Annotated in this window: 50 protein-coding genes, 3 tRNA genes and 2 pseudogenes (1 of these 55 running past the window's edge); 33 read left to right on the forward strand and 22 right to left on the reverse strand. The window is 54.2% G+C overall.

Annotated features, from left to right (window positions below):
• Positions 1–277: pseudogene (locus tag EZM41_RS13810) on the forward strand (hypothetical protein); the annotation flags it as partial.
• 86 nt (positions 278–363) lie between these two features.
• Here the strand turns inward: EZM41_RS13810 and cas2 are convergent.
• The 18 genes and pseudogenes from cas2 to EZM41_RS08420 form a co-directional block, all read right to left on the reverse strand.
• The gene (cas2, locus tag EZM41_RS08330; protein WP_198470653.1) at positions 364–654 is read right to left on the reverse strand and encodes a CRISPR-associated endonuclease Cas2; all 291 of its coding nucleotides are present in this window, start codon (positions 652–654) and stop codon (positions 364–366) included.
• A 14-nt stretch (positions 655–668) separates the two neighbouring features.
• Entirely contained in the window at positions 669–1,700 is a 1,032-nt protein-coding gene (gene cas1c, locus EZM41_RS08335) for a type I-C CRISPR-associated endonuclease Cas1c (protein WP_198470654.1), read from the reverse strand.
• Entirely contained in the window at positions 1,697–2,362 is a 666-nt protein-coding gene (cas4, locus tag EZM41_RS08340; RefSeq protein ID WP_198470655.1) for a CRISPR-associated protein Cas4, read from the reverse strand. The genes cas1c and cas4 overlap by 4 nt, the downstream gene beginning before the upstream one ends.
• A 10-nt stretch (positions 2,363–2,372) precedes the next feature.
• A complete protein-coding gene (gene cas7c / locus EZM41_RS08345) occupies positions 2,373–3,461 on the reverse strand; it encodes a type I-C CRISPR-associated protein Cas7/Csd2 (protein WP_198470656.1) in 1,089 nt (362 codons plus the stop codon).
• Between the two features lie 35 nt (positions 3,462–3,496).
• Positions 3,497–5,233, reverse strand: coding sequence for a type I-C CRISPR-associated protein Cas8c/Csd1 (gene cas8c, locus EZM41_RS08350; protein ID WP_198470657.1), 1,737 nt, complete (start codon positions 5,231–5,233; stop codon positions 3,497–3,499).
• Complete coding sequence (cas5c, locus tag EZM41_RS08355; RefSeq protein ID WP_198470658.1) at positions 5,230–5,940, reverse strand: type I-C CRISPR-associated protein Cas5c; 711 nt, start codon at positions 5,938–5,940, stop codon at positions 5,230–5,232. The genes cas8c and cas5c overlap by 4 nt, the downstream gene beginning before the upstream one ends.
• A gap of 45 nt (positions 5,941–5,985) precedes the next feature.
• On the reverse strand, positions 5,986–8,352 hold the full coding sequence (locus tag EZM41_RS08360) for a CRISPR-associated endonuclease Cas3'' (protein ID WP_198470659.1): 2,367 nt from the start codon (positions 8,350–8,352) through the stop codon (positions 5,986–5,988).
• Between the two features lie 230 nt (positions 8,353–8,582).
• Positions 8,583–9,205: pseudogene (locus EZM41_RS08370) on the reverse strand (plasmid pRiA4b ORF-3 family protein).
• Entirely contained in the window at positions 9,198–9,881 is a 684-nt protein-coding gene (locus EZM41_RS08375; RefSeq protein WP_198470661.1) for an acetate--CoA ligase family protein, read from the reverse strand. The pseudogene EZM41_RS08370 and the gene EZM41_RS08375 overlap by 8 nt, the downstream one beginning before the upstream one ends.
• Before the next feature lie 12 nt (positions 9,882–9,893).
• Positions 9,894–11,312, reverse strand: coding sequence for a CoA-binding protein (locus tag EZM41_RS08380; protein WP_198470662.1), 1,419 nt, complete (start codon positions 11,310–11,312; stop codon positions 9,894–9,896).
• Complete coding sequence (locus tag EZM41_RS08385) at positions 11,309–11,950, reverse strand: indolepyruvate oxidoreductase subunit beta (protein ID WP_198470663.1); 642 nt, start codon at positions 11,948–11,950, stop codon at positions 11,309–11,311. Before EZM41_RS08385 ends, EZM41_RS08380 begins: the two co-directional genes overlap by 4 nt.
• A 3-nt stretch (positions 11,951–11,953) precedes the next feature.
• The gene (gene iorA, locus EZM41_RS08390; RefSeq protein ID WP_198470664.1) at positions 11,954–13,732 is read right to left on the reverse strand and encodes an indolepyruvate ferredoxin oxidoreductase subunit alpha; all 1,779 of its coding nucleotides are present in this window, start codon (positions 13,730–13,732) and stop codon (positions 11,954–11,956) included.
• A gap of 65 nt (positions 13,733–13,797) precedes the next feature.
• Positions 13,798–14,661, reverse strand: a complete 864-nt coding sequence (locus EZM41_RS08395) for a thiamine pyrophosphate-dependent enzyme (protein WP_198470665.1) — start codon at positions 14,659–14,661, stop codon at positions 13,798–13,800.
• Positions 14,662–14,676: 15 nt separating this feature from the next.
• Positions 14,677–16,401 carry a 2-oxoacid:acceptor oxidoreductase subunit alpha gene (locus EZM41_RS08400; protein ID WP_198470666.1) on the reverse strand — a complete coding sequence of 575 codons (1,725 nt, stop codon included), beginning with the start codon at positions 16,399–16,401 and terminating at the stop codon, positions 14,677–14,679.
• Positions 16,402–16,511: 110 nt separating this feature from the next.
• Positions 16,512–17,441, reverse strand: coding sequence for an ArsA family ATPase (locus EZM41_RS08405; RefSeq protein ID WP_198470667.1), 930 nt, complete (start codon positions 17,439–17,441; stop codon positions 16,512–16,514).
• Between the two features lie 45 nt (positions 17,442–17,486).
• Positions 17,487–17,756 (reverse strand): hypothetical protein, encoded by a 270-nt coding sequence (locus EZM41_RS08410; RefSeq protein ID WP_342449271.1) that lies wholly within the window; start codon positions 17,754–17,756, stop codon positions 17,487–17,489.
• A gap of 57 nt (positions 17,757–17,813) precedes the next feature.
• A complete protein-coding gene (locus EZM41_RS08415; protein WP_198470669.1) occupies positions 17,814–19,463 on the reverse strand; it encodes a carbon starvation CstA family protein in 1,650 nt (549 codons plus the stop codon).
• Between the two features lie 35 nt (positions 19,464–19,498).
• Complete coding sequence (locus tag EZM41_RS08420; protein ID WP_198470670.1) at positions 19,499–20,029, reverse strand: hypothetical protein; 531 nt, start codon at positions 20,027–20,029, stop codon at positions 19,499–19,501.
• Positions 20,030–20,088: 59 nt separating this feature from the next.
• On the opposite strand from EZM41_RS08420, the gene EZM41_RS08425 reads away from it, so the two are divergent.
• Positions 20,089–20,796, forward strand: a complete 708-nt coding sequence (locus tag EZM41_RS08425; RefSeq protein ID WP_198470671.1) for a DUF554 domain-containing protein — start codon at positions 20,089–20,091, stop codon at positions 20,794–20,796.
• A gap of 118 nt (positions 20,797–20,914) precedes the next feature.
• Positions 20,915–21,079 (forward strand): hydrogenase expression protein HypA/HybF, encoded by a 165-nt coding sequence (locus EZM41_RS08430; RefSeq protein WP_198470672.1) that lies wholly within the window; start codon positions 20,915–20,917, stop codon positions 21,077–21,079.
• 184 nt (positions 21,080–21,263) lie between these two features.
• On the opposite strand, the gene EZM41_RS08435 is transcribed toward EZM41_RS08430, so the two are convergent.
• Positions 21,264–21,339, reverse strand: a tRNA-Glu gene (locus EZM41_RS08435).
• Positions 21,340–21,348: 9 nt separating this feature from the next.
• Positions 21,349–21,423, reverse strand: a tRNA-Gln gene (locus tag EZM41_RS08440).
• A gap of 174 nt (positions 21,424–21,597) precedes the next feature.
• Here EZM41_RS08440 and EZM41_RS08445 point away from each other — a divergent pair.
• The 20 genes from EZM41_RS08445 to EZM41_RS08540 all read left to right on the forward strand — a co-directional run bounded on the left by EZM41_RS08445 (position 21,598) and on the right by EZM41_RS08540 (position 45,637).
• Positions 21,598–22,815 carry an FprA family A-type flavoprotein gene (locus EZM41_RS08445; RefSeq protein WP_198470673.1) on the forward strand — a complete coding sequence of 406 codons (1,218 nt, stop codon included), beginning with the start codon at positions 21,598–21,600 and terminating at the stop codon, positions 22,813–22,815.
• Positions 22,816–22,891: 76 nt separating this feature from the next.
• Positions 22,892–22,967: transfer RNA gene (locus tag EZM41_RS08450), tRNA-Gln, on the forward strand.
• Between the two features lie 158 nt (positions 22,968–23,125).
• The gene (glmU, locus tag EZM41_RS08455; protein ID WP_198470674.1) at positions 23,126–24,508 is read left to right on the forward strand and encodes a bifunctional UDP-N-acetylglucosamine diphosphorylase/glucosamine-1-phosphate N-acetyltransferase GlmU; all 1,383 of its coding nucleotides are present in this window, start codon (positions 23,126–23,128) and stop codon (positions 24,506–24,508) included.
• The gene (locus EZM41_RS08460) at positions 24,509–25,495 is read left to right on the forward strand and encodes a ribose-phosphate diphosphokinase (RefSeq protein ID WP_198470675.1); all 987 of its coding nucleotides are present in this window, start codon (positions 24,509–24,511) and stop codon (positions 25,493–25,495) included. It abuts the gene before it with no gap.
• Positions 25,496–25,516: 21 nt separating this feature from the next.
• The gene (locus EZM41_RS08465) at positions 25,517–26,164 is read left to right on the forward strand and encodes a 50S ribosomal protein L25 (protein WP_232619231.1); all 648 of its coding nucleotides are present in this window, start codon (positions 25,517–25,519) and stop codon (positions 26,162–26,164) included.
• Between the two features lie 5 nt (positions 26,165–26,169).
• Positions 26,170–26,760: an aminoacyl-tRNA hydrolase gene (pth, locus tag EZM41_RS08470; RefSeq protein WP_198470677.1), complete on the forward strand. Its 591-nt coding sequence runs from the start codon at positions 26,170–26,172 to the stop codon at positions 26,758–26,760.
• 4 nt (positions 26,761–26,764) lie between these two features.
• On the forward strand, positions 26,765–29,887 hold the full coding sequence (gene mfd, locus EZM41_RS08475) for a transcription-repair coupling factor (protein ID WP_198470678.1): 3,123 nt from the start codon (positions 26,765–26,767) through the stop codon (positions 29,885–29,887).
• Positions 29,888–29,904: 17 nt separating this feature from the next.
• Complete coding sequence (gene mazG / locus EZM41_RS08480; RefSeq protein ID WP_198470679.1) at positions 29,905–30,693, forward strand: nucleoside triphosphate pyrophosphohydrolase; 789 nt, start codon at positions 29,905–29,907, stop codon at positions 30,691–30,693.
• Positions 30,694–30,714: 21 nt separating this feature from the next.
• Positions 30,715–32,142 carry a pyruvate carboxylase subunit B gene (locus EZM41_RS08485; protein WP_198470680.1) on the forward strand — a complete coding sequence of 476 codons (1,428 nt, stop codon included), beginning with the start codon at positions 30,715–30,717 and terminating at the stop codon, positions 32,140–32,142.
• Positions 32,143–32,203: 61 nt separating this feature from the next.
• Entirely contained in the window at positions 32,204–32,434 is a 231-nt protein-coding gene (locus tag EZM41_RS08490) for a NifU family protein (protein WP_198470681.1), read from the forward strand.
• Between the two features lie 23 nt (positions 32,435–32,457).
• Positions 32,458–33,465: a PhoH family protein gene (locus tag EZM41_RS08495; RefSeq protein WP_198470682.1), complete on the forward strand. Its 1,008-nt coding sequence runs from the start codon at positions 32,458–32,460 to the stop codon at positions 33,463–33,465.
• Positions 33,466–33,502: 37 nt separating this feature from the next.
• Positions 33,503–35,248, forward strand: coding sequence for an HDIG domain-containing metalloprotein (locus EZM41_RS08500; RefSeq protein WP_232619225.1), 1,746 nt, complete (start codon positions 33,503–33,505; stop codon positions 35,246–35,248).
• 1 nt (position 35,249) lies between these two features.
• A complete protein-coding gene (gene ybeY, locus EZM41_RS08505; protein ID WP_198470684.1) occupies positions 35,250–35,723 on the forward strand; it encodes an rRNA maturation RNase YbeY in 474 nt (157 codons plus the stop codon).
• Positions 35,724–35,758: 35 nt separating this feature from the next.
• Entirely contained in the window at positions 35,759–37,039 is a 1,281-nt protein-coding gene (locus EZM41_RS08510; RefSeq protein WP_198470685.1) for a hemolysin family protein, read from the forward strand.
• A 98-nt stretch (positions 37,040–37,137) separates the two neighbouring features.
• A complete protein-coding gene (gene era / locus EZM41_RS08515; protein ID WP_198470686.1) occupies positions 37,138–38,064 on the forward strand; it encodes a GTPase Era in 927 nt (308 codons plus the stop codon).
• A gap of 12 nt (positions 38,065–38,076) precedes the next feature.
• Positions 38,077–38,793, forward strand: coding sequence for a DNA repair protein RecO (gene recO, locus EZM41_RS08520; RefSeq protein ID WP_198470687.1), 717 nt, complete (start codon positions 38,077–38,079; stop codon positions 38,791–38,793).
• A gap of 19 nt (positions 38,794–38,812) precedes the next feature.
• Complete coding sequence (gene glyQ, locus EZM41_RS08525) at positions 38,813–39,715, forward strand: glycine--tRNA ligase subunit alpha (RefSeq protein WP_198470688.1); 903 nt, start codon at positions 38,813–38,815, stop codon at positions 39,713–39,715.
• Entirely contained in the window at positions 39,712–41,811 is a 2,100-nt protein-coding gene (gene glyS, locus EZM41_RS08530; protein ID WP_198470689.1) for a glycine--tRNA ligase subunit beta, read from the forward strand. The genes glyQ and glyS overlap by 4 nt, the downstream gene beginning before the upstream one ends.
• A gap of 29 nt (positions 41,812–41,840) precedes the next feature.
• Positions 41,841–44,507 carry a pyruvate, phosphate dikinase gene (gene ppdK / locus EZM41_RS08535; RefSeq protein ID WP_198470690.1) on the forward strand — a complete coding sequence of 889 codons (2,667 nt, stop codon included), beginning with the start codon at positions 41,841–41,843 and terminating at the stop codon, positions 44,505–44,507.
• A gap of 77 nt (positions 44,508–44,584) precedes the next feature.
• The gene (locus EZM41_RS08540; RefSeq protein WP_198470691.1) at positions 44,585–45,637 is read left to right on the forward strand and encodes a deoxyguanosinetriphosphate triphosphohydrolase; all 1,053 of its coding nucleotides are present in this window, start codon (positions 44,585–44,587) and stop codon (positions 45,635–45,637) included.
• Here EZM41_RS08540 and EZM41_RS08545 read toward each other — a convergent pair.
• Positions 45,634–47,865, reverse strand: a complete 2,232-nt coding sequence (locus tag EZM41_RS08545) for a transglycosylase domain-containing protein (protein WP_198470692.1) — start codon at positions 47,863–47,865, stop codon at positions 45,634–45,636. The genes EZM41_RS08540 and EZM41_RS08545 overlap by 4 nt on opposite strands.
• Positions 47,866–48,350: 485 nt before the next feature.
• Here EZM41_RS08545 and EZM41_RS08550 point away from each other — a divergent pair, with 485 nt between their 5' ends.
• Entirely contained in the window at positions 48,351–49,049 is a 699-nt protein-coding gene (locus EZM41_RS08550; RefSeq protein ID WP_198470693.1) for a lipid-binding SYLF domain-containing protein, read from the forward strand.
• 360 nt (positions 49,050–49,409) lie between these two features.
• Here EZM41_RS08550 and EZM41_RS08555 read toward each other — a convergent pair whose 3' ends face one another.
• Positions 49,410–50,519, reverse strand: coding sequence for a mandelate racemase/muconate lactonizing enzyme family protein (locus EZM41_RS08555; RefSeq protein ID WP_198470694.1), 1,110 nt, complete (start codon positions 50,517–50,519; stop codon positions 49,410–49,412).
• 258 nt (positions 50,520–50,777) lie between these two features.
• Between EZM41_RS08555 and EZM41_RS08560 the strand changes: the two genes are divergently transcribed.
• The 9 genes from EZM41_RS08560 to EZM41_RS08600 all read left to right on the forward strand — a co-directional run.
• Positions 50,778–51,035: a hypothetical protein gene (locus EZM41_RS08560; protein ID WP_198470695.1), complete on the forward strand. Its 258-nt coding sequence runs from the start codon at positions 50,778–50,780 to the stop codon at positions 51,033–51,035.
• Positions 51,036–51,052: 17 nt separating this feature from the next.
• A complete protein-coding gene (gene lysW / locus EZM41_RS08565) occupies positions 51,053–51,220 on the forward strand; it encodes a lysine biosynthesis protein LysW (protein ID WP_198470696.1) in 168 nt (55 codons plus the stop codon).
• Between the two features lie 2 nt (positions 51,221–51,222).
• Positions 51,223–52,092 carry a lysine biosynthesis protein LysX gene (gene lysX, locus EZM41_RS08570; RefSeq protein WP_198470697.1) on the forward strand — a complete coding sequence of 290 codons (870 nt, stop codon included), beginning with the start codon at positions 51,223–51,225 and terminating at the stop codon, positions 52,090–52,092.
• A gap of 199 nt (positions 52,093–52,291) precedes the next feature.
• Positions 52,292–53,332: an N-acetyl-gamma-glutamyl-phosphate reductase gene (gene argC / locus EZM41_RS08575; RefSeq protein WP_198470698.1), complete on the forward strand. Its 1,041-nt coding sequence runs from the start codon at positions 52,292–52,294 to the stop codon at positions 53,330–53,332.
• Between the two features lie 16 nt (positions 53,333–53,348).
• Complete coding sequence (locus EZM41_RS08580; RefSeq protein WP_198470699.1) at positions 53,349–54,188, forward strand: [LysW]-aminoadipate kinase; 840 nt, start codon at positions 53,349–53,351, stop codon at positions 54,186–54,188.
• On the forward strand, positions 54,152–55,288 hold the full coding sequence (locus EZM41_RS08585) for an aspartate aminotransferase family protein (protein ID WP_198470700.1): 1,137 nt from the start codon (positions 54,152–54,154) through the stop codon (positions 55,286–55,288). Before EZM41_RS08580 ends, EZM41_RS08585 begins: the two co-directional genes overlap by 37 nt.
• Positions 55,281–56,366, forward strand: coding sequence for a M20/M25/M40 family metallo-hydrolase (locus EZM41_RS08590; RefSeq protein WP_198470701.1), 1,086 nt, complete (start codon positions 55,281–55,283; stop codon positions 56,364–56,366). Before EZM41_RS08585 ends, EZM41_RS08590 begins: the two co-directional genes overlap by 8 nt.
• 3 nt (positions 56,367–56,369) lie before the next feature.
• Positions 56,370–56,708, forward strand: coding sequence for a tRNA-binding protein (locus EZM41_RS08595; protein WP_198470702.1), 339 nt, complete (start codon positions 56,370–56,372; stop codon positions 56,706–56,708).
• A gap of 215 nt (positions 56,709–56,923) precedes the next feature.
• A protein-coding gene (locus tag EZM41_RS08600; protein ID WP_198470703.1) for a TolC family protein crosses the window boundary here: on the forward strand, positions 56,924–57,671 show its 5' portion. Its footprint extends 533 nt past the window's final position; the window shows 748 of its 1,281 coding nt (coding positions 1–748); its start codon is at positions 56,924–56,926; its stop codon lies beyond the right edge, outside the window.

The raw sequence follows: 57,671 nt of genomic DNA on the forward strand, positions 1-57,671 counted from the left end.
CGGCGGCTTGGGGAGCCTCTTGGGCGCCATCGTGGGCGGCGTCATCCTGGGCGTAGTGGAGACGTTCATATCTGCCTATGTGTCGAGCGTCCTCCGCGATTCTCCTCTGGGACTGTATTTCAGAGGTGATCTCTTTCTAACTCCACGCCCCCGCGTGGGGGGCGACCGCGTCAATGTTTTTTATAGTTACTGCAAAGGTTTACAAGAAGGATTCCGCGAATCTTCTGAATCAAAACGTTTCAGAAGGGGGGGAGCGAAGACGATTTCTCCTTTTTAGTGGTCCATGCCTGCTGTTTCCTGAAAGCGCGAACCTGGCGGGAATAGAGCACGCATTTGGGGTTCGCGAAGGCCAACAAAATATTGCTATAGTATTAAAGGGCCTTCAGGATCATACGTTTCCTTGGCACCCTGATGCTCTACACGCCTCTTCCAGTTGGCTCCAAGGAAATAAAACCTCAAGCTGTCTTTTGACGAGTCATAGGCCTGAAGCAATTCGTGACGTAACATAGCCCATTGGGTTGGATCGACAAGACACTCGAATACGGAATTTTGGACTCTCTGGCCATAATTCTGGCAGATTCTGGCCACTTTCCGGAGTCTTCGTGTCCCTCCTTCAGAAGTAATGTTTACATCGTAAGTGATGAGTACCATCATTAGACAACACCTCGCTATCGCCACCGAAAGGGGGGGTAGGCATCCAGATCCCCGCGCAAATGCCTGGCCAAGAGCAGAGATTGAACATGCGGCACGAGCCCGAAGGAAATCCGTTCGTTGATGAAGGGATGCATGATCTCTTCCCGTTTTCTCTTTTGCCAGGCCATGAGCACTTCTTTACGGGCTTCATCGCTCATAAACACTGCTCCGGTTTCGGTAACAGTGAAGTCCTTTGCCTTCACTTGTTGTCTGTTGACTAAACTCAGAGCCAGCCGGTCAGCAAGGGGCGGCCGCAATTCTTCCATGAGGTCCAATGCAAGGCTTGGTCGTCCTGGCCGATCCCGATGCAGAAAACCGACTGCCGGATCGAGGCCGACCCCCTCGAGGGCTGACGTGACATCGTGGACAAGTAACGTGTATAAGAATGACAGCAACGCGTTCATCGGATCCATCGGGGGGCGACGCGTTCGTTCAGTAAATCGAAAGTCATCTTTTTGTGACGTTATAAGGTGGTCAAACACGCTGAAGTATTGTCTCCCTGCGTCTCCCTCGATACCCCTCAGAGTATCAAGAGGAGCCTGATTTTCAAGGTTCTTCAAATGTCTTACCAGCAAAGCCGCGGTATTGGAAAGCACGCCTGATGCTCCGGGATCGTCATTCTCACGTGCCGCCCTCAAGAGGACCGTACGGCTGTTCGCTATTTTTGCTATAACTACGGAACGCGCAATTTCGGCCGATTTTATCTGATCATCAGCCCTTCGGTATTGTTCCCTTCGTAAGAGGACGTTGCCGGAAACGGGACCTTGAACGCGAGCTAGGAATCGACCGTTTTCAGATAAAAAAGAGACAGCCACGCCCCTTGCTCCGCATAAACCGAGCAGCGGAGGACTGCACGCAACCTGTCCGAAACAAATAATACTACATAGTGTATGTATTGGAACGCGCAATTTCGTTTCCTGCTCTACTTTAATAAGGACCGTTTCACCGTCGCGAGAGAGATAACTGCCCTGAGTCGTCACGTATAGCGTGTTCAGCAAATGCTTCATCTATTTTCTTCTCCATCCATATCTTGCTTCAGCGATGAGGAAATAATCGATCCGAGATATCTGCTTGCCTTTCTTCTCTTCTCTGTGGATTTCGGAAGACACACGTCAATCAGCGAACAACTTTCACAACGTTTGCCGTAATGGGCATGCGGTGTAGTTTTTTCTTCGGATAGCTCATGCAAACGCCTGGCTAAGGTTTTAGTTTCCTCCCGCAGTGCATCTGTGAAAATGATTTGATATCTACACCTTGACTTTCCGTAGAAGAAACAGCCTTCGGAAACGAGCGCCCTGAGCATCTCCTCCAAACAAAGAGCCTGTGCACAGAGCTGCACTTCGTCGCAATGGTCTATTTTCGGCCGACCTCGCTTATATTCAATGATCCGAATAGAGGCATTTCCTGGGTCAGACTCCTCGAATTCCACAACATCGGCCTGCCCGACAAGGCCCAGACTGAAAGACCTAAGACGAAGGGACCGTATGATCTTTACGCCCCCTCTACATTCCGAGTCGGCTTCGTGGACTTTCTCGTGCAATTGTTTTCCTTCCACGGTAAACACATTGTCCTGCCAAACCCGCTCAAGGTGTATCAAAGCCCATTGGCGCTCGCAAAATGCCAAGTGCTGGAGTGCAGAAATCGGCAGCAATTCGTCCTCAGAATACATATGAATCACTTCAGTTGGTGACAGGTATAATATTAAAAACTTGCTTCAATGGTTCACTATCAAGCGCTATCCGGTAATCAGAGAAAGAGCGCGCAGGGCCTTCCGAAACGCGTTCCGCGCTCACCCGAGAGAAAAGCTCGTATGCAGCTTTGTTGCCAAGGGCCGACTGATGCTCGAAGGCAACAACTGCTCGGGTGCACATCATGCCACGCGCCGCCGAACGGTCATGTTCGAACATGTTAACAAGCGCCTCCCAGAAGAGATCCAGGTCTTCCTGAGAGAATCCTGTTTGCGCGGCAAGATGTGCGGAGATAAACCCGTGTGCCCGATAAAGGGCGTAAGGTACAGTGAATTTTCGGCCCATGGTGCGGTTATCTCCGCTTTGTCTTTCGGCTTCGGCCTCAGTCGCTACGGCCATCCGCGTTATACTGTGTTCTAAAGCGACGATTGGTTCGACAGAGCGTGCAAAGGTAAGCTGAACGGGACCACGAACCTGTCCGCAATTGGGAGCTGTTTTTAGTGAAAGCACTGCGCCGAAAGTTCTAATGTCATAAAAATTCTTACACATCCACTCCCTTCCTTTTTCGGTTTCCTCCGCGGTCGGCTTTCTTGCTTTTGATCCCTTAAGCACGTTATCAACAAACTTCTTTACTTCTTTTCCGAGGTTCATATCTTTGATCAAGTCTTTGATCAACTTAACATCAGCGCTAGCTTCAACAACGAGCAACGATTGATTGTCTTCTTCCACGATTTTTAAACCCTCAGGCAAAGCCAAATCGTTTATAGCATCCTCGAGTTCTTTGGGAATCAGATTACGACTCTCTTGCCCTAAGGGGATGCCAAGATTTTCGAACGCTTCCCAGTGTGACTTACCAAGCACAGCCTTTTCTTTAATGTATATGTCGTATGGTCTATGGTAGTTTTTGGTTAACGCAACATAATTTCGCACTTTTCGTTTCAAACAAACATCGGTCACTAGCCCCATGCCGGTTTCTGCGTCAATTCGAGGCAGATTCCCGGCGTCTGGATCGCCGTTAGGGTTACCGTCCTGCACATCAAAGAAAATAACAAAATCGTACCTTTTGTTGATCTGGCCCATTTTTTTTAATGCCCTCCCTATTAATTGAAATTAGACTACTGATCGTTTTTCCTTTTTTGGAAAAAATCTTGACGTTGATGGTAGTATCCTATGGCAAAAAGAGCCTGTTGGTCTATTGTCAAATACCTGGGAAAGCTGTTGATCTCCTCCATGATTTCACCGATTTCTCTTTCAAAGTATAGCTTGCGACTTTTGCTTTCGAGCTTGGCAAGATGGTGATTTTTTAACTTAAGCAGCTGAGGGAAAACCGAAACTGGGCTTGATGAGGCAGCCCCGTAAAAACGATCACGAATAGTCGTATTGATATTTGGATGTGATTCCTCCTGAATTTTTTCCAACACGGAAAATAGCCTGCCGAGCCTGTAAGCCGTGTTCTTGTTGCTTTTGTCCAATCCCACACCTAAAGCCTCCTTTCTCAAACCTGCATAATTTTTCTGGAAACGATTAATACAACCCTTTAAAATTGCGGCACGCGTCCTGCCTACCCTGCGTTCTGCTCGTATGCGGGAAATGCATTGTTGCAGAAGAGTCCTCGGGTATGGAGTGCCGTCTATCACACTTGCCAATACGTCGCCCGCAAGTTTTGGGAGAACGTTTTCTGTTTTGTTATCCAATGCTGTCGAACGAACGAGTTGGCTCAGCGTCAGGTACTCTGGATCGTTAGGACTCTTGATTATGTTGATGTCTTCAAAATGCTGGATTATCTTCTCTGCGAATTCTTTGAGTGTGCCCGATCTCCAAAGACGGACTGAAATTCTTGCAGTGTTCGGAGCTAAACCGAGTACATAAAAACGTTCTTCACTGGCTGCGGGCATTTTGCCGGAGGTCGCAAACTCATATAGCGCACGAACCGCCCTCACTCCACGATCGGGATCATCTTTCGGGGGATCTGCAATGAACCAGGGGAAATTGCCTTCCATGTCGAATGTCTGTTCATCCCTTTTCTCCGCCCAAAAGACAATCGTAGTATTTCCAACTGTTACATTGTTTTCTGAATCTTTCCCTAGCAGGAAATTTAATGCCGTTGTATATTCGAAAGTGGCACGCTTGGAAAGTGGTGCGTTGAGATTTTGCTCTTTTCCATAGGAAGAAAAGGCGTCAAGGTTAAAAGAAACGACTGCCGCCCCCGAGGTATTTGTGCCTCTAACCCCTTTTATTGCAGGATGCGTCCTGGGTATGTAAGCTTTTTTACCAGAAACCAGACAAACACTCCATTTCATACCGCTATCCTCTTTTTCTTTGGGCAGCGTATCGCGCAAGTCATCAAATATCGTCATAGAGTCATTGCCTTCGAGCTTGAAAGTGACAAAGGCATTGCTATTCAAAATTTCCTTCCATAGTTCTGAATACTCGGTCTTTTGCTCAATCTGCTTTATAGGGTTATTCTCCAAAAATTTTTTAACGGCCAAAACAACTGTTGGTTCCTCTCCTTCGGTAAACTCCTCGGCAATTCGCCTTTTAAAGGCTTCGTGTCTTTTAGATATATCTTTTCTGCCGCGTGGATTTGCACCCAAGACGTATTCAACGTTGTCCCAAAGCAAATTCGGTTTTATTGCTGAGCTACGCTTTTCTCCCTGCATGACCAGGAAAGCCTTTGCCCGCAGCCTGTTCCCTTTCTGCTCGCGGGTGTCCTGTATTGCCTGGAGCTCTCCCCTCTCGTTGATTACCAAGAGAAAGGGAATCTCCTTCCATTCCCATCCTATCGGGGCCATACTGTTTTCCGGGTCAGCCATTTTTCGTTGATAGTATTCTGCAAGAGCCTGCAGTATCACCTTCGCACCTCCTCACTTTCCCAAGGTGGCACGTCTATTACTCCTTGTCGGAGAAAGGCTCTGAAAAATGCAGGTTTTATGTCATCGGGAGTTGAGAAATCCAGGTCATAAAGCATGAAGCCCAAATCTCTCGTTTCGTCAATCGGTTTCGGTTCGCTCGAAAGATCTTCGATTAGCCGAAAGGCACAGCTGAACTCCCGACAGCCAAGGTATGGCTGGTTGAAGCACTGACCCTTCCTTGCCCGCCGCTCGAAAATGGCATTATATTTCCCTGGGTTCTCGTCTTTTCGGTATTCCTCTTCCTCTGGGATAAACTCCTCAGGAGTTTTCCAAAAGGTTTTACTCCTGTCTTTTGGATGAATAAACTCCAGCTCGGCGTGGAGCCTATAGCGAACATCACGCAAGAAAAGTCCTGCCCTTTGCTGTCTTTCATTCTCGATAAAAATTTCTTTTCTCCTCTCGCTCATGGTTGCCCCAACTTCGTTCCTGCGCACTGAAATCCACGTTATCGGATTGAGAACTTCGATTTTTCTCACACGCCATCGCACGGCAGGTTTCCAGAAAACTGCCTCAAATATCCCCCGCGCTGCAGATGGAGTAATAACGTCATAGCTGACCCGCTCAACCTTCATTTCTGGTCTCGTGAAACAGGCGTAATCACCGGCTACCTCGAGACAGAAGACCTTGTTGAAAAACGTTCCGTTCATGGCTACCTCCTTTGCTGTTTCCTGACATTTCACAAGGAGCTTTTTCTAAACCATCAAAAACTCTTCGCTCCACTTTTTCTCGTCGGGAAGCAATCCCAAACCCTTGCGATACAAAGCTGGGCTCACCTGAATATAAAACCCTCCGATCTCTTCGATCATGCCCTTGTTGAAAAGATCTTGGGAAAGATATCGGGGAACGGTAACGGTAAAGCGCTGGAGTCTTCTCAGAAGCGACCTGCTCGGCCCTTGACGCCTAAGCTGCTCTATTAACGGATTGCTCGAGTTGCGGCTTCCTTCGTATTGGACGACGATGCTTTCCCGTTCGCTGCCATCGATGAGGTTGAACTGGCGCGCGAGGGTTCTGAATTGAAACTTGAAATCAAGGGCTTCCTTGACAACCCTGTTGTCAAAGTGCGGTTGATCGAAATCAACGACCTTTCCATAGAAGATCTTGAAGTACTCTCTAAAAAGTTCAGGTGCTATGTTCGAAATTTTTCTCAACCTCAACATTTCAAGGGTGGCATCCTCTCCTTTTCTCAATAGACCCGGCGGGGTCGGACAAGGAGGCATGAAGACGACAACCCTTCCCCTTTCCCCAAGGGAGTCAAGTTTGCCCTCCCTGTTACACCTGCCCGCGGCTTGGGCAATTGAATCAAATCCGCCAAGGGCCCTGTAGACGACGGGAAAATCGATGTCGACACCTGCTTCCACCAATTGCGTGCTGATGACACGGACTAGCTCTCCCTTGCGAAGCTTTTCCTTGATCCGACTGATCGTTTCGCTCCGCTCTTCTGCACACATAAAACCGGAAAGGTGGACTGTGCCATCGGGCATGAGTGAGTGAAGCTCACGACAATCACGGCGCGTGTTAACAATACAAAGTAGTTGATCATAAACACAAATTTCTGCGGCGAGATCTTCCCACGTTCTGCGCTTTAGATTTTCAGGGCCGGGAAGATCGAGGTCTACTCTCCTAAACGATTCTGCGAGAGAGGATGGATCGTCGATAATCTCTATTGCCCTCGGAAGGCCCGAAAAGATGCTTTTCCCAGAACCTATCGAGTCTTCCAGAGCTGGCTGTGTGGCGGTACATAAAAGAATGGTTACGCCAAAATGGGAGACAAGCCCTCTCAATACCGAAAGAATGGGTTTTAAGAATTCCGGCGGAAGCATCTGGGCTTCATCTAAAATGATCACGCTGTTGACAATGTTGTGAAGTTTCCGACATCGAGAGGGACGACTTGCGAAGAGCGATTCAAAGAGCTGGACATTCGTGGTAACGATTATTGGAGCGTCCCAGTTTTCAGCAGCAAGGCGGTTTTTGTAATCTTCATGATTAGGGTCCATGTTGCTGTGGTGTTCCAGAACAGCAGATTCTCCGAACAGCCAGTTCTCACTCTGTTTTGCTTCTTTTGCCCCCTCGTCATCGTCGGTGCCGTATTTATAGACCTTTGCGGTTTGTTCAATGATGCTCGTGTAAGGAATTGCCACTATGATCCTGTCTTTGCCGTACCGAAGGGCATGCTCCAGGGCAAACGCCATAGACGACAGGGTTTTGCCTCCTCCGGTGGGAACCGTCAGAGTAAAAAAACCGGGTGCCAGGGAAGCCTTCTTTCGGCACAATTCAAGTATTTTCTTCCTCTGCAGGTTTATAGGCGTCTGTGAAGCCGATTGAGTTTTCTTCGACATAAATTCGTCAAATCGCTTTTTCAGCGCCGCAAGGTTTATCTTATTTGCCCCATCAGTGTATGTGCTTTCATCGGCCCTGGCTTTTGCTTTCGAAGGATCCATAAATTCTTCGGTATCGAGAAAATCCGCATCAACAAGGCAAGAAAAGAGCATCCGTATCCATAAATGTAGAAATTCTTTGTCTTCTCCGTTCGGTTTGGAAATGCCAAATGGTCCTGTTTTCGGCTTTGGACATGAAATAAAGGGCGCTGCTTCTGGTAGGTTCTTAATAATTTTAAGGGTTTCCAAATTAAGTTCCTGGTTTAACGGGTTCTTGTAAACCCGATTAGGCAATGGATCACCTGAAGCATCTTCGGGATACCAATCCGGAAGGCCTGTATGATGTCCCGCGATCGGATATCCAAGCGCACGAGCCAGAGGGAGAAAACGGCTAAATTCGAGAAATGCCAACACGGCACCGGCCGAGCTGTGATTTCCTTTCCCTGTGGCCCCTTCGATGTGGGCATTCGGGTCAAAACCTGAGCTTGTTCTAATGTGTTTTTGCCACCCCGGGGTGAATTTCCCCAAATCATGCCAATAGGCAATTATTCTGACCCAATCCTGGTTCCCGAATTTTGAAGCAAATATCTCAGCCCTGCGAGCGGTTCCTTCCAAATGACTTTTCAAGCTCTGCGTGGTCCAAGTTCCATTTTCTTCTCTTCGAACATGTGCAATAAATTCCATCAAGTCCTCCTGCCAAATATGCCTTTAAGAGCACATCCAACCAAGATCTCGGAATATCTAGACCGTGGGTTTTCGCTCTATTTAACCGGCTTCACTATCTTAAATCCGAATTTCTTAATAGTGCACTTGTCTTGTCTTCGGCGTCGGGAAGCCCCTTCCCCTTTGGGTTGTAGTTCTAATAGAGCATATGTCAGACCGGAACGCGACCCTCTCCCATTGGAGCATATCCTTCAGGCACACTCAGGGTTGGTGAATTTGACTTCATCGATATCGAAGTAGTCAGGGTCGAAGTCGTCGCCGAGCCATTCGAGCATTTCTTCGTGGTCTTCGTGTTTTGGGTCTTTGATGACATCTAAGAGTTCTTCGTATCCCCAAGAGCCTCCGCAGTCTTCGGGCGAACATGCCCTTTACCGCCGATGCACCTCGGGTACTTGACACCTTCTCCCCTCGGTTGGATTTTCTCTAACTGTATTAGATGCCTCCAATCATCACCGAAATCATAGGTGTGGTTCGCCTTCGGGTTATCCTCTGAGAAAATTTCAGAGATCTTCACTTTCCAGTCCGGTAGGATTTCATGAACGCTATCTCCGTCGGGAATGCCGACTCTTACCCTTTTTCCGGTCTTTTGATCTTTTATCTTGAATTTGTGGAGATGGGAATCGGTCCAGCCCATGGCGTCTTGGATGGCGACGTGTAAATCCCAAAATGTGTATGTCTCTGGCACCTGTATTCGCCGCCAAATCGGCGGCTTTGTCTCTCTCGGGGTAATCTTGAACTGATATGTGTTATTGAACCGCTTTTTCACCTTAACTCCTCCATTGCATCGACCACCCTTATATAACTTGTCATCCACTCGAAGACAGGGCAGCGCTCCTTTCCCTCAATAGCAGTTTGGCGTCGACTGCGACGCACCTGTCCTCATATACGATGACGGGGTTCAAATCCATCTGGGCGATGCGCTCGCCCAACTCCTCGCCCAGGCGCGATACGGCGAGGAGGAGTGAGGCGAGGGCGCTTTTGCTCGCTTTGAAATTCCTGAAGCCCTCAAAAAGGCGACTGCCCCGCAGGAGCGATATCATTTCGTATGCATCGCTTTCGTCTATGGGAATTACTCTAAACGTGACATCTTGATAAAGCTCCGTTAAAACGCCGCCCATGCCGAGCATTATAGAAGATCCGAAGGCGGAGTCGTGGATCAGGCCCACGATGGCCTCCACGCCTGGAGGCTCCTGGACCTCAATGAGGACGGCCTTTCCCGGAAAGTCTTCCCTCATGCTGGAGACGGCCCTTTCCAGCTGGGCGCGGTTTTTGATGCCAAGCCTTACCCCGCCGACTTCGCTTTTGTGCAGAATTTGCGGGTCCGACACCTTTACTGCGACGGGATACGGAAACGGCAGACGCCTCGGCAGGCTTTCGTCTCCTTCTAAAACGAGGCGCTGCGGCACAGGCACACCGTAAGATTGGACGAGTTCTTTGACTTGGTGCTCGGCGAGCGGCATACATGAGAGGAGCAGATCTTTTGCTTTCATAGTCATCCCTCTCTATCGCTTTGAGTTTGCGCTTGCCCAGACTCCGCGCTTGTAGAGCGCGCTTATGGCTCGGACGCCCCTCCATATGGACGGGTAAGCGGGCACTCCGCTTTCTGTAAGGTTTTTTAGCGCGCGCTGGGAGAGCTCTCCTCCTATGCTCGTGACCACGATGGATTTTTCGCCGCGATGAAACCAGTCGGTAACGATACCCATTAGGCGCTCATCGACAAAGGGGCTTTGAAACTGCATTACGCACAGGATAGCATCCACATCCGGCTCGGATTCGAGCACCTCAAGCGCGGCGGCGTAGTGGTCATTGCTGGCGTTGGCGGTCACGTCCACCGGGTTGTTGGCCGAGGCGAAGGGGAGCAGGAGGGAACGCAGCTTAGCCCTGCCTGTCTCGGATAAGGGCGCTAATTTCAAGCCCACCCCTCTGTCGCTCGATTCCAAGAGATCGGCGGCGATGACGCCCATCCCGCCCGCCGTGGTAAGGATCGCCACGCGGCCTCCTGTGAAAGGGCGACCATGGTCGAGGGCGCGCGCCAAATCGACCAGCTCTTCCTCGTCATAGGCGCGGAAAACCCTTGCCTGCACAAGGGCTCCATCCGCGACCCTGTCGGAACCGGCCAGAGAGCCCGTGTGAAGCGCCGCAGCCTTGGCACCGCTTTCCGATCTGCCGGCTTTCAAGACTATGACGGGTTTTTTGGGCACGATTCGTCGGCAGCTTTCCAAAAAGGCCCGTCCGTCTTTGAAGCTTTCGAGATACATTATGATGGTCGACGTCTCAGGATCGGCCGCGAAGTAATCGAGGAGCTCGTTTTCGTCCACATCCAATTTGTTGCCTATGCCCACAAAGGCGGAAAAGCCCACTCCCACAGCTGCCGCGGCTTCCATGATACATACAGCCGTAGCTCCGCTTTGGGAGATAAAGGCTATGCCGCCAGGTCCCGGCCTCGGATTGCGCTCTCGCGACGTGAAGATCGTCTCGATCCGCCGCCTCGGGACGTATACCCCAAGCGTATTCGGTCCCAAAAACCTCGGACGCCTCTCCGGAGGAGCGCTTGCGAGCATCTTTTTGATCTCCTCCTCGAGGCGTTTCCCCTCGCTTCCCGTTTCGCCGAACCCTGATGCCAGGCAGACTATGGCCTTTACGCCTTTATTCACGCACTCTCTGACGGCCTGCGACGTTGCACTTGCAGGCAGGGCCAGGACCGCCATATCCACGTCTTCCGGTATGGACATGAGGCTCGGATAACATCTGTGGCCGAGGATCTCGCCCGCTGAAGGGTTGACGGGAAATAATTTGGCTTCGCTGTCGAGCATATACCTAAAGACAAGGTGGCCTATTTTTGAGGGGTCTCGAGAGGCTCCGAGTACTGCAACGGTGCGCGGGTCGAACAGGGCATTTAAGTTTGAATGGGTCCTTTTCACTCTATCGCGCTCCCTTCGCTTATAAGGCGTTTTAAAGTGAGCTCTCGCGCCATGCAGAAAGCGCTCATATTCGCACTCAATGCTTTCTCGGAGACCGAGGCGCGGATAGCCTGTTCCCATTCCTCCTCCGAGGCGTCCAAAAATGGCGATGAGGCCCCAAGGAGGGCCACATTGCTCGCTCTGGCGTTGCCGGCCTCTCTGGCTATCCTCGAGGCTTCGACCCATACCAGTATTCCTGCCTTCCGCATTGCCTTCTCCTTCGCGTCTTCGGGGTACTTCTCGCCTCCCAGCGTAACGGTCACCGGCATAATCCGCTCGTCGCTCGTTACACAGAGTCCTCCTTTTTTCATCCACGGCAAGTAGCGAAGGCATTCCAGCTGCTCTAAGGCTAAGAGCATATCGGCCTTGCCGAAAGGAACGAGGGGAGAGTAGACAATTCTTCCTCGACGCACGTGCGTCTCCACACTGCCCCCCCTCTGGGCCATACCGTGGACCTCAGATGCCTTTACCTGCCACCCTTGGGCCAAAAAGAGCGAAGTGAGGATGCGCATCGTCATTATGCTCCCTTGTCCTCCTACACCGGCTATGACGATGTCGTTTATTCGACCTATGCGTTGGTTTAAAGCGACTTCGACCATCGCTCACGCCTCCTGCTCCGCCAAGGCCCCGCTCTTGCAGAGCTGGACGCACATATAGCAGCCGTTGCAGAGCGTCTCGTTCACCCGCGGCCGCTTGTTTTCTTTTTCCAACGCCGGACAGCCTATGCGGAAGCAATTTCCGCACTCTATACAAAGTTCGCTTAAATAATGCACAGGCGGTTTTGCGGTGCCGGATGTGAGGGCACAGGATCTCCTGGTGATGACCACAGATGGCTCCTCGCGCGATACGGCCTCTCTTATCGCTTTCTCCGTGCCTTCGAGGTCGTAGGGATCTGCTATGCTGACGTCTTTGACGCCGCAAGCGCGAACCAGCGCCTCGAGATCCACCCTCGGGGCCGGTTTGCCGCGCGCATCTCTGCCCGATGCAGGGTTGTCTTGATGGCCTGTCATGGCAGTGGTGCCGTTATCGAGGATGACGACGGTGACGGTGCCGCGGTTGTAAACCACATCTATGAGGGGAGCTATGCCGGAGTGCAGGAAGGTGGAATCGCCTATCACGGCCACGGTTCTCCGTGAAAATTCTGTCCCCATTGCTTTCTCTAAGCCCATTGCCTCTCCTATAGAGGCGCCCATGCACGTGCACGTGTGCAGGCTGTTGAAGGGCGGAGATGCCCCGAGGGCATAGCAGCCGATGTCTCCTGTCACGTTCAGACGGCACTTCGCGAGCACGTAGAATACGCCCCGATGAGGGCACCCTGCGCAAAGCGTTGGAGGCCGCAGTGGCAGGGCATCCCGAGGCTCTTCTTCTACCGGTGGTTTTGCGCCCAAATGCGTTTCCACCGCCCTGCGGACTATATCCGTAGAAAGCTCCCCTGTGCGCGGAAAAACGGCAGGGCCCGTCAAGCCTTGTCCGATTACGTCAATTCCCATGGCCAAGATCTCTTTCTCCCAAAACGGATCCCCCTCCTCGACCACGAAGAGGCGATCTACCTGCGAGGCGAAATCCGCGATGAGCTTCTTCGGCAGGGGGTAGGCCAACCCGAGCTTGAGCACAGAGGCTTCTGGGAAGGCCTCTTTGACGTATTGGTATGCGATGCCTCCGGTGACGAAACCTATGTCCCTGTCTTTTAGCTCCATTTTATTGAATTGGCAGTTTTCGGCGTATTCCTTAAGCGCATCGAGGCGCTGCTCTACGATAGGGTGCCTCTTTCTGGCGTTGGCCGGAACCATTACGAAGTCTTGAATCCTGGGCACAAACTCCAGTGTTCGTGACGGCTTTATGCGTTTACCGAGTGAAACCGCGCTACGCCCGTGGGAGAGGCGCGTAGTCGTGAATAGGATCACCGGAGTGGAGAAGTGTTCTGAAATGTCAAAAGCGGCTATCGTAAAGTCCTTCGCCTCTTGGCTATCCGAGGGCGCCAGTACGGGAATGCGCGCTATACAACCGTAATGGCGGTTGTCCTGCTCGTTTTGTGACGAGAACATCCCCGGGTCGCCTGCGGAGACTATAACCGTGCCGCCCTTGACCGGCATGTAGCAAAAGGTAAGCAACGGATCGGCGGCCACGTTTAGGCCAACGTGCTTCATGGCGACCAAGGCCCTGGCTCCGGCGAAGGAAGCGCCTGTGGCCACCTCTAAGGCTACCTTTTCGTTCGGCGACCATTGAACCCAAATGTCCGGCATCTTTGCAAGCGCCTCTATTACCTCGGTGCTGGGAGTGCCGGGATATCCCGTGGCCACAGCTACGCCAGCCTCGTAAGCTCCTCTCGCTATGGCCTCATTCCCAAGCAGGATCGCTACCGACTCTTTTTCGGGGGGCATCGCATCACCTCCAAAGGCTTCGCGCTCTTTCCGCCCGAGGGGGCGAGACCCCTTTCTCTTCATCCTCAGGCGTAATTTTCCAGCAATTTGTTCAACCGGTCCCATACCACATCGCGCTCATATAGTGGCGCGCTCGAGGCCTTATAGGCAGGAAGGGTTTCTTCGAAAACTTCCTTCTCTCTCACATATATTACACCGAGGGGGAGCTTCTCGGTCTCAAAAGCCTTTCTCATCGCCGCCATGCGGTCGGTGGGGTCGTAATCGTCGCCCAAATAGTAAGTATGTTGTTTGAACCATTGGTAAGTATTGACCCTGTTAAACGTGACACAGGGTTGCAGGACGTTGATCAACGAAAACCCTTTGTGGGAGACTGCCTTCTTTATGATCTCCTTGGTCTGTTCTATGTCGCCGGCTGAGGCTTGTGCCACGAATGAGGCATCTAAGGCGACGGCCACGGCTATGGGGTTAAAGGGCACGCTGGTTACTCCCTTTGGGGTGGTGGGAGATACGAACCCCAAAGGGCTCGTGGGTGACGCCTGACCTTTCGTGAGGCCGTAAACCCTGTTGTCGTGGGCGAGTACTGTGATGTCGGGGTTTCGCCTTATCGTGTGGATCATGTGGTTGCCGCCCTCGGCATACATATCTCCATCCCCTCCCACGTCAAGCACGACGAGGCGGGGGTTTGCCGCCTTGGCTCCGGTGGCGTTGGAGATGGAGCGCCCATGAAGCCCGTGAAGGAAGTGGGTGTTCACGTAGTGGTTAAGTTTGGCAGCCTGGCCTATCCCGGAGCATATGAGCACCTCTTGGGGTTTCAGATCAAGTTCCGCCAGCGCTTTTTTCACAGCCTCCAATATCGGAAAGTTCCCGCAGCCCGGGCACCACATTATGTCAACCGGTCCAGGCACGTCGAAGAGCTTTAGATCGGTCATTTCTCTCTTCCTCCTTTAAATCGCTATTTCACGAAGGCGCTCAAGCAGCTCCTCCACCGTCATCTCCATGCCGGACCAACTCAATAATTTGTGGTCCACTGTCACATCCGCGTGGAGCTTCAAGAGCTTCGCAAGCTGCCCCGTCGCGTTGCACTCCACGTCTATGACGACCTCGGCTTTTCGCAAGAATCCCTCGACGGAGCTGTGAAGCGGGAAGGGTTGTTTGATCTGGAGGAAAGCCGTCTTGGGCCGAGCGAATCGAAGTAGCGCCTCTTCTATGATGTAGCGCGTGGACCCCCACCCTACCAAGAGGAGATCATAGTTATCGTCGCCGTAAAGGGCTGGCGGGAGGGAGGCTTGCGCGAGCCCTTTCAGCTTTCGCAGCCTCTTGGCGTTCATGGCTGTGCGGATCTTGGGGTCTTCGTCCATGTTCCTGCCGGTGTCGCCATGCTCGTTGCTGTCGAAGGCTATTAGGCCTTCGCCGTAGCCCGGTATCCCTCTTGGCGAGACGCCGTCATCGGTGATGAGATAGCGTTTGTAGTCTTTGTCGGTTTTTACGATGTGTTTTTCTACCCTCAAGCCGTCAAAAGAGAGCCTTTGGGTGTTATAGGAGGAATCCAAGAGATATTGATCCGTTAGGACGAAGACAGGCACTTGGAAACGGGCGGCCAGGTTGAAAGCGTGCTGAGTCATGTAAAACGCCTCTTCTATGGACCCGGGGGCGAGGATTGCCCTGGGGAACTCCCCGTGCCCAGCATAGAGGGCCAGTTCCAGGTCCGCTTGCTCCGTGCGTGTGGCGAGTCCCGTAGCTGGGCCGGGTCGTTGTCCCAAGTGGATCACCATGGGACTTTCTCCTATGCCTGCCAAAGACAGCCCTTCGCTCATCAGGTCAAATCCGCCGCCCGAGGTCGTCACCATTGCGCGCCCGCCGGCATACCAGCCGCCTATGGCCATGTTCATTGCGGAGATCTCATCCTCCGTCTGCTCGGTTACAATGCCGAATTCCTCGGCCTGCTGCGATAAAAAGGAGAGCACTCCCGTCGCTGGAGACATGGGATAGCCGAACGCCATGTTGCAACCGCCTGCTATAGCTCCGAGCGCCACGGCGTCGCTTCCGCTCAGTAGATATTCGGAAGCGGCTTTTGTATCGCGGTCCACCTTGACCGAGATCTCCTTAGCCAGGTCGCGAGCGATCTCATACCCCTTGCGGGCCGCCTCGGCGTTCTTCGAGACTACGTCGTTGCCCCTCGCCCCGAAGCGCTCCTCGAAAAAGCCTTCCATCAAGGAGAAGTCCACGTCGAAGAGGGCAGCTACTATTCCTGCGGCTATTACATTTGCGTAGACCGGATTTCCCAATTCCTTGGCCATCGACGACAGTGGGACATGGAAAAAGCGAAGGCCGTGCCCGGCCAGCTCGTCTCCCATCTCTTCTGCGTCGCCCACGATCACTGTCCTATCGCCTATGCGTCCCTTTAGGTAATCCCTTAGGCCTTTGTTCAGGCACACGAGGAGGTCGATCCGATCCACGAAGGCCCTCACCCTCTGCGAAGAGACGCGGATTTCGGTAGAGTTGTTTCCGCCTCTCACGCGGGACATAAATTCGCGGGTGGCGAAGATGTGGAACCCGCTTCGCTTTAGAACCTTGCCCAAGATCTCCTCCGCCGTCTGTATACCCTGGCCGGCTGCTCCAGTTAAGACGACAGAGACGTCTCTTTCTCCTTCGCGAGGCAAGAGAATCATCGACTCACACTCCTTTACTTTGGGGTCTGTATAAGCCGATTATATCAAAAACTTGAAAAGGCTTCAAAAATAGATTGCCGGCGGGAAACAGCCGCGCAGGCAACTTACAGTTACAGGAATGTTGCGACCTTCGAAAGCCCTTCTATGCCGTCTACGTCGGTATCGAGCAAAGGGATCTCAGTTATCCAAAGGCCGGAGAATTTCGTGCGCGCCTCCGCCAGATATTTTTCCTGGATCGCCCGTCGCTTCTCCAAGAGGCCTCCGGCTTCAGGGGGAATTACCTTGTTTATGACGATGCCGTCTGCTGCTATTCCGTATTTGCGAAGGATAAAGAGAGCTTTTGCGGTCTCAGCTATGGGCAATTTCTCTGCGTTTATGACGAAAACGAAGCTCGTAACAGAAGGATCCGTCAGGATAGCCCGTGCCTTCTCAAAGCCGGCCTTCCTCTTCTCTAAGACCTTTATGATGGGGTCATCTCTTGAGCCGCTCGAGGCCATCCTGAGGAGTTTTACGGCGCGACTCCTGCGCGCGATGAGGCTATCCATCCATGCCCCCAATATCTCCGGCAGGGTGAGGAGTCTCAGCGTATGGCCGGTAGGAGCCGTGTCGAAAACGATGAGGTCGTAGGGATTTCCTGCCTCGTCCATCAACTCCACGAACTTATCGAACGTGGCAGCCTCCTCGGAGCCGGGCGACAGGTACGCCGCGTCTATCTGCCTTTCTATCTCCTGGATAATGACGCTGCTCACCACGCCCTGCATCTGCTCTTTGACGCGGGTGATGTATTTCTTGGCCTCTTCTTCGGGATCTATCTCTATGCCGTAAAGCCCCCGGGATATAGGCCTTTCTTTGGGCCCTATGGCGACGCCGAAGATGTCCGACAGAGAATGAGCAGGGTCGGTGGAGGCTATGAGGGTTTTCCTCCCGTCGCACGATGCGCGCAGGGCGAAAGCCGCCGCGCATGTAGTCTTTCCTGTGCCGCCCTTGCCTCCGAAGAAGACGAAGCTGCGCCCTTTTAGTTTTTCTGCCAGTTCTCCCATTCTTGCGCTTCCTTTTGTCGCCTCGCCGAGGCGACGTCGCTAACATCAAAAGTTAAATTGGGCAGCCTTTTCCTCTATCACCGAACCCCTATTCTGGATCCTCCTCTCCCATCCTTCAATCTCTGGAGCCAGGTATGGTAAGAGCTCTAAGGTGTAATAAGAGACGGGGTTTGGGATACCCAGCAGGTCGCCGTAAAGGATGAGGAAGAAGTTGTCGTTGGCGTCGAATGCCTCCTTGCGCGTGATCGCATTTTCTGCGGGAGCCTTCAGGATCGCCGAAAATACGTCTTTCAGGAAGGAGATCGCTTTTTTCACAAAATTACCTCCCATGCTTTCAAAAAAAGGGGGGCGGTGCCCCCCCTTTTTGAATCGCTAAACCGGTGCTCCGGCCCTTTTCTTCTTCCCCGTGAGGACGTTGTAGGCGAGGGCTATGAGTATGATCGCCAGAATGAAAAGCAGCGCGCCGAAGAAGACGAGCGCATAGTTTCCGCGGGCGACGTTGTCCCTGATAAGGAAGCCCAGGGCCGTCAGCGTCACGATGAACATGAAAATCATGGGGAAGATGAGCATCTTGTTGTTTTTCCCTGCATTTGCAAGCCAAGCGGCCACGGCCAAAAGTGCCACTGCCGCCAAGAGCTGGTTTGCAGAACCGAACATCGGCCAGATCACGGACCAACTCGTGAAGGCAAGCCATACAGATATTGCCACGGTGACTATTGATGCTACATACCTGTTAGCCAGAAAGCTAACTGTGGTGACGGGCCTTGCCTCTGCAGCCTCGGCCTGAGACGGGGTTGCGGCTGTGGCGAAAAACTCCTGAAAGGCGAATCTCCCGAGCCTCGTAGCCGTGTCGAGCGTGGTCAAGGCAAAAGCCGAAACGGCCAAAGCCGTAAACGTTTTCCCTGTGGTGGCGTCCAAGCCGAAGCTCGTCATAAACGTGGCAAGCCCGGTGGCGAAGACGTTTACGGGGCCTCCCTTCAGCAGTGCGCCATAGTTTTCTTTAGTCAAGTATACTGCAGTCAATGTCGCCAGTATCGCGAGGACGCCTTCGATGAGCATGCCGCCATAGCCTATGACTTTTGCATCCCCCTCTTTATCCAACTGCTTGGCCGTTGTACCGGAGGCCACAAGTGAGTGGAAGCCCGATATGGCGCCGCACGCTATGGTTATGAACAGCATTGGGAAAAGATAATTCGATCCCACCTTGAAGCTCGTTATGGCAGGCATTTGGATAGTGGGGTGGTATAGTATTACCCCGATTACGCCGCCTAAAATCATGGCGTAAAGCAAAAAGGAGTTCAAGTAGTCTCTCGGCTGGAGCAGTATCCACACAGGCAGAATGGACGCCGCGATAATATAAAACGAAAGTATGATCAGCCACGCGGTTTTGGAGAGGTGAAGGGGCATGTATACCCCTAACACCACGCACAGGAAGAGTATAACTACCCCTACGATAGTGCTTAAAAACAGTGGAGCGTTGCGCCTATATATGGCGAAACCAAACACCACAGCAAGAGGCATGAACAAAAGCGATGATGTGGCCGCCTGAGGCGTAGAAACGAAGGTGTCCGCTACGATATTTCCGAAGGCCGCTATGATTAGCACGAGTGTGAGCCATGAGAAGAGCAAAAACAACCTCTTAGCGGCTGTGCCCACGTTAAGCTCTATTATCCCTCCTATTGACATGCCCTTATGTCTTATCGATGCCAAAAGCGACCCAAAATCGTGGACGGCGCCGAAGAAGATATTGCCCAAGATGATCCAGAGCGTAACGGGTATCCAACCGAAGGTCGCCGCCAAGATTGGCCCGTTGATAGGCCCCGCGCCGGCTATGGAGGCGAAATGGTGCCCCAACAACACCGGTGCCTTGGCGGGCACATAGTCGACGCCGTCGTACATGGTGTGCGCCGGCGTCTCGCGCGTTACGTCCAGCCCCCACTGCTTTCCTAACCAACCCGCGTAGTAGACGTAAGCCAAGGCAAAAAGGATTATTGCAATCACCAACAGTAAAATTCCACTCATTCCTACTCCACCTCCCTTTTAGATATATTACCGTTTTATACCGTCGCTTCGCCGACCTTAAAGTCATCGACCACCTGCCTTCCTCTCCCGTTTGCGACGACGCTGCCGGTAGACAGGTCCACGGCTAAAAGCCTCACCTCTTGCCACCCTCTGAGGCCGAAGGCGTGATATTTGACGTGCTTGAACTTTTTGACGAACCGCTTCACGTCTTCTTCTATGGGGGTTTCCGATATAGCCGCGCCGGTTACGATTGTGCACATATGCTCTTCATTGGGCCTCGCCCTGCGATGCGCCTCTCCGACGAGCAACTGGGCGAAACGCTCAGTCTCCTCTAATGAAAACTTATCATAATACTTGATCATACGATATTCATGGGCCTCGTAAGCATCCATCACCATCGTGAGGAGATGACGTTCGGTCCTTGCGTGAAATTCAGCGACTATGTCGAAAAATTCTCCTCCGATCCTGCGATCTCTGAAGACATCGAAATATAATGCATGCTTTTTCTCCAGCACTCTCAGGTATTGCTCTTTGTCCATTGCTTTCACCGGCTTGTAGTATAACATATAATGACTAATTATTCTATATTTTGACTCATTTTTTTCTATGCGAGGAGGTTCGATCGATGGAAGGTTTTTTGCTTTTGATACCTATGGCGGGCAGCATCGTAAATGCCCTTTCTGTCGTCGTCGGGAGCCTGATAGGCCTTGCCGTCCGCTCAAGACTCCCAATGCGCTATTCGAACATCGCCTTTCAGGCCATAGGGCTTTTTACCCTTTATCTCGGCGTCCAGATGGCCACAAGCGCCAGGAACGTCCTCGTCTTGATATTCAGCCTCGTCGTGGGCTCCATTCTGGGCGAGTTTCTGGCCCTCGAAGATCGGATCAACGGGGCTGCCGAACGCCTCAAGCGAAGCTTGAACGTCGGCGAGAGCAGCTTTGTCGAGGGCTTCATGACCGCCTTTTTGCTCTTTTGTATGGGCTCCATGACGATATTGGGGGCCTTTGAGGAGGGATTGGGTGGCTATCCTCGTCTGCTTTTTGCCAAGTCATTTTTGGACGGAGTTTCCTCCATAGCCCTGTCGGCCTCTTTAGGCGTGGGTGTGATATTTTCCGCTATCCCACTCCTCATCTATCAGGGCGGTTTGACGCTGTTTGCCCATGCGCTGCGCTCCCTCCTCTCAGAAGCGGTGGTCGCTGAAATAACAGCGGCGGGAGGCATAATGCTGTTGGGTTTGGGCCTTTCGATTTTGGAGGTAAAGCGCCTGCGCGTCACAAACATGTTGCCGAGCCTATTGGTGGCGGCGCTGTTGGGATTGGCCTTGCTCAATTAAACGTGTGCCTTTGAACGGTGGGACAGGTCGCCCTCAGAGGGGCGTTTTTAAGATTAATCAAAGTCGACGACGTCTGCTATAATAAAAGCGATAAGAAACTATGGGGAGGGAACGAATGATGAGGAAGTTTCGCTGCCTCACCTGTAAGTATGAGTTCGAAACGGAAGAAGCACCGGCCGTTCTCAAGTGTCCGAAATGCTTGAACCGCTTCGTGGAGTTGGTTTCGGGGGAACCGCTGAAAGGTAAGCCCTGGAGCAGCAAGACCTACAGCGTTAAGAAGTAGTGCGCGTAGCGGCCTTTATCCTGGCCTCGCCCGTCGCAGACCCTCAGACCTAACGGGGACCTTGACATGGTTTTGGGACTCTCGCTGCTCGAGGGTTGCGTTGAAAGCGGTGAGGAAGAGCTGTGGAGTACCAGCTAAAAACTGAAAGAGGCAGGTTCCTTTCGGCCTGCCTCTTGGATTTTCTTGGTAGCCCCAAGGGGATTCGAACCCCTGTTGCCGGACTGAGAACCCGGAGTCCTAGACCACTAGACGATGGGGCCTCCACTCTTTGGCTGGGGGAGGTGGACTCGAACCACCATTGCGTGATCCAGAGTCACGTGTCCTGCCAATTAGACGATCCCCCATTGGCGAGGATGATAATAGCATGAGATCTTTTTTCGCGCAAGGCCCAAAGGGTGCCCAGGTTTAAGACATGATTCGCTCTCTTTGTGTTATATTGAAGTCCCTTTTGACAACGTCTTCGAAAGGATATAAAAATTTAGGTGTTACCAAGCCGAGATAAAGGGGGAGGAGAAGCGATGAATTGCGGCATTCCTGTAGCTAAAGATACGTATTGGGTCGGCGTAAACGATCGCCAGACGGACCTCTTCGAATCCATATGGCCCCTGCCCAGAGGGGTCTCTTATAACGCGTACCTGGTGGCAGACGAAAAGGTGGCCCTCATAGATACGGTGAAAAACTGCTACGAGGCGGACCTCATAGGGAAGATTCAAGGCATATTGGGGAAGGATCGCGGCGTTGACTACCTGGTTGTAAACCACATGGAGCCCGACCATTCCGGGGCCATCAAGGTGCTCAAGGGTTTTTTCCCTCAGATGAAGATCGTGGGCAATGCTCAAACCAGAGAGTTTTTGAAGAGCTTCTACGCCGTAGACGATAGCAATATCCTGGTCTTTAAGGACGGGGAGAGCCTGGACCTCGGAACGCACAAACTCTCTTTTCATTTCATACCCATGGTTCACTGGCCCGAAACCATGGTTACTTTCGACTGGGCGACCGGCGTTGCTTTCACGTGCGACGCCTTCGGCGGCTTTGGGACCCTCGACGGCGGCATCTTCGACGATGAGGTCGATATGGGCTATTACGAGGGTGAGATCTTGCGCTACTTCTCCAACATCGTCGGCAGGTACGCCCCTCAAGTGGAAAAGGCGATCGATAAGTTAAAAAGTTTGGATTATAAGATTATAGCTCCCTCTCACGGGCCCATACACCGCAAAAACCCGAACTATATCGTGGGGCAATACGCGAGGTGGAGTCGCCACGAGACCGACTGCGGTGCCGTAATAGCCTTCGGTTCCATGTACGGCAACACGCAAAAGGTGGCCGAACAAGTTGCTCGAGCGCTGTCGGCTGAGGGGATAGAGCATATCATTCTTCACGATACTTCTCGGAGCCATCCGTCTTTTATAGTGAGGGACATATGGCGGTACAGCGGTCTCGTGTTGGCAGCTTGCACGTACAACATGATACTTTTCCCGCCTGTGCAGACGCTCGTCGAACATTTGAAGAACAAAAACATGAAAAATCGTATCTTGGGGGTTTGCGCTTCCTACAGCTGGAGCAAGGGCGTAGCGCTTAAAGCCTTGAAGGAGCTTGCCGCATCCGGCGGATGGGAGCTCTTGGAGCCGCAGGTGGAGGTGAAATCCTCCCCCGCGCCGGAAGACCTCGAACTGTGCAACCAGTTGGGCAAAAACCTGGCGCAACGCCTTAAGGCATGTCAATCTACGGCTGGTTAGCGCTGACTTGACCTGCGGTGTATAAGTGTGGTAGAAAATGTGTGAAGAGAGCGCAAGTTGGTGAGGATGTAGCATTTGGGGCGTAGCCAAGCTGGCAAGGCAGCGGACTTTGGATCCGCGATTCGCAGGTTCGAATCCTGCCGCCCCAGCCATTTTTGAGAGATAGAGGGGAAGCTTATCGCTTCCCCCATTTTATTGTGCTTTGCGCGGCACTTTTTAGAAATTGTGCTGCGAAGCGAGGGTTAGCGTGTAAACTTATTGTGTGGACTTGTGGCGTTGAATTTAAGAAAATGGGGGGAGAAAGGCGCAAATGGGGAGGGTAGGTGCTCTTGTCCTGGCTGCTGGCAAGGGGACGCGCATGAAGGGAAGCCTTAGCAAAGTGATGCTCCCGGTATTGGGAGAGCCTATGCTCTATTATCCCTTGAGGGCTCTCAGCGAGGCCGGCATAAAGGACATAGCTGTCGTAGTCGGTTGGGGCGGCGAGGCGGTGGAGTCATACCTGGCCTCCAGATGGCCAGATGTGGCGGTGCTCTGGCAGAGAGAGCAGTTGGGTACCGGACATGCCTTGATGGTTGCCGAGCCTTGGTGGGCATCGCTTGATGAGCTGCTCGTTTTACCTGGCGATGTCCCGCTCGTCGGCGCAGATGTATTGGAGGCACTGTCGAGGCGTCATATGGACGAGATGACCGAGGCCACCTTTTTGACCATGACCCTCGACGATCCGTCAGGCTACGGCAGGGTGATCCAGGTGGACGGAAGGGTGCGCATAGTCGAGGACAAAGATGCCTCTCAGGCGGAGCGTTCGATCCAGGAGGTCAATAGCGGCATATATGCCTTCAACGCGGCTTCTTTAGCGGATTTGATCCACCGCTTGGATAACGATAACGCCCAAAAGGAGTATTACCTCACTGACGTGGTTCGATTGCTCTCTGCGGATGGAAAGCGCGTGGCCGTGTTGAACTGGCCGGATCCCGAAGAGCTCATGGGAGTCAACGACCCCGTTCAGCTCGCTCAAGCTGCTGTCATGCTGCGAGACAGGTTGCTTTACCGTTGGATGAAGGAATTTGGCCTGAAGTGCCTCGATCCTAACAGCGTGTGGATCGGCCCCGAGGTCTCCTTCGAGGAGGACGTGTGGATAGATCCGTGGGTCGAGCTGTGGGGCAAAAGTTCAATCGGGGGCGGCAGCCGCATCGCCAGCTTCACCGTAATAAGGAATAGTAAGCTCGGAAGCGGCGTGCAGGTGCGCGGACATGTGGTTATGGAAGATAGCGTCGTGGGCGATGGTGCCGCTATTGGCCCCTTTGCGCATCTTCGTAACGGCGCGGAGGTTGGCGAAGGGGCTCACGTGGGGAAATTCGTGGAGATCAAGAATTCCACCATAGCTCACGGCAGCAAGGTCCCCCATCTTTCTTATATAGGCGATGCTGTCATAGGCGAGGAGACGAACATAGGAGCCGGAACGATAACGTGCAACTTCGATGGCCGCAGGAAGCATCAAACACGCATAGGTGACCGTTGTTTCGTGGGCAGCGACACGATGCTCGTGGCTCCGGTGTCGCTCGGCGACGATTCATATACCGGGGCGGGGTCGGTCATCACGCGCGATGTCCCAGAGGGCGCCCTCGCCATAGCCAGGGCGAGGCAGCGCAACCTGAAAGGATGGGCAAAGAAAAAGAAGGAGGAAGAAAGGTAGATGGCGGATAGGCTTAGGGAAATAAAGATTTTTTCTGGTAGCGCCCATCCGGAGTTTGCCCAAAGGGTGAGCGAAAACCTTCGCGTGCCCCTCTCGAGCGCGAAGGTCGGCAGGTTTTCCGACGGCGAGGTCAGCGTCTCAATCGAAGAGAGCGTCAGGGGTGCAGACGTCTACGTTATACAGCCGACCTGCCCCCCGGTGAACGAAAACCTAATGGAACTGTTAATCCTCATAGATGCGCTCAAGCGGGCCTCGGCCTATCAGATAAACGTGGTGATGCCCTACTTCGGCTATGCCAGGCAGGACAGGAAGACGCGGTCGCGAGAGCCGATCACGGCGAAGCTCGTAGCGAACCTTTTGGAAAAAGCCGGAGCCAATCGCGTCATATCCGCCGACCTCCACGCGGGGCAAATACAGGGTTTCTTCGATATCCCGGTTGACCATCTTACGGCCATTCCTCTTATGGCTTCTTACTGCCACAAAGCGCTCAAGGAAGAACTTAAGGAGGGGAAAGTGGCCGTGGCCGCGCCCGACATAGGCGGCGTGGTCAGGGCGCGTCGCTTTGCCCTTCAGATAAATGCGGATCTCGCTATAATAGATAAGAGGCGCTCCTATGAGGTGGCCAATTACTGTGAGGTCTTGGAGATCATAGGCGATGTGAGGGGCAAGACTGTCGTGATGATCGACGACATGATAGACACGGCAGGAACGGTCTCTAAGGCGTCTGAGGCGCTGATCAAAAGAGGGGCCGAAAAGGTCTACGTGTGCGCCACTCACGGCATTTTGTCCGGGCCGGCCATAGAGAACTTGAGCAAGCTCGACGAAAACGGCAGGCCCTTTATAGACCAGGTGGTGCTCACGGACACGATCCCCTTGCCCAAGGAAAAAAGACTGGATAAAATCATACAGCTTTCGATAGCCTCGCTATTTGCGGAAGCCATAAACCGAGTCCATTCGGATCATTCGGTGAGCATTCTCTTCAGATGAGGGAGATGGTGTGCGGTGTCGATGGTTAATATAGAGCTCAAAGAGAGAAGTGTAGTGGGCAAAGAGGGGAACAAAAAGCTCAGAGCTCAAGGGTATGTGCCGGCGGTGTTCTATGGCCCGAATTATAGTGAGGGCCTGCCCGTGCAGGTGGTGGAGAAGGAAATAGAACCCTACGCCAATTCGGCGCACTGGGAGACCGTGATGTTCGAGGCGCTTTTGCCGAACGGGGGCAGGGAGATGGCCATAATGAGGGAGATCCAGCGCAATCCCGTCACAGACCGGATCCTCCACATCGACTTCTATCAACTGATCAAAGGCCATACGGTGGCTGTCGAGGTTCCCGTCGAGCTCATCGGCAGGGAGCGGTGCGAAGGGGTTAAGAAGGGCGGAATGTTGGAGCAGTACGTACACGCGCTTGAGATAGAGGTACTGCCCGCGCATATGCCGGATGTCCTGAGGGTCGATGTCTCCTCCCTCGACCTCGGCGGAGCGATTCACGCCTCCGATGTCCCTTTGCCCGAGGGTGCCGCGCTGCTTTCTGATCCCCAGGCCTTAGTGGTAGCAGTATACGTCCCAGCAGCAGTTGAGGAAGCGGTTACAGAAGAGGTCCCCGTCCAAACCGAACCTGAAACGATCAAAGTAAAGGGCATAAAGGAGGAAGAGGAGTAGAGAGGGTGAGCCTTCGCCTCTGCGTGGGGTTGGGAAACCCCGGCCCTCGTTATGCCATGACGCGACACAACATGGGATGGCTCGCCATTGATGCCCTTTTGGAGCATTTAGAGGTATCGACTGAGGCTACGTTTGCCTGCTCGGCCATGCTTTGGGGGCCATTGAGTTGGAAAGAAAGAGAGCTCTTGCTCTTGAAGCCCATCACTTATATGAACTTGAGCGGCAAGGCGGTAAAAGCCGCCTCGGCTCGGTTTAGCGTTCCCGCTGAGCATATTTTAGTGATCTACGACGATGTCGCGCTGCCGTTCGGGCGGCTCAGGCTGAGAGCAGCGGGGAGCGCAGGCGGGCACCACGGCATGGCTTCGATTCTCGGCGCCATGGGGACGCTTGCCGTGCCAAGGCTTCGCATAGGCATAGGTTCGCCGGCAGATGGCGATGTAGCCTCTTGGGTGCTCAGCGACTTTGTCGATGAAGAATTGGCCCAGTTGCCTGAGGTGATGAGCCGTTGCGTGCAGGCGGTTGAGGCGTGGTTTTCTATGGACGTGGAGAGGGCTGTGTCTTATGTGAACGACAGATTGCGGGGGGGATCTTCGTAGAGAGATGCCACATCAGGTTGCCGTAGGGGCTGCTTCCACGCGCCTTTGGGATCTGGATTCTGGCCTGTGGGCTGCGGGGGAAGCCATTTCTCTCCTTTCGGAGGGGGCGTCCAGGCCTTGGATATGCAGGGATCCTGAAGGCCCCTTACTTGTCGTGTTGCCCGATTCCAGGCAGGCGAAGGAGTTTTCAAGCGACTGGAAAGGGCTTTTCGGCAGGGCGCCGTTTTTGCTAGAGGAATTACCTCTCCTTCCCGAGAAGGTCTTACAGCAGGCCATGTGGGTCAGGAGAGGCGAAATGCTCCGCCAATGGTATAGGAGCGGCGGTGTCCTCGTAGCCACTCCGGGGGCCTTGGTCGCTCCATTTCTGCTTGCTGAAACCTTCTTTGCGCTCGCAGTAGGAGAAGAGGTAGGGCGAGACAGGTTCATCAGGTGGCTTTCCGAAGCCGGTTACGAACGAGTCGATGTGGTGTGGGCACCCGGTCAGTTTGTGGTGAGAGGAGGCATAGTGGACCTCTTCGATCCGGGCTTGCGCCATCCCTTGAGAGTGGAATTTTTCGACGAGACCGTAGAATCGATGCGCGCCTTCTCGCCGGAGAACCAGCGCAGCCTCTATAGCCTCGAAGAGGTCGAGCTCTGCTCGCTGACGGGCGAAGAGGAGCGCTCGCTGCTCGACTTCTTGGCGGAGGACACCCATATCGTAGTCTTCGACCCGGACAACGTGGAATCGCAGGCCGATTCGTTCTTGTGGTTGTGGGAAAACCTGCGGGAGGAAACCCGGTCCCTCCCCGCCCTTTCGTCTTGGCAGGAGCTTTTCCTCTCCCTGGCCCGTTTTCCGAGGCTTCGCGTTTCGTCCGCTGCCGGCAAGGGGGCGCGCTTGCCTGTATCTTCCTTACCGACCTTCCACGGCAGATTCGAGGAGGTAGAGGGGTTCCTCAAGCTTTGGAAGGAACAAGGTTACGAAGTTTGTCTCTACTCCAAAAACGAGGAGCTAAAAGAATGGCATCTCGCTCGCGGCGTCGAATGTCGCGCCGCCGACATCTCCTGCGGCTTTATAGATCACGCCGTGAGGAAGGTCTTTTTGGCGGGGTCCGCCCTCGGCGATATCTACCTTGCGCCGCAGGAAGAAGCGATACGTCCGCCTGCCGACTGGGATGAGGTCTTATCTGTAGGGCAGTGGGTGGTCCACGAGGATTACGGAGTGGCGCAGTTCCTTGGCACCCAGCCCGTAGAGGTGGACGGCGGACCTCAGGAGTTCTTGAAGCTCGAGTTCGCCGAGGGAAAGCGCCTCCTTTTGCCCGCCTTTCAGCTTTATAAAATTTCACCTTATGTGTCACCTTCAGGTTTAGAGGCATCTCCGGACCATCTGGATAGGAAGACATGGAAGCGTTCCCTCGAGAGCGCCAAGCGGAGGGCTGAGGAGGCGGCTAAGGAGCTCGTCGAGCTTTACGCCAAAAGAGAAGGGTTAAAGGGTTACGCCTTTCCTCCAGATGGCGAACTCCTTGCACGCTTCGAGCGCACCTTTTCCTACGACGAGACGCCAGATCAGCTCAGGGCAATTGAAGCCATAAAGAGGGATATGGAAAGCCCGCTGCCGATGGATCGCCTTGTCGTGGGCGACGTGGGTTACGGCAAGACAGAGATAGCGATGCGGGCCGCCTTTAAAGCCGTAGAGGGCGGCAAGCAGGTGGCGATTTTGGTTCCCACGACGCTCTTGGCTCAGCAGCATTATGCGACCTTCAAATCTCGCCTTGTAGGTTTTCCCGTATCCGTTGAGGTCCTATCCCGCTTCGTCCCTCAACGGCGCCAGGCGCAGATCTTGCGCGATGTGGAAGAGGGAAAAGTGGACATCTTGATAGGCACTCACAGGCTGCTGCAAAAAGACGTGCGCTTCAAGGACCTCGGCCTCGTTGTCATAGATGAGGAGCATCGCTTTGGCGTGAAGCATAAAGAGCATCTAAAGAAGATGAAAAGCCAGGTCGACGTGCTCGCCATATCGGCCACGCCCATACCGAGGACGCTTCACATGGCTCTCAGTGGATTGCGCGATATATCCGTGATCTCCACGCCGCCCAAAAACAGGCGCCCCGTCATAACGGTGGTCAACCCGTGGAGGGATGAGCTCGTCAAGAAAGCCATCGTGCGGGAGATGGCGCGTGGGGGACAGGTCATCTTCGTACATAATCGCGTGCAGAGCATAAAGGAGTGTGCCGCCAGGTTGCGGGCGCTCTTGCCGAGCGCGAGGATAGGCATAGCCCACGGCCAGATGGAAGAAGGTCGCCTTGATAAGGTCATGGTGGACTTTTTGGACGGAAAATTGGACGTTTTGGTCTGCACCACGATAGTAGAAAGCGGACTCGACATAGCGAGGGCCAACACGCTCATCGTCGACGACGCAAAGCGGTTCGGCTTGGCACAGCTCTACCAACTGCGCGGCCGCGTGGGCAGGAGAGACGAGCAGGCCTTCGCCTACTTCCTTTACCCTGCCGAGCATCCCCTGTCTCGGGAGACCCAGGAGAGGTTAGAGGCCATAGCTGAGTTCACCGAACTCGGCTCTGGGTATCAGCTTTCCTTAAGGGATCTGCAGATCCGCGGCGGCGGCGAAATGTTGGGCCTGTCTCAGCATGGCCACGGGGACAAGGTCGGCCTCTATCTGTATTACAAACTCCTTGAGGAGGCAATACTTAAGGCCAGGGGAGAAGCAGCTCGGAAGGTTGCCTTGGTAGAGGTTAAACTTCCCTTGGGCATACCTCCGTCTTACATACCCCAGGACAGCGTGAGGGTCGCGCTCTACCGCAGGCTCTTAAAGGCGGATTCGGGACCAGAGGTGGATGAGCTTGCCATAGAGATCGGGGATCGCTTCGGCCCGCCGCCGGAAGCGGTGCGCCTTCTTTTGGCTTGCGCTCGCTTGCGAGCGCAGCTCCACCTCGTTGGGGTAGAATATGCTCGCTGCACTTGGGATGAAACGTTGGTTACGGGTGAGGCGGAAGGGCTTAAATCTTTAGTCTCGGGGCTTCCAGGTTGGGTCGTTCAAGGCAACAAAGCCATAGGCCCAGGAGGCCCAAGAGCCGTTATGGCGTTGGCCTCTCGCCTCGAGGCGTTCTCTGCAGAAGGGATATCAGGCCGTTGACGGACGGGGGGATTGGCATGTGCGAAGGCGAACTCTTCGAAAGGATCGTCGCTATAATGAAACGCCTCAGATCTCCGGACGGATGTCCCTGGGATCGTAAGCAGACGTTTCAAACCCTGACATCGCATGTCATAGAAGAGGCGTACGAGCTCGTGGATGCGCTGGACAGAGAGGACAAAAACGGCATGTGCGAGGAGAGCGGAGACCTGCTGCTTCAGGTGGTCTTCGTCTCGCAGTTGGCGGAAGAGGAAGGGCTTTTCGATATAGCTCAAGTGCTGAAAAGGCTCGAAGAAAAACTGATCCGCCGCCACCCCCATGTCTTCGGGGATCTGAAGGCGGCCGACAGCGACGAAGCGAGACGAAACTGGGATCGCATAAAGGCGAGCGAGCGCGCCGATAAGGAGGACAACTCCGTAATAGCCGGAGTGCCGCGCGGCATACCTGCGCTCCTCAGGGCCTTTCAAATCCAGGAGAGGGCTGCAAGGGTAGGTTTTGACTGGCCGAAGGAGGGTCTATTGCCCCTTTGGGAGAAGATTTCCGAGGAGGCACAGGAGCTCAAGTGCGCCATAGATGGAGAGTGCTCAGAGGAGATAGAAGAAGAGGTAGGGGATCTTCTCTTCGCGACGGTGAACCTGTCGCGCCATCTGGGTATCGACCCGGAGCGAGCCCTTCAGCGGACGAACGAAAAGTTTTCGACTCGCTTTCGGTTTATCGAGGAGCGCGTGAGGGAGAGTGGCCGCCAGTGGAGCAGCTTCTCATTAGAAGAACTTGATTCGTTGTGGCGATTGGCCAAGACGAAAACTTAAAAGTCGAGGTGAAACGACAGGATGATGAGTGACAAGGGATTTGGAGAGAATGCAACTCAAAAGACAGTTGGCATCACGGAAACATCGTTGAGGGATGGACATCAGTCCCTCATGGCCACGCGCATGCGCACAGACGACATGCTCCCCGTGGTCGATATGATGGACGAAGTGGGGTTTCACTCTTTGGAAGTGTGGGGAGGGGCCACGTTCGACACCTGCATGCGATTCCTCGATGAGGATCCGTGGGAGAGGCTCCGCACGCTGAGGAGGCACTTCAAGAAGAGCAAACTTCAGATGCTGTTGCGCGGGCAGAACGTCGTAGGTTACCGCCATTATGCCGATGACACAGTAAGAGAGTTCGTGAAGCGCGCCGTCGGCAATGGCCTCGACATCATCCGCATCTTCGACGCCTTGAACGACTTGCGCAATATGGAGATAGCTGCGGATCAGGTCAAGAAGGAGGGTGCCCACCTTCAGATGGCGATCTCATATACCATATCGCCGGTCCATACGCTTGAAGCCTTCCTTCAGATGGCCCTCGACATGGTCAGCATGGGGGCGGATTCCATATGCATAAAGGACATGGCTGGCCTGCTCGGCCCCGTGGATGCCTACAACTTGGTCAAAAACATAAAAGAAAAGGCGAATGTACCTGTTCAAATGCACACTCACTACACGAGCGGTTTGGCCTCTATGGCGTATATGGCAGCTATAATGGCCGGGGCCGATGTGGTCGACTGTGCCATTTCTCCTTTCGCTATGGGAACGAGCCAACCTGCGACGGAGACCTTCGTCGCAGCCCTTCGCGGTAGCCCTTACGACACCGGCTTAAACCTGGGAAAGCTGATCCCCATAGCGGAATACCTTAAGAAGGTGCGCGAAAAGTACAGCCATCTCTTCATGGGAATGCAAGGCGTGGATGTGAACGTCCTCGCCTACCAGATTCCGGGCGGCATGTATTCCAACTTCGTAAGCCAGCTCAAGGAGCAAAACGCCTTGGACAAGCTCGATACCGTGCTGAAAGAAGTCGAGCGCGTGCGCCGCGAGATGGGCTACCCGCCGCTCGTAACGCCCACCAGTCAGCTCGTGGGGACGCAGGCCACCCTGAACGTCTTGGTGGGGGAGCGGTGGAAGGTGGTGCCCAGGGAGGTACAAAACTATTTCCTTGGGCTTTACGGCAGGCCACCTGCTCCCGTTGACCCCGAAGTACAGCGCAAGGTCATCGGCGATCAAGAGCCCATATCGTGCCGACCTGGCGAAGTCATAGAGCCGGAACTCGAGAAGGCGAAGGAAGCGATCGAACCGTGGATCTTGCAGCCAGAAGATGTCCTATCCTATATTCTCTTCCCGGCGGTTGCAAAGGACTTCTTGGTCCGCAAATACGCCAGGACCGTAAAGCGCGACGTAGGGTTGGGGGAGGCGTTGGAAGGGGTAGCCTATCCCATGTAAGCTGCGAGTGATATAATAACAGCGAAAAAGGAAGAGATGTTGCCATAAGGAGGTTTATGGCGTGACCGTAGAGAAGATTCAGGAAACCATCGATAAGGACATTCGCCCGGCGCTTCAAAGCCACGGCGGAGATGTGGAGTTCTTGGGCTACGACGATGCTACTAAGACGGTGCGTATTCGTCTCACTGGGGCTTGCGGTTCGTGCCCCTTTGCACAGGAGACGCTTCGTCTTCATGTAGAAGCGACCTTGAAAAAAGCGTTCCCCGAGATCTCCAAAGTAGCGCGGGCATAAAACGAGGGTAATTGCAGAAAGGCATGGCAGGCTACATTCGCAATAAAGAGGCAGAGACCATTCCGTCGTCGCGGACTTTAGTGGTTCCCGGCGATGATGCCCTGAGGTTGCTCTTGGGGAAGCAGGATGAAAATCTGCGCATCCTCGAAGAGCGGTTCCCGGTGAGAGTTGTGGTGCGGGGAAACGAAGTCACCGTGCAGGGGAAAGACGAAGATGTGGTGTCCCGCGTGGCCGATTTTCTGGAACAGATCATAGACGCGGCCGAACACGGACATCGTATCGCACCCTCCGACCTGAACTACGGCATGGACGTCCTGGCAGAGGGCGAAGTGGCGAACATGCGCTCGCTTTATGACGATGTGGTCTGTGTCACCACTCGGGGTAAGCCTGTGAGGCCCAGGACGTTGGGGCAAAAGGCTTATGTCGAGGCCATGAGAAAGAACGACGTGACGTTTTGCATAGGACCGGCGGGCACCGGAAAGACATATCTGGCTGTGGCCATGGCTGTGACTGCCCTGAAGGGTGGCCAAGTGAGCCGCGTGGTATTGGTGCGTCCCGCCGTGGAGGCCGGGGAGAATTTGGGGTTTCTGCCCGGGGACTTGAGGGAAAAGGTCGAACCCTACCTTCGTCCGCTATACGATGCCTTTTACGATCTTTTCCCGCCGGAGCGTTTCCTGCGCTACGTCGAAAAGGGTGTTATCGAGATAGCGCCTTTGGCCTATATGCGAGGGCGCACGCTGAACGAGAGCTTTATCATCCTCGACGAAGCCCAAAATACCACCACCGAGCAGATGAAGATGTTTTTGACGCGCATCGGGTTGGGTTCCAGGGCCGTCGTCACGGGCGACATAACGCAGGTCGATCTTCCGGCAGCGAAGGAGTCGGGCCTTAAGGCTGTCCAGAAGGTCCTCGTGGAGATACCGGGCATAGCTTTCGTCATGCTCGATGCTCACGATGTGGTGAGGAACGAGATCGTACAGAAGATCGTGAAGGCTTATGAGATTTACGAGCTACAGAAAACCGAAGGGTAAGGGGCATCATTGGTCCACCATCCCAAGCGGCAGGGCAATGAGCCAAAAAGAGGGAGAGCTGCCCGATCCCCGCTTTAAGCGTTTCGCGATCGGCATTCTCGTAGTGGTGGCCGTGCTGCTTGCCTGTGGCAGTTGGCGCATTGAGGTTGGGCGTAGGGGGTTTGTCGTTGGACGCCCTGCGCCCAGAACTTATGTCGCTCTTCGTCCGATGACACATGTAGATGAGGAATCTACCGCAGACCTTCGAGATATGGTCGCATCGAGGGTTATGGGTGTCTATGTGAGGGATGGGCTTATAGTAGTGGATGAAAAAGCCACCGAGCGCCTGAGAGATGAGATCAGGCGAACGATCTCGCCTATAGAGCGCCACATTTCCCCCGGTGATATCTTGGTCAGCAATGGGGAGGTTATAACGCCAGCCGATGCCGATCTTCTCGCGAGGCAGGGATACCTCTCATCTGATTTCCCCTGGAGGCGTCTCCTGTTGACGGCTTTGGTGGTGGCGCTGTGGAGTTATTGGCAATTTCACTTCACTGCGGCTGAAGGCAACAAGCTTGCTCTCAGGGAGGAAAGCTATCTGCTGGCGCTGGTGATCGTCGGATGGGCGCTACAGTTTTTTGCAGGAGGCCTTAAATACGAGGCGACGCCCCTTGGATCCTTGCCGGTAGCGGGATGGAGTTTTCTCACACTGCCCGCGGGGATGGCGTATCATCTCGTGACCAGTGCGGGCGTGATGGGCCTCTTGATCGTGATGAGCCTGGAGTCCCTGGAATTGATGGTGGCCTTGCTCGTCTTGGCTGTAATCGGCTTCTTGGGTTATTCACTGCTGCGCTGGAAGACCGATACGCGTTTTAAGCTGTGGAAGGGTCTTTTTGCCTCCGGCTTGGTGGGGGTTTTGATGTGGTCCTTGGCGGCTTGGAGCTTACAACGGCAGATCATGCTGAAAGATATGCTGGTTTTGGCCGCGTTTGGCGCCGCTTTTAGCGCCTTGGGCGTTCTCTTGCTTCCGGTCTGGGAAGAGCTCTTCGGAATCTTGTCGCCCATTCGCCTTATGGACCTGTCTTCCCCTGCTCATCCTCTTTTGAGACGCCTCGAGGTGGAGGCACCAGGCACGTATCATCACTCTCTCATAGTGGGGGCTCTCGCCGAAGGCGCTGCCAGCAAATTGGGTTTAAACAGCCTCCTCGTGCGCGTTGGAGCGTATTATCATGATATAGGCAAGCTCAAACGCCCTCATTTCTTCGTGGAGAATCAGCTTCAAGGCTCGAACGTTCATGATGACTTTTCGCCCACGCTTTCCGCCCTTTCGATAATAGCTCACGTCAGAGAGGGGTTAGAGGTGGCCAGGGAGTATCATCTGCCCAGCAGGATCTGCGACTTTATCACGGAACACCAGGGCACCGGTTGCCTGACCTACTTTCATCAGAAGGCCCAATCCATGGGGGAGAACCTTCCCAAGGAGCAGTTCTGCTACCCTGGACCCCTTCCCAGCTCTAAGGAGACCGCCTTGGTGATGCTGGCCGATTCGACAGAGGCGGCAGTGCGGGCGCTCGACATCAGCGGCAAGGAAGTGGCCCATTTAGAAGAAGTCGTCTCTCGGGTTGTGGAGAACAAAGTGCGCGACGGGCAGCTGAAGCGCGTGGATTTTACGTTGAGAGAGCTGGAGATCGTTAAAGAGGCCTTTGTGGCTGTGCTGCGCTCCATGTACCACACGCGCCAGGTCAAGGCCATAGAGGAGGAGAAACCGCTTCTGGCGTTAGCCTCGTCGGAGAGGGCGATTTAACATGGCCCTCAAGGTCGATATCTCCGGGACAGAACTGGTTGAGGCTGCCATTCCCCTTCGGGAATCGTGGGAAAAAGATATAAGAGAGCTCTTTTTGCAGATACTGGCCGATGAGGGGTTAGATGTGGATAAGGACAACTTTTACATCTCCGTATCTTTCGTATCAAGCGGAGAAATGCGAGAGCTCAACAGGCTTTACAGAGATATCGATGCCCCCACGGATGTGCTTTCCTTTCCGTTGTGGGAAGATATGGAACTGCCAGAAGGATGGGGCGAAATCGCCTTGGGAGATATAGTTATTGCGCCGGATGTAGTCAAGGAGAACGCCTCGAATTCGGAGCTTTTCCCTGATAGAGAGCTGTTCTTCGTCTTGGCGCACGGGTTGCTTCATCTTTTGGGGTGGGATCACCAGGACGAAGAGACCGAGTCGACGATGATCGAGCGACAGGAACAATACCTTGAGCGCATTTTTTAAGAAACGACACAAATTCGAGGAGGAATAGGAAAGTATTGGGCGAAGACCTTCCTGAAAGTATCTACCTGCTGGTGTTCTTGTTGTGCTTTTCGGCCTTCTTTAGCGCCAGCGAAAGCGCTATAACCGCTGTGAGGCGGAGCAAACTCTTGAGCCTGACAGAAAACTTCCCTAAGCGGAAAAAAGTGTTGGATTGGCTCATAGAAGATATCCATCGACCTCTCACGATCACTTTGATCTCAAACAACCTGGTCAATATAGCGGCCAGCTCTGTCGCGACTTCTATTGCGGTGGCCTTTTTTGGCGACAAAGGGATATTCTTGGCCATAATCGCCATGACCATTCTCATCGTGGTCTTCGGGGAGATTCTGCCAAAGAGCATAGCCATTGTCCATGCTGATAAGATGGTCCTCTTGGCCTCGCCGTTGCTTAGGGTTTTGAGCATACCCCTTTCTCCCGTGGTGTGGTGCCTTGTGGGCATGGTTCGTGCAATAGGCAAGGCCTTCCACATAGAAATGAGTCCCCATCGCGTGACGATCACCCGTGAGGAGATAGAGCAGATGATCAAAGCCGGCGAGGCTTCCGGCAGCCTGGAGGCGGATGAAGAACGGATGATCCGAGGCGTGATCGAATTCGAAGAGACGAGGGTTTACGAGATTATGGTGCCTCGCACGGATATGGTGGCCATCTCTTCGACGACCCCTATAGCGCAAGCGGCGCGCACGTTCTGCGAGTGCGGCCACTCTCGTTTGCCGGTATACGAGACCGACACAGATCACATTGTGGGCATACTTCACGTCAAAGATATCCTGGAATCCTTGGCCTCCGGAAGAGCCGATGATCCGGTTTCGTATTTTATGCGAGAGCCCCTCTTTGTGCCGGATAGTGCGAAGATCTCCGAGGTCTTCGACACGATGCGCACCAAAAAGGTCCACATGGCGATAGTTGTCGATGAGTACGGCGGCACGGCCGGGCTCGTGACGTTGGAAGATCTCCTCGAGGAGATAGTGGGCGAGATCCAAGACGAATACGACGAGGAAAGTTTGCCCGTCGTCAAGGAATCGGAGAACAGCTACCTGGTGGAAGGACAGCTCAACTTGGACGACCTGTCCGAATATTTGGGTTATCCCTTTGAGTCGGAGGAGGCGGACAGCGTTGCCGGCTTTGTCCTGGCCTTAGCGGGGCGCTTCTTGGAGCCTGGCGAAGAGGTGAGATACGGCCCTTGGACCATTGAGGTGGTAAACGTAGAGGGGTATAGAGTTAAACTCCTTAGGTTTCGCAGGGAGGAGGAGAGGGAAGAAGAGCCCCAAGGATCTTAAAGATGTTGCGTTTAGCGCAACATTTTAGCTGAGGGCTGGATGAAGCATCCGAGCCCTTTTTATGTGATGTATGAAGATGTCGAACCGGAGGTTTTCGGATGGAAGCGAACTCTCTTAGCGATTTTAGATCTGGTTTTGTCACGCTTGTAGGAAGGCCTAACGTGGGTAAGTCTTCGCTGATAAACGCGATAATGGGAGAAAAGATAAGCATAATCTCGGACAAGCCTCAAACTACCCGCCATCAAATTCGTTGCATTTACAGCGCAGAAGGTGTCCAGATCGTGTTTGTGGATACGCCAGGCCTACTGCGACGTCCGCGCCACAGACTCGGAGAGTTCATGGTCGACGAGGCAGTGCGATCGCTCGAGGGCGTCGACGTAGTTTGTTATGTAGTCGAAGCGGGCGATAGAGAAATATGCGGGGACGACATGGCGATCGTCGAGATCTTGAAGAAGACATCGACCCCCGTCTTTTTGGTGGTCAATAAGATAGACTTGCTGCAGAAAAAAGGGTCGTTTTGGCATGCCGTGGCCTTATACCAGGATCTCGTGAAACCTAAAGAGATAGTGCCCGTATCGGCCGTGACGGGCACGAATCTGGATATCCTGATCGAAAAGATCATCAGCTACCTGCCACAGCAGCCCCCTCTTTATCCGGAGGATATCGTCACAGACAAAGATGAACGCTTTATAGCTGCGGAGACCATCAGAGAGAAGATCTTTCTCCTTACCGGCGAAGAGGTTCCCTATAGCGTGACCGTGGATGTGGAGGAGTATAAGACTCCCGAAGAGTATCCCGACAGGAAAGCGGTCTACATTCGCGCCACGATATATGTGGAGCGTGACGGGCAAAAAGCGATCATAATCGGCTCTGGCGGGAAAATGCTAAGGGAGATCGGGCGGCTGGCCAGAGAGGAGTTGGAGTTCAAGTTGGGGCATAAAGTCTATCTTGAGCTTTGGGTAAAGGTGAGGCCGCATTGGAGAAAATCGGAAAGAGAACTCCGCAGACTCGGCTATCGCGCATAGGAGGATGCGCAGTTGGAGTCCATAAAGCAGGGTTTTTTCAAGGCAAGGGGAACGGCGTTGCGGAGGGTAGAATCGAGGGAGGGAGACCTGTCTCTTTACCTCTTTTTGGAAAAGACAGGCCCTATCTGGGTTGCAGCGCCCGGTGCCGCCAAAGGAAGGCGGCGCTTCGGCGGAGCGGCAGAACCGCTGATCTTCGGCATTTATTCCCTTTACAGCGGACGGAATCGCCTTTATCTTAGAGATATCGACGTGAAGGAAGATTTTTGGACGCTTCGCAAGAAGCCTCTCCACTTGAGGGGCGGCCTGGCGCTCGCCAAATTGATCGTGGATTATCTTCCGCCCAATCATCCATGTAACGAGCTGCTCTCTCTCTTTTTCTGGGCTCTCCGGTCGCTCGAAGATGGCGTAAGCCCGGACATCGTCAAGTGGCGTTTCCTGTGGCGTTGGCTCAAATATTGGGGCATTGCCCCTGACTTCGACCGCTGCGCGAAGTGCGGCGCTCCCCTTGAGGATGCCCGGTGGGGAGGGGAAGGGTTTTACTGCTCCAACTGCAGCGAGCCGGGGACAGGTATTTCGTTTTCCGGAACGGCCTTGCAAGAAGTGCGAAGGGCTGCTATCCTGTCACGAAGAGTTTTTGTAAAATGGACTACGCAAGAAGAGCCTTGCTTTTCTAAATGGAGCGAATTGAACGAAAAACTTGTCTATCTTTTGGAGAAAGAGAGACGTTGACGAAGGAGCTCGATAGTGGATGAATTTTCAAGAGATCATATTCCGCCTGGAACGTTTTTGGGCGGGGCGCGGGTGCGTGATTCAGCAGCCTTACGACATAGAAGTAGGGGCTGGGACGCTCAACCCGGCGACGACGCTTCGCGCGTTGGGTCCAGAGCCGTGGAGGGTGGCTTATGTGGAGCCATCTCGCAGGCCTGCCGACGGCCGTTATGGCGAAAATCCCAACAGACTGCAACATTACTATCAATACCAGGTGCTGATAAAACCGGCTCCCAGCGATATTCAGGACATCTATCTCGAAAGCTTAGAGGCCTTGAATATAGACCCCGCCGATCACGACATCAGATTCGTCGAAGACGACTGGGAGGCGCCGACTATAGGGGCTTGGGGCCTGGGGTGGGAGGTCTGGGTCGATGGCATGGAAGTTACCCAGTTTACCTACTTCCAGCAGGTAGGCGGCATAGACATGAATCCGGTTCCTGCCGAGATCACCTATGGGCTTGAGAGGATCGCCATGTTCGTCCAGAAGGCCGAAAGCGTGTTCGATCTCGCATGGGTCGGCGATATAACCTATGGCGACATCCACCATAGGGGAGAGGTTGAGCATTCGCGCTACAATTTCGACGAGGCGGACACGGACATGCTCTTTCAGCTCTTTTTGATATACGAAACCGAGGCTCGTCGCCTGGCCGATAAAGGGTTACCGCTGCCCGCGTACGATTACGTCCTCAAGTGCTCGCACACTTTTAACCTCTTGGAAGCTCGCAAAGCCATCAGCGTGACCGAGCGCACTGGTTATATCTCCCGCATCCGAGCCATAGCCGGCCTTTGCTGTTCCGCTTACCTGCGCCAGAGGGAGGAGATCGGCTATCCGTTGACGAGCAAGTTCTCCGCCGTCGAAAGGGGAGGCGCCGAAGCATGAAAGCCTGTGATCTGGTCTTTGAGATCGGAACCGAAGAAATGCCGGCTTCGTATGTGGTTTGGGCTTTAGGGGAGGTGAAGCGCCTGGCCGAAGAGGAGTTTAAGGCCTCTCGCATTACCTTTTCATCGATGGAATCTTACGGCACGCCGCGCCGCTTGGCCCTTATCGTCAAGGATGTGCCCGAGAGGCAGGAAAACCTCTACGAGGAACACCGCGGCCCTGCATGGAATCAGGCCTACGATGCGAACGGTAACCCCACGAAGGCCGCCTACGGTTTCGCCAGAGGGAAAGGGGTGCCCTTAGAGAGCCTCAGGGTTAAGGATTACAACGGCACTCAATATGTCGTTTCAGTGATAGAAAGGGAAGGGCGCCCCACAACTGAAGTCCTGCCCGAGGTCATGGTGCGCATCACGAAGGGGCTCGTATTTCCGAAGAACATGTATTGGGACGACCCGGCGCTGCGCTTCGCTCGCCCTATAAGATGGATCCTCTGTCTGTGGGGTGAAAGCGTGATCCCCTTTGAGATTGGGAGATCCTCGAGCGGCCGGGTCACTCGGGGGCATCGCTTTATGGGGGCCAAGGGCATAGAGATCCGCACCGCCGACGAATATATGGACAAGCTTTACGACAACTATGTGATCGTAGACCATAACAAGCGCAGGGAAAAACTCTTAAGCGGAATATCCGCCATAGGGAAAGAGCTCGCTGCGACGGTGGATGCCCAACCGCGCTTGGTAGAGGAAAACTGTTTCCTCGTAGAATATCCGGTCCCCTTTTATGGTTCCTTCGATAAATCCTTCCTCGAGCTGCCCGAAGAGGTCCTCACGACCGTGATGGTCCACCACCAGCGCTATATGCCTGTTAGAGGAAGCGATGGCAAGCTCAAACCTTATTTCGTCGGCATAAGCAACAACAGGGCTACAGAGATGGGTGTGGTGGTCGATGGCAACGAGAGGGTCCTCCGCGCCAGGTTTGCCGACGCCGCGTTCTTCTGGGAAAAAGACCTGGAAAGGCCTCTCTCAGGTCGCGTAGTGGATTTGAAGCATATAGTCTATCAAGAGCAATTGGGCTCGCTTTACGACAAGACGCTTCGCATTCGCGAGCTTTCGATTTGGCTTTGCGAGGCCTTGGGTAAGGACGAAGTCAAGGAGCTCGTGGAGAGAGCTGCGTATCTCTCCAAAGCGGATCTGGTCACGCAGATGGTCTATGAATTTCCCGAGCTCCGGGGAGTGATGGGAAGGGAGTATGCACGCAGGAATGGGGAGCCCGATGCTGTTGTAAAAGCGCTCTATGAGCAATACCTCCCAGCCTATGCCGGAGATAGGCTGCCATCAGATGTCGTGGGCGCCATAGTCGGAATCGCCGACAGGATAGACTCCATAGTCTCGTGCTTCAAGGTCGGCCTCGTGCCCACCGGGTCGCAAGATCCTTATGGTCTTCGCCGCGCCGCCCGCTGCGTGACGGAGGTCATCTGGGGACTCGCTCTCGATGTGGATCTGAAAGAAGCGGTACGCCAAGCCGGCACGCTCGTCGAAGCGAGCGACGAAGTGATAGAAGTGGTATACGATTTCTTGCGCCAGAGGCTTTATGTGCAGATGAGGGAGCGTCGCGACGACCACTCATCGGTAGCGCTTGCCGTATCAATTGCGTGGCATCGTCCGCTGCAGGCGCTGTTGCTCTTGGAGCGGCTCTTCGCCTTAAAGGACGAAGAATGGTTCGAAGAGCTCGTCACATCTGCAGTGCGCGTGCGCAACATTTTGACCAAAGCCTCATCTTTCTCTGCGAAGTTGGAGGAGGGAGATTTGAAATTAGAGGCGGAGAGAGAACTTTACGAAGCGGTGAAAGAAATTAGCCCTCTGGTGAACGATTGCCTAAAGAGATGCGACTGGGAAGGGTTGATGAAGCTTTTGAGCAGACTTTCCCCGGTGATCTCGCGCTTTTTCGACGAGGTTTTCGTGATGTCAGAGGACGCCCGGGAGAGGCAAAGCCGACTTTCGCTGTTATCTTTGTGCAACGACCTCTTCCGCACCCTGGGCGACTTGGGAAGCCTTAGGGGGAGCAAGGAAGCTGCGACCAGAGGGCAGGAGAGCGAATAATTTTAAGTGAGTTTGGGAGGTGTAATTGTATGGAAGTGAAAGAGAGAACAGGCGTAAAGTATATCTACGAGTTCAGCGAGGGCAGCGCCAAAATGCGGGACCTTTTGGGCGGCAAGGGTGCCAACTTGGCGGAGATGTGGCGAATAGGCCTTCCTGTCCCGCCTGGCTTCATAATCACCACCGAGGGATGCCGGGAATACCAGAGAGAGGGCTCCAAGTGGCTGGACTCCATATGGCCTGATGTCGTCGAAGCCATGCGGAGGCTTGAGAAGGCGACAGGGAAGACTTTTGGCGGTGGCGATAATCCCCTCCTCGTTTCGGTCAGGTCCGGTGCGCCTGTATCCATGCCAGGGATGATGGACACCATACTGAACCTCGGCTTAAACGACGAGACCGTCAAAGCCTTGGCAATAGCCTCCGGGGATGAGCGGTTTGCCTACGACAGCTACAGGCGCTTCATTCAGATGTTTTCAAACGTCGTCCTGGGCATTTCTTCAGAGAGATTTGAGTCCATCTTGTCTGATGCCAAAAAGAAACTTTCTCTCCAATATGACAATCAAATACCCGCTTCTGCTTGGAAGGATATCATCTCTGCGTTTAAGGAGGTCGTCAAGGAAGAGACCGGCAATCCCTTCCCAATGGATCCGTGGGTTCAACTGAAACAAGCCATAGAGGCCGTTTTTAAGAGTTGGAATACAAAGCGCGCCATAACCTATCGCCGGATCAATAACATATCCGACGACCTGGGCACGGCCGTCAACGTGGTCACTATGGTCTTCGGCAACCTTGGCGACGACTGCGGCACGGGTGTGTGTTTTACCAGGGATCCGTCGACAGGCGAAAAGGGGCTGTATGGGGAGTTTCTCACCAATGCTCAAGGGGAAGACGTGGTCGCGGGCATCAGGACGCCGCAGCCCATATCCGACCTCAAGAAAGTCATGCCCGAGATCTACGACGAACTCCTGAAAGTGGCCGATCTCTTGGAGAGGCACTATAAAGATATGCAAGACATAGAGTTCACCGTCGAGAAGGGCAAACTCTACATACTCCAGACCAGGAACGGCAAGCGCACGGCTAAGGCTTCCGTCAAGATTGCAGCCGATATGGCTGAGGAAGGGTTGATCGACGAAAGGACTGCCGTGTCGAGGGTTACGCCATATCAGGTGGAACAACTCCTCCACCCGCAGGTCGATCAAGACGCCGACTTGAAGGAGCTCGCCAAAGGTCTTCCCGCTTCGCCCGGAGCGGCGGTGGGAAAGGTGGTTTTTGAGGCCGACGAGGCCGAAGAGCTCGGCGAAGCTGGAGAGGCTGTCATATTAGTGCGACCGGAGACGACGCCCGATGACATACATGGGCTTTACAGGGCCCAAGGGATCCTGACGAGTCGCGGCGGCATGACCAGCCATGCGGCTGTGGTGGCGAGGGGCATGGGCAAACCGTGCGTTGCGGGGTGCGAGTCCATCGTCATAGACTTGGAGAAGGAGCAATTTGTCGCAGGCGATGTGGTGGTCAAAAAAGGGGACGTCATCACCATAGACGGCACCAGGGGGTTGGTCTTTTTGGGCCATGCACCGTTGGTTCAGCCGTCCTTCGACGAGGACTTTAAAAAACTTTTGGATATGGCCGACAAGTGCGCGAAGCTCGAGGTTTGGGCCAACGCCGACACGCCGGAAGATGCGCGCCGGGCCAGAGAGTTCGGCGCCAAAGGGATAGGCCTATGCCGCACGGAGCATATGTTCATGCAGCCGGAACGCCTGCCCATCATGCAGGAGATGGTTGTAGCTCGCACGAGGGAGGAGCGAGTGAAGGCCCTGGACAAGCTCGAGGTTATGCAGAAAGAGGACTTCGTGGGCATCTTTGAGGCCATGGATGGGCTTCCCGTTACGATAAGACTTCTCGATCCCCCCCTTCATGAGTTCTTACCCAAGAAAGCTGACCTCCTGTCGAGGCTTGAGGAACTTAAGAAAGAAGGCAAAGGAGATTCCGAAGAGGCCCGAGAGATACTGTCCGTCTTGGCGAGGGTGGATGCGCTCCACGAAGCGAACCCGATGCTCGGCTTCAGGGGTTGCCGCCTCGGCATAGTCTATCCAGAAATCTACGAGATGCAGGTGAGGGCTATATTTGAGGCGGCCTGCGACGTGATCGAAAAAGGCAAGGTGGTCAAGGCTAAGGTCATGATGCCCCTCGTCGGTACGGAGGAGGAGATGAGGCGGCTTAAAGAGCTCACCGACAAAGTCGCCGATGAGATCATGAAGAAGAGGAAGAAGGAGTTTTCCTATGAGGTCGGGAGCATGGTGGAGGTGCCGAGGGCTGCAGTCGCGTCAGACGAGGTTGCCAAACATGCCGAATTCTTCAGCTTTGGCACGAACGATCTCACTCAGACCACCTTCGGCTATTCCCGCGATGACGCGGAGGGCAAATTCCTGGCCGAATACATACGCCTCGGCGTTTTGCCCGATAACCCATTCCATACGCTCGATCGTAAAGGCGTCGGCAGGCTTATGGCGATAGCGGTGGAAGAGGCCAAGAAGGTGCGGGAGGACATAGAACTGGGGATATGCGGGGAACACGGTGGCGACCCGATGAGCATAGCCTTCTGCCACAGTATAGGGCTCGACTACGTGAGCTGCTCTCCGTTCCGCGTCCCTGTGGCGCGCCTTTCGGCTGCCCACGCGGCCTTGAACCTACTGAAGTAGGGAGAAGGGCTACTTTTAGAGCATACGTTGCAGGCGTGGGGTTGATGACCCATGCCTGCAATGTTTAGGTGGTAAAGATGACCTTGAGGGAGAGATGGGAGAACTTAGAAAATGACATCCTGGCACCCTACGCCGCCAGGAGCGCGTGCAGCAGGGGAAGGGTTAGAGAAGAAGAGCCCTGTCCGATCCGAACGTGTTTCCAGAGAGACAGGGATAGGATCCTTCACAGCAAGGCCTTCAGACGCCTTAAGCACAAGACCCAAGTACTCCTCTTGCCAGAGGGAGATCACTACAGAACTCGCCTCACGCACACGCTCGAGGTGGCTCAAATCGCCCGCACCATCGCTCGGGCCTTGCGCCTGAACGAAGACCTCACTGAGGCCATAGCCTTGGGGCATGACCTCGGGCATACCCCTTTCGGCCATATGGGTGAGGAGGTGCTGAACGAACTCGCCCTGAGAGAGGGGCTCGATGGATTTAGCCACGCGCGACAAAGCCTACGGGTGGTCGATATTTTAGAGAGGGATGGCAAGGGGCTTAACCTCACTCGGGAGGTGCGCGAGGGAATATCGCAGCATTCTAAGGGGCAAGTGGACGTGAGGCATGGTTTTAGATTGAGTGCACCTTCGACCTATGAGGCTTGGGTAGTGCGCCTCTCGGACTCCGTAGCGTATCTGAATCACGACCTCGACGATGCTCTGAGGGCCAACATCGTTTCGCTGAGCGACGTGCCGAGGATCGTGATAGAAAAAATGGGCGATTCCCACAGCAAGCGCATAGGCAATCTCGTAATGGACATAGTAGCTTCGAGCGGCGAAGGCGGCATAACGATGAGCGACTCCATGTTAGAGACCGCCGAGATCTTGAGGGATTTCCTATTCAAGCGCGTGTATTCGGCCGAACAGGCACGGAAGGAGGAGCCAAAAGTCAGACACCTCCTCTCCACGCTCTTCGACTTCCTACTCAAGGAAGCCACAGACCTTCGCTCCGCCGGTGATGATCCGCCGGCAAGGCAGGTGCTGGACTTCATTTCCGGCATGACGGATCGCTATGCCGTGGCCTACTTCCAACGTCTAACTGTGCCATCGCCTTGGCCGTTTGACATGGGTGACTTTCCCAAGCTGCCTTAATTCACGAGGCCATATTCTTTCAAGAGCTCCTGAAATCGGCGCTCTACCTCATCAGGCGGGCTTGGGTCTTTTTTATAGGGTTTTTCCGCAGGCGATGGCGGCGCAGCGCCTTTGGAAATTTGCGGCAGGCTTTCGGCAGATGGAGCGACTATCGAAGGTGCGCTGAGTTCTGGCGCTGCTTGGCCGCTGGCCATATAAGTGTAATCCTGAGGCGCGAGCAAGAGTCTTGGGGCATTCGGATCTTCGGCGATGCCCGCGAAGGCCATCCCGCCGTGGTGGGGACACGTATTCAGAGGAGCGGAGCCGATTTGCAGAATGAGCGTTCCGCGAGGGCAGTTGGGCGCTGCGAGGAAGCCGCTATACCTGCACACCGTCACCTCTTCCACATCATATTCGGGCTTTATCGTGAAACTTTTGGGCAGATTTAGATCCTTCGCGGCAGCGCTGACGAACTCCTTCCATACGGGAGCCGCGATCCTTCCTCCTGTGGCCTTGTCGCCGAGGGGTTTGTGATCGTCGTGACCTGCATATACCACCGCTACTAATCCAGGCACGCCGCCGACAAACCATGCATCGTTCCATTCGTTCGTCGTTCCTGTCTTCCCAAAGGTTTCGTATCCCTCTATCCTCGCTGGCCTCCCCGTGCCGTAGAGGACTACGTCTTTGAGGGCGGAGAGCATGGTCATGCTGACGATCGGGTCAAGGGACGGCTCGAGCACGGGACCGTTTGACTCCAAAATGACTCCTTCTCTGTCGCGTATCTCCTTTATGGCGAAAGGTTTTACGCGATAGCCTCCGTTGGCAAAGCATGCGTAAGCCGTCGCCAGCTCCATGGGCGTAAGGCTGCCGGACCCAAGCGCTATGGATAGATCATAAGGGAGGTAGGGACTCGTTATGCCGACTCTTCGAGCCAGATTCTTAACTTTGTCCAAACCCACAATTTCGGCTACACGGATGGCGGCGACGTTGTATGAGTGGATCAACGCCTCCAGCGCTGTAACCTCCCCGTGAAATTTGTCGTCGTAATTTGTGGGTGCCCATCCATTTTCGTAGACCAGCGGGGCGTCCAAGAGGTGGTCGACAAAACGGATGCCCGATTCAAGCGCCGCCGCGTATATGATGGGCTTGAAGGCTGAGCCGGGCTGGCGATATGCTTGGATCGCGCGGTTGAATTTGCTCTTTTCGAAGTTTTTGCCGCCCGCCATGGTCAATATCTCGCCAGTGGCTGGGTCAAGAGCCACTATGGCACCTTCGCTCGGAAGCTTTTGGATGACCTCATCTGCCTTTTGTTGGAGAGCGAGGTCGAGAGTGGTGTACACCCTAAGTCCCCCTTGATAGACCCTCTCGCCTCCGTATCGCGGCAGGAGGTGGCCGAAGAGGATATACGAAACGAAATATGGTGCTTTATTGTTGCTCAGCGTTGGCGCCTTTTTTGACGCAAAGGTGAGCTTTTGTGCCAACGCCTCGCTTCCTTCCTTTGCCGATATCCACTCTAACTCTACGAGCCTTCTCAACACGTAGGCTTGCCTGGTCTTGGCTTCCTCTGGATGGCGAAGGGGGGTAAAGCGCTCCGGCGCCGCGATTAGGCCGGCCAGCATGGCAGATTCGGCGAGAGAGAGTTCAGACGGTTTCTTGCCATAGTATTGTTGCGAAGCTGCGAATACACCGTAGGCACCGTGGCCGAAGTAGATCGTATTCAGATACATTTCGAGTATTTGGTCTTTCGAGAATATCCTCTCCATGCGAAGCGCGAGGATTGTCTCTTTAATCTTCCTGTCGAGCGTCCTGTCGAGCGTCAAAAAGAGGTTGCGGGCCAATTGTTGCGTGATCGTGCTGCCCCCCTGAATCGCCTCTCTGCGGCTGAAGTTGACCCAAAGCGCCCTGATGATTCCGGAAATGTCGACGCCGTGGTGCTTGTAAAAGCTGCTGTCTTCGGCTGCCATGGTCGCCTTTATCATCCACGGAGAAATCTCTTCTAAGCGAACCCAAGTGCGGTTTTCCCTGAAGAGCCTGGCTATCTCACGACCGTTGCGGTCGTATACCACCGTGGAGAGGTTTGGCTCGTAGGATATCATCTCGTCAAAGGTCGGCAAGTCACGACCGTATTTAAAGAGAAAATAAGTGACTGACGCTGCACCGACTGCCGCTAAAAAGAGCACCGCCAGCAGCACAAACGTAAATATCTTTCGCATCCAACCTCGATGTTTTTTGGCGTCTGTCTTAGCCATTAAAAACCCTCCATAGCGTTTTTCCTGTAAAATCATTATAACATGTGGTCCCAGGCGCCGCGCCATCTTCTTGTGACTTAGGCTGCGACGAGGCAGAGGAGCGCAAGGCAAGTGCCCTTGCAGCTCAAGCTTCATGCCGAAGATAAAGTTGCCCGCGAGGCGCACCTGTTCGCACGGGATAAACCGACAGGGACGCTATACTCTGTCAGCTAATCCAGCGCAGGTTACGGAGGTGCGGCTAAAACACTTAAATAGCCTTTAGTATTTTACAAAATCATCAATACATGCTACTATCATCATTCGCCAATAGCCAGGTTTAAAGTTTGAGGCTAAATTCTGTATAATAGACAAAATCAAAAAAGCAAAAGTCTGACTCCAAAAGTAACCATCAAAGCCAGTATTTATACTGTTCCAAAAACGAGTCATATCGATACGATAAAACGCAAGATAGGTTTTACAAACGAACGGAAAGAGGTGATGAGCCTATGAAAGGGGCGAAGAAGGTAGGGTTAATATTGTTGTTGGCGCTCTTTACGACGAGCGTTTCCTTTTCTGCGGCCGATGCCAAGACTCCAGAACAAAGAATTACATTAGCAACGCAGCTTCTTCAGGATATGAAAGGACAAAGCGACGTCGAAGGCCTGACAGATTATTTGAAGGATTGCGTGGGCGTTGCGATTTTCCCGAATGTCACGAAGGCGGGTTTCGTCTTCGGGGCGGAGTACGGAGAGGGATTGTTGCTTCGCCGAGCCCCAAATTCGACCAAATGGTACGGGCCCTCTTTTTTAAGCATCGGCGGGGTCTCTCTGGGCCTCCAAATAGGTGTGCAATCGACTGCGCTGGTATTGGTGATAATGGATGAAGCAGGGTTGGAAGCGCTCAAGAAAGAGCACGTTAATTTGGGAGCCGACGTCTCTATAGCAGCAGGGCCGGCCGGGCGCAGAGCAGGTGTGGCCACGAGTTCTATCTACAGTTATTCTATGGCAAAAGGTGTTTTTGCTGGGGTTTCCTTGGGTGGTGGAACAGTGGATACCGATGAAAACGCCAATATAGCTTACTGGGGCAAGAAGTATACCCCCGAAGAGATATTGCAGAAACGCGCGACGAGTGACAAGGTAAAGCCCTTAATTAATGAGTTAAATTCTCTTATAGCCATGGCAAAATCGAATAGCGAGAAAAAATAAAGACTCCCAAGAAACGGATCACGAGAAATAAGTCAAAAGAGAGGCTCCTCTATCGCTTAAGGCCAGCATTCCCTAATGCGAAGCATCGAACGGAATAAAGATGTGCAAGTAAGGACAAACCTCGAATGGCGTGTAGGGGCCTCTCTCAAAATGTTTTCATAATGGCGCCACCTATGACCTTACAGGTATTACAACGCCACAATAAGGCCAAAAAGCGCCACTTATTTGGCTTTGAGAAGCCATCATTGTGTCGCTCCCTATGTTTTATGGATGATTTTACCAGCAGCGCCTCTGACTCAGACCGTGCGAAAGGGAAAGCTTGAGAAGTGGCTTTAATACCATTGATGTCTATCGGATGGGCTATTTTTCTATCCACCTCTCTAACTTCCCCATATCCAACTCCACCCCTATGCCGGGCTCTGAAGGCGGGGTTATGACGCCATTTACGGGCTTGGGTATTGGGGTGGTGAAAATATCCATAAGAGGGTGGTTTACCTCCATAAACTCGAACATGAAAAAGCCGGGCGCAGCCGCTGCAAAGTGCATAGTAGCTACGATGTTTAAGGCCGAGCACATCCCCGTGTGGGGAGCGAGGTAAACGTTACTTGCATGCGCCAAGGCTGCAACTCGCATGCCCTCAGTAAAGCCACCCACTCGCCCCAAGTCGGGCTGAGCGTACGATATGGCTCCAGTAGCAAGCAGGTCCCTAAACCCATAGGTCGTGAACTCGCCCTCTCCTGACGCCAAGGGTATGGGTTGCCCTGCCCTCACAGCCTCGTACCCTTTGAGGTCATAGGGAGGGACTGGCTCCTCGAGCCACTCTATCTCGTACTTCTCAAGGCGCCGCCCTAACCTTACGGCGGTGCCGGCATCGTAGGCGCTATTGCAATCGACCATGAGCTTGACCGAGTCGCCCACGGCCGATCTAATCGCCTTGACGGCCTCTTCGTCGCGGTCGATGTCAGCTCCTATCTTTATCTTCATGGTTCTATATCCTGACTCCATGAAGCGCTCCGCCTGTGAAGCCATCTCGGCCACGTCCCCCATGAAGATCGAGGAGGCGTAGGCTGGCAGCACTCTCCTGCCGTAACCGTGCAAAGCCTTAAACGTGGGCATGCCGGTGGCCTTCCCGATGATGTCCCAAACGGCTACGTCTATCCCGCTCATGGCTTCCAATACGACTCCCTTAGTATGGCCCCTCGTGCGCATAGCGGAGAACATCTCCCACCAAATTGAGCCCGCATCCATGGGATCCATCCCTATAATCCTGGGGGCCAACATATCCTCTACTATGGAGGCTGTGGCCCTCGGCGCAGACCTTACGAGGCATTCCCCTATGCCTACCAGGCCTTCGTCAGCGGTGACCCTCACGATCGTAGCTCTCACCTCTGTAAAGACCGTCGTAGCGATGCGCACCGGCTCATCTATCATTGCTGTCACGGGCAGAGCTTCCACCTTAGTTATCCTCATCAAGGCTCTCCTTTCTTGTTTTTGGTTCTATTATACTAATAATATGACGTCCATTTAACCCATCTAATAGAACAAAGAGAAGACATGGCTACGAGGATGCTGGCCATACACAGATGGGCATACTTTAATTTTTATATGAGGCAACGAATCCGTTTCGCTTTGATTTTAAGTGAGGCAACTCGGGGGGTTGACAAGTTGGAAAATGTCATGTAAAGTTCACTCAAGCGGAAGGAACCTGAACAAGAGTACATAACGTAAATGGCGATGAAGCGAGATGCCCGAAGGGGCGACGCGTTTACAGAGAGGGTCGTTCACCGGCTGAGAGGCGACCTAAATGCGCTGGAGGGCTCAAAGCTCGCGGAGCTGGCGCCGAAAGGGTTTATTTCCTGGAGTAAGCGCTCGGTTCGGATCCCCGTTATAGGATCCAGAGAGGGGCGTGAAAGCGCCCAAGTTGGGTGGTACCACGGGCTGTTATGGCAGCTCGTCCCTGTGGGGACGGGCTGCCAATTTTTTTAATGAAGAGGTGACTAAAGATGAAGGTTACCTGTGTAGTATGCGAGGCCGAGATCACACTACCATCGGGGGCTGTGGTGGGGGAGCTTTTGGTTTGTCCGGATTGCGGCACGGAACTCGAGCTGATTTCACTGGATCCTCCCACCGTTGAAGAAGCTCCTCAGGTGGAGGAAGATTGGGGGGAGTGAAAATGCCACGGATACGCATTTTTTACACGCGCCTTCGCAAGGAGGAGAAGCTCCTCGCAGAGGCTGCCGAGAGGGAGGGCATTCCTTATTCCTTGGAGGATGCCAGAGAAATGCATTTCGGCGCCACGACGGGTTTGTCTGACGACGTCATACTGTGTCGTTGCATAAGCCACAGCCAGAATGTAGCCTTGGCGCACTTCTTTGAGGGGATGGGACACAGGGCCGTAAATCCGGCGTCTGTCATGGAAAAGTGCGGTGATAAACTGGCCACCAGCATGGCCTTGGAAAGGGCGGGAATACCACAGCCGGCCTTTCGCTTTGCCCTCTCGCCCGAGGCAGCGTTATCGGCTGCAGAGGAGTTGGGATATCCCGTAGTTTTTAAGCCTCTGACCGGGAGCTGGGGAAGGCTTTTGGCGAAGGCGAACGACAAAGATGCCGCTGAAGCCATCATAGAGCACAAGTTCAATATGGGCCCATTGCATCAAGTTTTTTACGTTCAAGAGTATATCGAAAAGCACGGCTACGACGTTAGGGCTTTTATAGTGGGCGGTGAACCCATAGCAGCTATCCGCCGGCTGAGCGACCATTGGATAACGAACACCGCTCGTGGTGCCAAGGCCGTGGCAGAACCGGTAGAGGGCGAACTGGAGCATATATTGCGCAGGGTTCACGCAGCCATCGGCGGCGATATTTTGGCGGTGGATGTCTTCCCGACCGATGACCGTGGGTGGCTGATCAACGAAGTAAACGACGGTGCTGAATTTAGGAACTCAATCGAGCCGACCGGCGTCGATATCCCCGGCGAGATCATGCACTTTTGTTGGAAGCTTTGTTGCGGCCTTTCCGGCGAATTGGCGCTTGCGAGGGGGTAATCTTTGGTGGCTAAAAAGGCGCTCACATTGCCGTTAAAACAGAAAAGATGCCCCGAGGACAAACCGAAGGGGAGGATTGACATTTTCGCTGCGGGCTAAACATAGCGATAACGACTCAAGTCTTCATCCATAAAAGCTATTTTTAGCCCGCAGGGTAAAACCCCTTGCGGGCTAAGCCATTTATAGAGGAGGTATAGCCTTGCCACGTGTAGCGGTGTGGGGTGGGGCCGGCATGACAGGGGGAGAGCTGCTTCGTCTGTTGGCCCGCCACCCATCTTTAGAACTTGCGGTAACTGTGTCGCGGAGTCAAGCCGGAAAACCGATTTGGCATCAGCATCCCATTCTGCGACCCGACTATCCGGATATGACCTTTTCCAACCCTGAGGATGCGCTCAAGGAAGAGGTAGATCTGGCGTTTCTCGCCTTACCTCATGGCACATCTTGTCCCATCATCGAGGGGTATCGCAAAGCGAACGTGCCGGTAGTTGATCTTTCGGCGGACGTGCGCCTCAGGGATGAAGGTATTTACAGACGATGGTATGGCCGTGCTCACCCCAGCCCCGAGCTTCTGAAAGAAGCGGTCTATGGCCTGCCGGAGCTGCACAGGGAAGAGCTCAAAGGTGCAACACTTGCCAGCGGCGTCGGGTGCAACGCCACCTGTGCTATATTAGGGCTATTTCCCCTGGCCAGGGAGGGCCAGATAGAGCGCCTTCACTTGGAGGTGCGCGTAGGTTCTTCCGAGGGAGGGGCCAGCCCGACGCAGGGGAGCCATCACCCTTATCGCAGCAGGGCGATGCGCGTGATAGATCCCTTTCGCCACAGACACCTCGCCGAGATACTCCAGGAGCTTAAACTCCCCGAGGAATCCGTGGCGATGACGACTACCGCGGTGGAGATGGTGAGGGGCGTTCAGATGATGGCGTACGTGACGCTTAAAGATAAGGTTTCCGAAGCCGAGCTGTGGAAGCTCTACAGGAAGGCGTTTCGCAACGAACCGTTCCTGCATCTGTGCCCGGCACAGCCTGCCCACCTGAGGTTTCCGGACCCGCGCTATGTGTTGGGGAGCAATAGGGCGCTCGTGGGGTTTGCCCTCCACGATGATGGCCGCAGGCTCTTGGTTACGAGTGCTATAGACAATTTGATGAAGGGAGCCTCGGGCACAGCGCTCCAGGCTGCCAACGTCATGCTGGGCCTCCCAGAAGAAGCCGGGCTTGAGATGATGCCGGTTTTCCCAGCGTGAGTGCTGAAGGGGTGATATGAAAGTGATCGGAGTTGTAAAGATCGGAGGAGCCATCGGGAACGCTCTGGAACCCTTGATGGAGGAACTCGCAAGTCGGACTACGACAGAGCATTGGGTCCTCGTCCACGGAGCGAGCGGAGTAACCGACGAGCTGTGCCGCGTCTGCAATGTGGAGCCCAGATACGTCACCAGCCCGAGCGGATATAGAAGCCGCTATGTTGGAGAGGTGGAGCGCGCTATCTTCGAAGCCGCTTCTTATTCCTTTTCCGCCCACTGCGCCACGCTGCTTGCCATGAAGGGCACGCCTGCCGTGCCGCTGCGCCCAGATGTGGCCGGCACGGCTTTTGCCAAGCGAAAGGAAAGCTTGCGCGTCGTTTCCGAGGGGCGGCAGATGATCCTGCGCGGGAATTACAGCGGCACCGTCACGCGTGTGGATCCCAAGCTCATATTGAAACTTTTGGGAAAGGGTTGCATCCCAATCTTGCCCCCTTTGGCGATGGACGAAGCAGGAGAATTTTCCTTAGATGTGGATGGTGACCGCCTCGGCGCGGCTGTGGCCGGTGCCCTCGGTTCTCAGGTGCTGGTCATCTTGAGCAACGTGCCGGGATTGTTGCGCGACCCTTCAGACCCTGATTCTCTCATCGCCGAGGCGACGTTGGACGATTGGGATGATCTCGAATCTTGTGCTGAGGGCAACATGAAGCGAAAACTTTTGGCCTGCAAGGAAGCCCTCGACGCTGGGGTCCCCCGCGTTATACTTGCAGACAGCAGACTTTCAAGGCCGCTCTCTGCGGCCCTATCGGGAGGAGGCACACATATATGGCGTACGCGGCCGTCTATGACGCAAACGGGTTGATGGTAAACGGGGGAGATGGAGCTGAGCTTTTAGGCGAAGATGGCAGGCGTTATATCGACTTCTCTTGTGGTCATGGGGCAGCCATCTTCGGACATGCCCATCTCAGACTCGTGGAGGCCCTCGAAGAAGCGTCCAGGAGGCCGTGGACGATAGGGTCAAGGCTCAGGGAACCCCATAGAGAAGCGCTCTTAGAGAAACTCGGCAGCTTGTTGGAAGGCGGCAAGGCCTTTTTGTGCAACAGCGGCGCCGAGTCTATAGAGGCTGCCCTCAAGCTTGTAACTGTCGTTAGGCCGGATCGCAAGAAGATTTTGGCCCTTCGCAGGAGTTTTCACGGGAGAACGCTCGGGGCGCTATCGCTTACCTTCAACCCTCGTTATCGTAATCCCTGGCAGCGCCTGCTCGTGCCCGTTGAACACGTATCCATGGAGGAAGCGGCTGGGGCCATAGACGAAAATACTGCGGCTGTCTTCGTAGAGCCCGTGCAGGGCGAGGGCGGCGTCCACGTGATGCCTAAAGATGTGGGTTCGGCCATAACGAGCGCCTGCAGGGAATACGGTGCGATCTTGGTGGTTGACGAGATCCAGACAGGCTGGGGCAGGTGCGGGGAGATCCTCGCGAGCCCGCTTGTGGGGCTTGAGCCCGATATCGTGTGTCTCGCCAAGGGCATGGCAGGCGGCCTTCCTATAGGCGCAACCGTATGGAAAGGGTCTTTGGGGGATTTCCCCACGATGGGACACGGCAGCACGTACGGGGGCAACCCCTTGGTCTCCTCTGTGGCTCTCGCATCTTGGGAGATCCTTCACGAAGAGGGCTTTTTGGAGGGAGTCATGGAGCGCGCCGAGAGATTTCGTGCGTCGCTTTTGCGGATAAAGTCGCCTCGAGTCAAGGAAGTGCGCGGCATAGGGCTTATGTATGGGGTTGAGCTTTCTTCGATCAAGGCCACGCCGGTTCTGCAAATCTTGCAGGACGAGGGGGTCGTCGCCCTTCCGGCCGGACCGACTGTCGTGCGTTTCCTGCCTCCGTTGGTGGCTCAAGACCACCACTTCGACCGCGTCGCTTCCGCCCTCGCCGAGGCTTTGGAGGAATGCACCGATGAGTGAGTCTGTGCGCTGCAGCGCGGGAATCAAAGCGCTTGCTGACACCGAGACCATCTTTTTGGCGCGTCTGGTCTCGGTGCGCAGCGAAAGCGGGAACGAAGGACCTGCTTGCCGGCTTTTGGCGTCGATGTTGCCGGACTTAGGGTGGGAGCGCGTGGAGATCGACGACGCCGGCAGCGTCGTGGCCACGAGGGGGAGCGGAGAGAAAGAGCTCCTCCTGCTGGGGCACATAGATACGGTGCCAGGTGGGCCGGAGGTGCGCCTCGATGGAGATATCCTTTGGGGCAGAGGCAGCGTCGATGCGAAGGGCCCGCTTTGCACCTTCGCCGTGGCCGGAGGGAGCGTTGATGTCCCTCGAGAGTGGAGGATAACGCTCGTGGCAGCGGTAGGCGAAGAGGCGAACTCTATCGGAACGCGCACGCGCCTCCCTCTGCACAAGCCGAATGCGTGCATAATCGGAGAGCCATCGGGGACCGACGGCGTAACCATAGCGTATCGTGGTAGCCTGTGGCTCAAGCTCCATGCCGAAGATGGGGGCGCCCATTTGAGCGGCGACGGGGGGCCACTCACGGCCACGCTTAGAGCCGCCGCCAAGATATTGGATGAAGTAGAGGCCTTGGACGATCCTCAAAAGCCGATCATAGAGCGGCATAGCGGTGCCGTCGCCGCCATGGGCGGGCGCGACGAGGGAGAAAGGGAGGCCTCGATCCTTTTAAACCTGCGCATCCCTCTGGGTGTTCGACCGGAGGATATGGTCGAACTTGCCTCGCAAGCGGCTCGCGCCCGTGGCGTGACGCTTGAGGTGGTAGAGGCCACACCGCCGCACGCTGAATCTAAAGACAACGTCGTCGTGCGGGCCCTGCGGACGGCCATCCGAATGAAAGGATGCAAGCCGCGCCTCTTGGCCAAGGGCGGCACGGCCGATTTCAATCTGGCCGCTCAATGGGGATGTCCCATGGCCGCCTACGGCCCTGGCGACAGTCATTTGGATCACACCAGCGAGGAGCGCATTTCTTTGAGCGATTACACAAAAGCTATAGATATATTGCAAGAGGCGCTGCGCCTCATAATGACACAATGACACATGGCGACGATAAACTTCGAGCAGTTTGAAGCTGTTGAGATGCGGGTTGGGTGCATTTTGAGGGCCGAGCGCAACGAAAAGGCACGCAAGCCTGCCTATAAGTTGTGGATAGACTTTGGCGAGGAAATCGGCCTAAAACAGAGCAGCGCCCAGATTGTAGACCTCTACGCCCCAGAGGAGTTAGCTGGGCGCCTCGTGGTGGCCGTGACGAATTTCCCTCCGAAAATGGTGGCAGGATGGGTTAGTGAGGTCCTGGTCTTGGGCGTCCCTGATGACGAAGGAAGGGTTTGCCTCCTCAGCGTGGATGATTCGCCCCCTTTAGGAGCCCGCGTGTTTTAAGGAGGAGTTGCGTTTTTATTTTTTATACTCTCACTTCCACTTCCACATCCACTCTCACTCTCACTTTCACATTCACTTTCACATTCACATTCACCCACCCTCACTTTCTTACGTCTTTTGCGAAGACGTAGGCGAAAATGCCGAGGTGTTTTCTGCAATGGGGGATAAAATTGTAGAAAGACCATTGACTAAGTGACGGGGGTAAAGAAGATAAAATGAGACGCTCGGTATTGCTCTCTTTTGCGCTCGCGGTGTCGCTCGTCTCACAGTGTTTCGCTCAAGGAGACATAGCTCAAGGAGAAGTCTTAACCCTCCAGAAGTGCCTTCAGATAGCCCTGGCACGCCATCCTGATGTGTTGGCAGCCGGCAGGCGTGTCGAATCGGAGATAGCCCGCACCGGGCAAATAGCGGCGGCAGACCGCATTAACGTGGACGCCTCGGCGAGCTATGCCAGGCGCTCTCCTGCGTCTGCTGTTGATCGAACCTACGACGACTATACTGCGAGTGTGGCACTCTCGCAAAAGATCTCCGATTCCGGAAGGAATGCTGCTCAACTTCGCGTTCAGAGCGAGATGACGACCGCCTCTCGAAGCAACTTTATGGGCGTGGCCGAGCAGGTCGCTTACGGCGTTAGAGAGGCATATTTCGGCGTGTTGGCCGCCAAAAGGAATGTAGAGGTCGCCAGTGAGGTGGTCAAGCAGTTCGAAGAACATCTCCTCCAGGCTCAGGGTTTCTATGAAGCAGGTGTGGCACCGCGCTTTGACGTGACGAAAGCGCAGGTGGATCTTAGCAATGCGAAGCTTGAGCTCATAAGGACGGAATCCGCACTGGAACTGGCATGGCGAACGCTTGACAACGCGATGGGCATGCCCCGCGCTCCCAATTACGACATAGAAGAAGCGCTGACTTTTGAGCCCCACGAGATCTCCGTGAACGAGGCAGCCTCCCGCGCTTATTCCCACA

This window comes from Acetomicrobium sp. S15 = DSM 107314 (assembly GCF_016125955.1).
GTDB classification, from domain to species: domain Bacteria; phylum Synergistota; class Synergistia; order Synergistales; family Thermosynergistaceae; genus Thermosynergistes; species Thermosynergistes pyruvativorans.

Excerpts from the sequence above, each read along its gene's own strand:
- cas2 (WP_198470653.1), bottom strand. The coding sequence starts at position 654 with ATGATGGTACTCATCACTTACGATGTAAACATTACTTCTGAAGGAGGG.
- cas1c (WP_198470654.1), bottom strand. The coding sequence starts at position 1,700 with ATGAAGCATTTGCTGAACACGCTATACGTGACGACTCAGGGCAGTTAT.
- cas4 (WP_198470655.1), bottom strand. The coding sequence starts at position 2,362 with ATGTATTCTGAGGACGAATTGCTGCCGATTTCTGCACTCCAGCACTTG.
- cas7c (WP_198470656.1), bottom strand. The coding sequence starts at position 3,461 with ATGGGCCAGATCAACAAAAGGTACGATTTTGTTATTTTCTTTGATGTG.
- cas5c (WP_198470658.1), bottom strand. The coding sequence starts at position 5,940 with ATGAACGGAACGTTTTTCAACAAGGTCTTCTGTCTCGAGGTAGCCGGT.
- EZM41_RS08360 (WP_198470659.1), bottom strand. The coding sequence starts at position 8,352 with ATGGAATTTATTGCACATGTTCGAAGAGAAGAAAATGGAACTTGGACC.
- EZM41_RS08375 (WP_198470661.1), bottom strand. The coding sequence starts at position 9,881 with ATGAAAGCAAAAGATCTGCTCCTCTCATGTATGCCGCTCGCCGAGCAC.
- EZM41_RS08385 (WP_198470663.1), bottom strand. The coding sequence starts at position 11,950 with ATGGTCGAAGTCGCTTTAAACCAACGCATAGGTCGAATAAACGACATC.
- iorA (WP_198470664.1), bottom strand. The coding sequence starts at position 13,732 with ATGCCCCCCGAAAAAGAGTCGGTAGCGATCCTGCTTGGGAATGAGGCC.
- EZM41_RS08395 (WP_198470665.1), bottom strand. The coding sequence starts at position 14,661 with ATGACCGATCTAAAGCTCTTCGACGTGCCTGGACCGGTTGACATAATG.
- EZM41_RS08400 (WP_198470666.1), bottom strand. The coding sequence starts at position 16,401 with ATGATTCTCTTGCCTCGCGAAGGAGAAAGAGACGTCTCTGTCGTCTTA.
- EZM41_RS08405 (WP_198470667.1), bottom strand. The coding sequence starts at position 17,441 with ATGGGAGAACTGGCAGAAAAACTAAAAGGGCGCAGCTTCGTCTTCTTC.
- EZM41_RS08415 (WP_198470669.1), bottom strand. The coding sequence starts at position 19,463 with ATGAGTGGAATTTTACTGTTGGTGATTGCAATAATCCTTTTTGCCTTG.
- EZM41_RS08420 (WP_198470670.1), bottom strand. The coding sequence starts at position 20,029 with ATGTTATACTACAAGCCGGTGAAAGCAATGGACAAAGAGCAATACCTG.
- EZM41_RS08425 (WP_198470671.1), top strand. The coding sequence starts at position 20,089 with ATGGAAGGTTTTTTGCTTTTGATACCTATGGCGGGCAGCATCGTAAAT.
- EZM41_RS08430 (WP_198470672.1), top strand. The coding sequence starts at position 20,915 with ATGAGGAAGTTTCGCTGCCTCACCTGTAAGTATGAGTTCGAAACGGAA.
- EZM41_RS08445 (WP_198470673.1), top strand. The coding sequence starts at position 21,598 with ATGAATTGCGGCATTCCTGTAGCTAAAGATACGTATTGGGTCGGCGTA.
- glmU (WP_198470674.1), top strand. The coding sequence starts at position 23,126 with ATGGGGAGGGTAGGTGCTCTTGTCCTGGCTGCTGGCAAGGGGACGCGC.
- EZM41_RS08460 (WP_198470675.1), top strand. The coding sequence starts at position 24,509 with ATGGCGGATAGGCTTAGGGAAATAAAGATTTTTTCTGGTAGCGCCCAT.
- EZM41_RS08465 (WP_232619231.1), top strand. The coding sequence starts at position 25,517 with ATGGTTAATATAGAGCTCAAAGAGAGAAGTGTAGTGGGCAAAGAGGGG.
- mfd (WP_198470678.1), top strand. The coding sequence starts at position 26,765 with ATGCCACATCAGGTTGCCGTAGGGGCTGCTTCCACGCGCCTTTGGGAT.
- mazG (WP_198470679.1), top strand. The coding sequence starts at position 29,905 with ATGTGCGAAGGCGAACTCTTCGAAAGGATCGTCGCTATAATGAAACGC.
- EZM41_RS08485 (WP_198470680.1), top strand. The coding sequence starts at position 30,715 with ATGATGAGTGACAAGGGATTTGGAGAGAATGCAACTCAAAAGACAGTT.
- EZM41_RS08495 (WP_198470682.1), top strand. The coding sequence starts at position 32,458 with ATGGCAGGCTACATTCGCAATAAAGAGGCAGAGACCATTCCGTCGTCG.
- EZM41_RS08500 (WP_232619225.1), top strand. The coding sequence starts at position 33,503 with ATGAGCCAAAAAGAGGGAGAGCTGCCCGATCCCCGCTTTAAGCGTTTC.
- ybeY (WP_198470684.1), top strand. The coding sequence starts at position 35,250 with ATGGCCCTCAAGGTCGATATCTCCGGGACAGAACTGGTTGAGGCTGCC.
- era (WP_198470686.1), top strand. The coding sequence starts at position 37,138 with ATGGAAGCGAACTCTCTTAGCGATTTTAGATCTGGTTTTGTCACGCTT.
- glyQ (WP_198470688.1), top strand. The coding sequence starts at position 38,813 with ATGAATTTTCAAGAGATCATATTCCGCCTGGAACGTTTTTGGGCGGGG.
- glyS (WP_198470689.1), top strand. The coding sequence starts at position 39,712 with ATGAAAGCCTGTGATCTGGTCTTTGAGATCGGAACCGAAGAAATGCCG.
- ppdK (WP_198470690.1), top strand. The coding sequence starts at position 41,841 with ATGGAAGTGAAAGAGAGAACAGGCGTAAAGTATATCTACGAGTTCAGC.
- EZM41_RS08540 (WP_198470691.1), top strand. The coding sequence starts at position 44,585 with ATGACCTTGAGGGAGAGATGGGAGAACTTAGAAAATGACATCCTGGCA.
- EZM41_RS08545 (WP_198470692.1), bottom strand. The coding sequence starts at position 47,865 with ATGGCTAAGACAGACGCCAAAAAACATCGAGGTTGGATGCGAAAGATA.
- EZM41_RS08550 (WP_198470693.1), top strand. The coding sequence starts at position 48,351 with ATGAAAGGGGCGAAGAAGGTAGGGTTAATATTGTTGTTGGCGCTCTTT.
- EZM41_RS08555 (WP_198470694.1), bottom strand. The coding sequence starts at position 50,519 with ATGAGGATAACTAAGGTGGAAGCTCTGCCCGTGACAGCAATGATAGAT.
- EZM41_RS08560 (WP_198470695.1), top strand. The coding sequence starts at position 50,778 with ATGGCGATGAAGCGAGATGCCCGAAGGGGCGACGCGTTTACAGAGAGG.
- lysW (WP_198470696.1), top strand. The coding sequence starts at position 51,053 with ATGAAGGTTACCTGTGTAGTATGCGAGGCCGAGATCACACTACCATCG.
- lysX (WP_198470697.1), top strand. The coding sequence starts at position 51,223 with ATGCCACGGATACGCATTTTTTACACGCGCCTTCGCAAGGAGGAGAAG.
- EZM41_RS08580 (WP_198470699.1), top strand. The coding sequence starts at position 53,349 with ATGAAAGTGATCGGAGTTGTAAAGATCGGAGGAGCCATCGGGAACGCT.
- EZM41_RS08585 (WP_198470700.1), top strand. The coding sequence starts at position 54,152 with ATGGCGTACGCGGCCGTCTATGACGCAAACGGGTTGATGGTAAACGGG.
- EZM41_RS08590 (WP_198470701.1), top strand. The coding sequence starts at position 55,281 with ATGAGTGAGTCTGTGCGCTGCAGCGCGGGAATCAAAGCGCTTGCTGAC.
- EZM41_RS08595 (WP_198470702.1), top strand. The coding sequence starts at position 56,370 with ATGGCGACGATAAACTTCGAGCAGTTTGAAGCTGTTGAGATGCGGGTT.